Source organism: Dictyobacter alpinus (assembly GCF_003967575.1).
Taxonomy (GTDB): Bacteria; Chloroflexota; Ktedonobacteria; order Ktedonobacterales; family Ktedonobacteraceae; genus Dictyobacter; species Dictyobacter alpinus.
This window is the reverse complement of sequence record NZ_BIFT01000002.1, coordinates 2,825,302-2,882,972: the sequence shown is the minus strand read 5'-3', so window position 1 is coordinate 2,882,972 and position 57,671 is coordinate 2,825,302. Positions and strand designations below refer to the sequence as shown.

The following is a 57,671-nucleotide window of genomic DNA, read 5'->3' as shown; positions in this document are numbered from 1 at the left end:
AAAGGTGGCGTCCTGATCAAAAAGGGCACTGCCATCTCGTGGAGAGTTGTGTAGACGGCTATTGGCATGCCGCAGATAGTTGCCTGGATAGTTGCGTGACTCAAATGAATAGCAACTGGCATCCGCCAGCCCATCAACGACTTTAAAGGTTGCATCTTGCTTGAGCAATGTATCACTATTATTATCAACTACCGCCGTATAACCATCGCCATTGGCATGTCGAATAAAAGCATTCGAGTAACCCGGCGTGGTTGTCTGCAAGGATTGATAGACATTGCGCGTTAAGCTGACAGAGGATTGTCCGAGGGGACGTGTATCGACACCGCTACTGGTCATGACAATCGGCTGAATCTGCCCTTGCGCGTTGAAATTTACACGATCTATGGCTACTTTCCGCTGCGAGAAATCGTTATTTTCATAACGGTGATAGACGATATACCAATCATCTGTACCTGGATACTGCAAGAAGGCATGGTGACCAGGTCCTTTGTACACATCATTGCTGGCAAGGATTGTTCCTTGATAGCTCCATGGTCCCAGGGGTGAGCTACCGGTGGAATACTGTACATTATACGTATCGTTACAGTAGCACCCATTAGAGTAGGAAAGATAATAGGTGCCGTTACGCTTGCTTAACCAGGTGCCTTCAGTAAAGTTGGTGGGAGTTTGAATGATCTGGTTCCCATTTACAGAGACCATATCAGCATTCAACTTGAAGATGCTCATACGACCACCACCAGCGGAACCACCTGAGTAGAGATATGCCTGACCGTCATCATCCACAAAGACAGTTGGGTCAATCGACTCAGCACCACCAAGTCCGGCCGCCACTAATGGTGCGCCACTATCTGTACAGGGTCCCTTTGGACTATCGCAGACAGCAACGCCTACCTGCACATCGGCCGCGAAGTAAAAATAATATTTGCCATTGCGATAGATCATATCTGGAGCCCAGGCACGGGTATCTGCCCAACTCACCTGTGGGCCTACATCCAACACCACACCCTCATCGGTCCAGTTGGAGAGATCTGTAGAAGACCAGGCATGGAAACGATTATTATCGAAACCAGAAGGGTAGATCCAATACTTTCCTTCAAAAATACGCACACTTGGATCTGCCTGGTTGCCTGGCAAAATAGGATTTCCAGATGAGGCGGCGGATGCTGGCATAGACTGGGAGAAGAACATTCCAGCTAGTGTACACACGCCTACAAACAAGAGCATAAAAAATACACGCAGCTTCGTGGTTCGGCTTCTTTGCACGTTCATAGTAACCTCCATGCTAACTGTAGCTGTAAACGATCCATTGAGGTTTCGTTTTTCAGCAAACAAAGTATTCCAATCCGTTGGAAATAGTAAACAGGATATATGACAATGTCCTACATGCACGGCTGTACAACGTTGTAAAGCTTATACTAAGAATACCATTACATTCCATAAAAAGTAAATATAATACCCCTAATGGCTACAAAAAAGAGACTGTAACCATAAAGGCTTTATGGTTACAGTCTCTTTTTTGTAGCTTCGGATCTTAACTAACGCCATGTGCAAGTTTTCCACATACCCACTCTTTTGAGGAGGAACATGGCGAGGCGGTCGCGACCGCCTCGCCATGTTCCTCCTCAAAACAAGCGAGAGCCGTAGGCACGAGGTGTGAGGGATACAACTTGCACATGGCGTTAACTAAAGACGATGAAATAGAGGGCGATTGAGAGCACAATTCTATAAATAGCAAATGGTAGCAGTTTGATCTTGTCGATCAGTTTGAGGAAAAAGTGCATGACGACCAGTGCGCATAAGAAAGCACTGATAAAGCCAACGATAAAGAAGGGGATGCTGCCAGGCGTGATGTCTTTCCAGTGCTTGAGCATTGAGAGCGAGCTGGCTCCTAGCATAATGGGTACCGCCATAATAAATGAGAAGTCGGCGGCGGCCCGATGACTTAAACCGATCAGCACGCCACCAGAGATGGTGGCACCAGAACGTGAGAAGCCGGGCCAGAGTGCCAGACACTGCATTACTCCCATCATGAAGGCTTTGGGCAACGTGATTTGATCTACGCTCTCAATAGTTGGCTTGCGCGGCCGTAAGAAGTCAGCAGCAATCATCCAGATCGCCCCTACCACCAGGGCACCAATCACGGTTCCGACGGAAAAGAGATGTTCATCAATGAAATCTGAAAAGAGAAAACCAAGGATCAGCGCGGGCAGTAGCCCAACGATGATATGTTTGAGCTGTAATCTACGTTGAGGTAACAGGTTTTTAGGATCAATAAACTGATTACGCGTTATAACCGTTTGCTTCTTTAAATGTAATAAGGTCATGAAACGCTCGCGAAAGACGACCACGACCGCCAGAATAGATCCAAGCTGAATCACGATTTTAAAGGTGTTAGCAATCTCAGCTGAAAATAAATCTTTTGACTTGAGTAGCAAGTCATCAACTATAATCATATGCCCGGTAGAGGAAACGGGCGCAAACTCGGTTAATCCTTCAACAAGGCCTAGCATTAAGGCGACACATAGTTTCCATATTTCCATTATATCGATTCATTCCTACATCATTATATTTTGTCTACAATGTGATGAACTGGTAAGGTTGCGATAAGCAGTCACACCAACTCATCACACACTATATAGTGGTGCGATGCTTTATCGCCAACGCAAAAACCATAGTACAATCAGGGCTGCGCAGGTGAGCCATATCAGGACAATGATCAGCGCACCACGCCAGCTAAGCGGCCTGTGCTGATCAAGCATTTGCTGCGCCTGAATACGACTCTCTTGCAGAACGAGCGGCGGAATCATTTTGATGGCGAGGAGGATTCCAAGAGGAAGTAAGATCAGATCATCAAGCAGGCCGATGACTGGAATAAAATCCGGAATGAGATCGATCGGACTGAATGCATAGCCCAGCAGGCCAATGATAAAGGCCCGCGCATACCAGGGCACACGTGGATCCTTATAGGCCACACTAAGTGCCAGAATGTCCCTTTTTACTGTGTGGGCCCACTCTTTCAATCTTCTTATTGCGGCTATAGTTATATTTCCTCTCCACTATTATTGTTATCGATCAGCGCGTATAACAATTGTTGTATCAAAAAATATAACGTAATTCACACGCGTTGGCAAGAAAACAGATCCCAGACACTCTGTAACGCCCACAAAGTCCTTACATGACAGGGTATTAGAGATCAACGACGATCTCGCCTTCTGGTCGAGAACAACAAATCAAGAGATTACCATCCGCAGGTGGTTCGAGTGGATCTGGCTGATAGCTTACCCTTCCAGCGATCAGGCCGCTTTCACAATTATGACAGACACCTGTTCGGCAGGACCATCTGACGGGTACATCACAGGCCTCGGCCAGTTCCAATATGCTCTGAAAGGCAGGGTCCCAATGGACGGCGAGGCCGCTACGCGCAAACGAGATTAACGGTCCGCTCGCGGTGGCTCCCGCTGGCTGGTGGGGGGTGCGTGCGGCTGTCTTCACCACACCAGGATTAAGAGCTGTACCAGGACCAAAACTCTCAGAATGCAGATGTTCACTGGTAACTCCCCAGGCGGTGAGGCCCGCGGTCAAGTCCTGCAGAAACTGTTGAGGTCCACACAAATAAAAGTCTGCATTACGCGGTACACCCAGCTCCTCCATAACCGCTACGCTGAGATGGCCCGGCGCATCGAAATCCTGACCGAGCCTATCCTGGCTCTCTGGCCGGCTATACAGGATATGGCGATGGCTATTGGACAACTTCTCCAGCAACAACTGGGCTTCTTGCGCGAATGGATGCTCGCTATGGTTGCGTGCCCCATATAACCACCAGACTTCAACTGGATCTTTCTCGGTAGTAAGTGCATGCAGCATCGACAACACCGGTGTGGCACCTACACCTGCACTGAGTAACACAACAACTCCATGTCTATAAGAATTATATGTAAAGGTACCTCGTGGCGCACTTACGTCCAGAATATCTCCTACCTGTACCTGACTATGGATATATTTGCTGGCGACACCATAGTCTTCAAGTTTAACGCTCACTCGATACTCATGAGCATCTGGCGCATTTGAGAGCGAATAGTTGCGTAGGAGCGGCGCAGCATCAGGATGGGGGTGCAGGCGCAGTACAATGAATTGGCCCGGCAAGGCTGCGCTGAGGGGCTGCTGGTCCGCGGATTTGAGTACCAATGAAAGAACACTATTGCTTTCCCGTTCAATACGCTCTACTTTTAAGGGACGAAAGCCCTGCCAGGCTGGAGCCTGACGGCTGGTTGCTGCCAGCCCGGCGTTTCCTCCTGAGGTGTTTCCTGCTAGCACCTGTTCTAAAAGCGACCGAAAGGATTGTTTCCAGCCCGGACTAAGAGCGGGAATACGTAATGCTCGCTCTAATTGCTCGCGCGAATGACCGGATAAATACAATAATGCGTTAATCTCGGCAACCGTCATGTGTTCAGGACTAGTGGCGACCTTGATGATTTCGTCACCAGCTTCGACCTCTCCTTCTTCCAGGACGCGAAAATAGAAGCCAGGTCTGCCATGCGCAACTAGCAAGGCCGCCATCCTGGGCTCATCCATACGAATACCTACTCGATAGCAGGTGACACGCGGCTGAGTGACTTCAAACAGGGCATGACCTATACGATAGCGATCGCCAATACAGACCTCATCATCGGCCAGGCCATCGATCGTGAAGTTTTCGCCGAACTGACCAAACACAAAATCGTTGCGCCCCAGTTGCTGCTCCCAGTATCTATAAGAAGCTGTCTGATAGACAAATACCGCTCGCTGTTCCCCACCATGACCACCTAGATCTCCTTGTCCATCACCATCGATATTAAGCCGTCGCACCATCTGCTTGCCCTGCACAGACTCCTTCCAGACAGCGGTATGCACCGTTTCACCATGCCAGGTAATGTCACGCGGGAGCCCAACATTTACAGAGAGTAGTTGTGCCATCTAACGATCCCTTCTTATCTCATCCAAAACAGTACAAGAGAGGTTCTATCCATTCATAGGTTAGCATAAACTATAATCATCACCCCTCAACAAGGGATACAAATTCCATTACGTGGCCCTTGCCAACATTGTGACACATATTCATCTATCAGGCAGCCAGCAAACTCATCGAAACCTTTCCATTGACAATTTCAAATTCCGAGTGCATGCTTTTATCGTGAAAAGACACGCGCCTGTTTTTTTATCGTCACCTATAAATATCTCATTGTGTTCTGATCATGTTTCCCTATTCTAACCCATAATCTGGAGGGATTGGAAACATCACATGGATAAAAGGAGAACAGAGCTGTGGCTTTTGAAAATAATCTTGCTACACAAAAACGCTTCGCGGAAGCTGTCATGACGAGGGATCTTCGTATCTTTGATGAGGTGGTCGCCTCCAACGCCATCGATCATGATCCTGCTCCAGATCAAGGTCCTGGACCTGAAGGATATCGCCACTTTTTTGGCGAACTGCTCACGGCATTTCCTGATCTAAACCTTACCATTGAGCACATGGTTGCTGATGAGGATAATATAGCATTCGCCTATATGATGACAGGCACCCATCAGGGCACGTTTATGGGACTTGCCCCCACAAACAAACCCATACGGGTACGTGGCATTCAGATCAGTAAGTTTGCCAATGGCAAGCTTGTTGAGCGCTGGGGTAGTTCAGACCAACTGGGCATATTGCAACAATTGGACTGTGCCCTTCCACATAATCTCGACAAACAATTAGCCAGTGGCAAACCGTAACATCATTCCATATGTTAGAACAACACAGGCAAACTGGTCAGACCGCGCAACATGGGATTATTAACCCATGTGAGCTTTGCAGCATTGTCTGCCAGCCTGAGCTCTGGCAGGCGTTTAAGCAGAGTAGCAAAGGCGATCTGACCTTCAAGGCGCGCCAGAGGAGCTCCCAGACAATAATGGATGCCTTTTCCAAAGGCGAGATGCTGCTTCTCATGCCGCGTTACATCCAACGTGTCTCCGTCAGCAATGTGGTGTGGGTCTGCGTTGGCTGAGATCAGGGCTGCCAGCACCATATCACCTTTGTGAATCAGCTGGCCGTGCAGGATGATATCCTCACTTGCCCAACGCTCGTCAGAAAGACTTACCGGGGCGGTATAACGTAACAGTTCTTCCACCGCTTCCGGGATCAGCGCGGGCTCACGCCGCAGCAGTTGGAACTGGTCCTGGTGCTGCAATAGTGCCAGGGTGCCATTGCCAAGGAGATTGACGGTTGTCTCATGACCGGCGACGATCAGCAAAAAGATCATTGAAATCAATTCGTTTTCATTGAGTTGATCACCGTTCTCTTCTACCTGTGCCAGGCTGCTAACCAAATCCTTTTCTGGATAGCGACGCTTCTTATCCACAAGGGTCTTGATATACCCAAGGAAAGCCTGGAGTGAGGTAACTCGGAATTGTGGATCCTCCACATTCACAATTGCCTGGGTCCAGGTACGGAATTGCTGGCGCTCATCGCTGGGAATCCCCAACATTTCTAAAATCACGGTCAGCGGAAGCGGATACGCAAAATCAGCAATCAGGTCCATTTGCCCCCGATCCTGTACCGCATCCAAAAGCTCGTCGGCGATCTGCTGGATACGTGGACGTAGCTGTTCGATCATGCGCGGCGTAAAGGCTTTTGAGACCAGGGAACGCAACCGTGTATGATCGGGTGCATCAACCATGAGCATGTTTCTCATCATCTGGGCCGCTGTCTCGTCCATAGGATTCAGGCCCTTTTCAGATGGCACTATTTTGCGGTTATCTTTGGTAAAGCGCGGATCTCTCAAAACCAACAGGGCATCTTCATAGGTTGTTACGATCCAGGTATTCAGGTCCTGTACATAGAAGATTGGTTCGGTCGCACGTAGATGTGCATAGAATGCATGGGGATCTTTTTTGTTTTCTTGTGATATGAGCGTAGCAAAGGTCATCTCAGTCATAGTAAAACTCCTTATAGTAATTTCTTTGTCCTGCCCACAGTTTAAAGCCAGATTGGGTGCGCGGTCATACCCATTTGGGAGTATTACAAGGAGTATTTATGCTGGGCTTAGAGCATATCAAGCTCACGGGCACGTACAACTGCCTCTAGTCGATTGCTAGCGCTCAGTTTGGCCAGGATATTTTTCACATGCCGCTTGGCAGTATGGGGGCTAATCACAAGTTGCTCAGCGATATGCTGATTGGATGCGCCGGTGGCCAACAATGATAATACTTCGCGTTCACGTCCACTCAAAGGTTCAAGCGGGGTCTGAGTCGCTTTTATGCCAGCGGGACCCGGCAGCAACTGTTGGGGAGGGGACACAATAGCATTCTGGATACGTTGAATATAGCTGAATGAGGCGGTAGTATAGCTGGAGATGTGTGTGAGCAGTTGTGCTATGGGCTGGCCTTCATCGGCGAAGAGGCGTACATAGCCCTCTGATTCAGCCTGGGCCAGCACTGCTCCTAAAGTGATCAGAGCCTGTCGCTGCTGCCCCTGGACCTGTAATGCCAGGGCTGTCAACATCTGGATCTCGATCAGCCAGCCCTGAAAGTCCAGCCGCAAGGCCAGGGAACGCCAGCGCTCCAACAGACGTAATGCCTGCGAGATTTCTTCTGCTCCTGCATGCTCTCTACGTCCGGACGCAATCAAGACACGCGCCAGGGTAAGATAGACGAAAACCTGTCTGCCTTCCGCCAGCGTCTCGGGCATGTCATCAAAATGGATGCCGCAAGTCTTTTTCCAATGCAGGGCTTCTTCAAGTTGACCACAGACTAATGCGAGCCGGGCAGCCAGTGTCAAAATATCCACCGGAGATCGCTCCTTACCAGGCGGCAGTTGCCCCAATACCTCTGGTTGTGTGCGTACCAGTTCAAGAAAATAGCTGGCGGCCTCTGGCTTACCCTGTGCCCATGCAATGCGTGCCTGCACCCATAACCCAAAGGCTAGCAGAGCCGGGCGGGTTATTTGCGGAACAATATCCGGCATAGCACGTGGAAGAATGTCCAATACCTGCTGTATTTCCTCTGCGGCTTCCTGTAAACGGTTCCATTCATAGAATAATAAGGATCTACGCATCAGTGCGAAGCCTAGTACAAACAAGGGCATCTGTGGCATGGTCGCGATTGACCCACGCAGAGAGTCAAACCGCTCATAAAGCGCTACGCCTTTACGCAGTTGCCCTTGAGCTTTATATAATTCACCTAGCAAAAAGAGCGTTATCAAATGTATGATCGAAAAGGGTTCTGCCGGCTGTAGCAGACTGAGGTCAAGTAAGATTTCCTGGGCGGTTGCCAGATCACCGTTCGCGCCATGCATGATGCTTAGAGAGACCTGCAAGAAGCGCGCTATCAGCTGGCTTAACGCGCTATCGCGTCTGTTCAGGGTGTGCAAAGCCTCTCGAAGCAGGGGGAGCGCGCTGCTCAGGCTTTTATGTGTCAGCGCTGTTAGCGCCCGCATCAATACAATCACGCTTTTAGCTTCTACCCAGGCCGTAGCTGCGCCCTGTTGCTTTTCCACATGCTGTTCCATGCGCTTAAGGGCCAGCTCCACATACTCTGGTGAGCTCTGACCAACTATATACATCCAGGGCGTGGCAATATAGAGCTGGGGGGAGGTCGCAATTACATCTGGTGGTAGCTGACCAAGCCAGCGTCCTAGCTGCTCAAAGCGGCCACGTTCTACCATTGGTGGCAAAAGGTCCGCGATCAGTTGTGCCGCATGTGCAAAATCACCGGCCTGCAAAGCATAATCACAGGCCTCTTCCATATGCTGATGCTGCTCATACCAGTGACTGGCCCGCATATAGAGTTCTGGCAGGGTTTCAGGTTCTTGCTTGAGTAGATAGGTTTTCAGTGTTTCGGCGAAAAGAGGATGATAGCGATACCAGATTCCTGTAGCATCAAGTACGCTCACAAAAAGATTGGCCCGTTGCAGGTCCTCCAGTTGCTTTTGGCCTCCTGACTGTCCTGTTAGCGCATCGCACAAGGATCCAGTCATACGTTCTAGCATACTGGTGTGCAATAGAAAATAGCGTGTCTGCGGAGTTTGCTGGGCCAGTATCTCTTCGCTCACATAATCAAGCAGAAAGCGATGGGTACCGTGGAAGGTTCGTAAAAATGCCGTGGAGTCGGCCTGTCCACGCAGGGCCAGAGCCAATAACTGCACACCAACCACCCATCCTGCTGTGTGGTGTTCCAGTAACCGCGTCGCTTCCGCTGCCAGGGTCAATCCCATCGTGTTGGTCAGCGCCTCAACCTCATCCACCGCGAACCGTAATTCCTGGATACGTATCTCTGTTAACTGGTTGCTGGCTCGTAAACGGGCCAGTGGTAGTGGTGGATCAGTGCGCGTTCCGATGACCAGATGCAGATGAGGAGGCAGATGGTCAAGCAGAAATTGTAGCAAGCGTTGAATAGCTTCGGCGGACAGACAGTGGTAATCATCCAGAATCAGGACCGCTTCTTGCTTGAGCAAGCGCGTGAGCTCATTAAGCAGGTGGGTCAGGGCCAGTTCAGAATTGTGGGGATAGGGTGGCTGATCTACCAGGTGGATGTCTGGATGCAGTCCGACCAGCGCTGCCGTGAGATACGCGAGAAAGCGTGCAGGATCATTATCCGCCGCTTCCAGCGAAAGCCAGGCCAGCGGGAGATCGGTCCTGGCGGCCCATGCTGCTAGTAATGTCGTCTTACCCGAGCCAGCAGGAGCCGAGACCAGTGTCAGGGGTCCCTGTACACCTTGCTCCAGCAATGCACGCAGACGCGAACGCTCAATATACTGTCCCGGCAATCCTGGAGGATGAAACTTTGTCGTGAGGAGTACTGGAGAAAGCGTCCTCGCCCGATCTGGATCGGGCGAGTCCTTTTCGCTGGCGTTGAGCTCAGCGCTCATTGCCTCTAAACGAGCGATACTAAGATCGCTACTGCGCCCCAGATAGCGTTTGGCCATCCTCCCCTCTCTACGCCGATACGCATACCAGTAGACCCCACCACGCTGTACGCTCTCTTTCCGTAGTGTACAACTACCCTCAGATCGACTCTGAAAGGAGAATGAGGAGATCGCCTCCAACCAGGCCAGCCAGCGCTGGCCACCAGGCTCGATCCTGGGAACAACTGGCTGACCTGCATACAGGACGCTATATTTCTGTGTCGTTTCCGACCACTGTAGCTGATCGGGTATCTGTCTGGGCATCGTTTCTCCTCAAGGCTATGCTACCTAACATGATACCACTTGTGAGGTACGACGTTTCCACTGGTGCGGAGTTCTCTACTCATGAGAAGGTTGTCAGGTAGCAAAGCGAGAACGATACCTTGAAGCTATGTTAGCTGTCTCAGGCAAGTGTGCCGATCACGTCAGCCAGGCGATCAAGCTGGTCGCTCTCTGCGATGCAGGGCCAGATGATCAATTCGTCGAGCCCGATAGCCTCGAATGCCTGGATGGCGGCCTTCACCGCTTCAGGCGTGGTCGGAAGAGAACTTACAACAGATTCCGCAATCTGAGGCATGAAGCTGTAATAGTTGCGAATATATGCTCCAGCCTGTTCGGCGGCATTGGCTCCCAGGCCATAGTACATACATGCGACAAAGCGGGGCTTGCCGCTCCGCCCGGCATCCTGCCAGGCCTTCTCGGCCAGTTGGTAACCCTTGTGTGCCATGGCTGGACCACCACCACCAACGATATAGCCATTGCCCCAGCGCCCGACCCGCTGGAGAGCGACCGGGGTATTGCCTCCAATCAGGATCTCTGGACCTCCTGCATGCGCAGGCGCTGGCCCAACAGGTCCAATATCGCTCGCGACTGGCTGGCCCTCCCAGATACGCTTCATCGTGGCAAGCTGCTCATCGAATATCTTGCCACGATCATGATACGAGACCTGCGCGGCCTTAAAATCATCCTCGCGCGCCCCAACCGCCAAACCAAGGGTGAGGCGGCCATTCGATAGCGCATCGATGCTGGCGCTCTGCTTGGCCAGGATGCTCGCACTATGAAGGGGAGCAATAAGAATAGTAGTCATCAAACGAATACGTTGGGTGACCGCCGCTGCGGCGCTCAACGTCACCAACGGCTCATAATTTGTGAAGACCAAACGATCAAGGACACCAAGACTAGAGAACGGTCCATTATCCGCTCGTCTGGCCCAATCAAGAATCAATGCTCCCTGTACACCAGGAACCGTTGAGGGTAAACCAACACCGATCTGCATAGTAATCTGCCTCCAAATATAGGTCTAAGTAGTATGTGTGTCTCTCTAATATATATACCACGAAGGATACGCGGCTGCTTCTCTTCTGTGTACAATTGAAGATTTCTGATCCACCTGTATGTAGTACGAACAATAGCCAGAAGATCGCCAGTTATTTTCCTGGTTCAGTGTGGAGGCTTTTGTATAGCGTAAAAGTCTTCAGTCAGGTATTATTAAATGGTATGCCATTCAATCGTGTGAGTGACGTTGCCTGCCAGGCTGAAGCGCTTCGCCAGAAAAGCTCAGGTTTCTATACTTAAGTTGTGGCAACGTCACTAGCTGCGAGTGAGCGGCGTTCACGATTGCTTTTTAATAGCAGGCCACTATTATTTGATCGTAATGCAAGGGAGCAAGAAGCTATGATGCGGTATGATGCGAAGTTTCCGGGGATCTGGGGGAGTCGTGGTGCTGGTGAGAAGCAGGGATATCAGGAGGAATATGTGACGCTGCCCGATCAGTGTCAGTTATTTTTGCGTGAGTGGAAGCAGGATACGGTGGGAGATATCTTGTTGATCCTGCATGGATTGGGAGGCCATGGTGGATGGTATGTGGATATGGCGAATGAATTATTTATGCGTGGCCTTACCGTGTATACGGTTGATCACCGTGGCTTTGGTAATTCCAAGGGCGAGCCAGGCCATATCGACCTGTATCAACAATATGTGCGTGATATCGTTCAAATTATTCGTGAAATCAAGCAGCGCCATCCCGAGGCCCGTCTGTATATATTAGGCCATAGTATGGGCGGTATTTTCGCGACCCACGTGGCGGCGGCCTATGGAGATCTGTTAAATGGGGTGCTCTTTTTAAATCCATGGATACAGGATACCAGTCGGCTAGCACCTGGAACAACCCTCTCTATTCTGGCCGGTGGATTGGTTAAGTCCCGGAAGCGCTGGCGTGTAGGTGGTGGACATGAAGGCATGACCACCAATGCTGATGCGGCGCGTATGCTGGATGAGGATCCCTATTGGGTGCGCGACTTGAGCGCGACCTTTCTGCTGCAAATCCTCCGCATGCGGCTCGCCACCCTCACTAAAGCAAAGCAGGTACGTATTCCTGCGCTTGTACTACAGGCCGAAGGCGACAAAGTGGTCGTTCAAGCAGCCACCCGAAAATTCTACGATACATTGGCCAGCTCCGATAAAGAATGGAAAACATATCCAGGCTGGTACCACGATACCGAATTTGAAGATGATCGTACACAGCTAGACACAGATATCGCCACATGGATAGAGGCACATCGATCATAAACGTATCCCTCTATCTCAGTCTTAAAGCTACAGGTTTCTTTTTTTCTGATAGAAGGCGGCGATATCATTAGCAGCTGGACGATAGGACCAGTGGCCCTGCTCTTTTTTGATGATGTAGGTATAGCCACCGGTGGTGGTTGAGCCAGGACCCACCCAGTAGTTGACGCCATCAAGATAGGAAAGTCCCTGGAGGGCGGCAAATTCGTCTTTGAGGACGGCTTGCTGGGTGGCGTCATCAACGTTTGTTTGGTTGCTGTAACCCATTTCTCCGAGGATGATTGGCACATGCCAGAGGTTATAGATGTTCTTGATTTCGTCTATACGCGCTTTGGTGGCCTGTTCGGGCTGGAATGTGTTGAGTTCAGGATAACTGTCGATGGTGATACGACCAAATTTGTCGATGGTGGCGCGTTCAAGTACATCTGTGTGCGTGGCGAAAAAGGAGTTTATTGAGCGGATGGTGGTTGTGACACCTGTAATCTGGCTCTGTTGGAACGCGGCATCGGCAACACTGGTGGCATCGCGCAGAAAGCGATTAAACTCGCGGGTCACTTGATTGGGCGCATTACTAGTCCAGCTATGTCCATAGTTATTCTCCCAGTAGTGGCCCTGCTCTGGCTCTGGACAGGGATCAAAGATATCGCCGTCCGCGAAAAATGTAGGATGGTCCTGGATAAAACGGCGCTCTGCGTCCAGGTATTGCGCGGGCGTCATCGTACCGTTAGCGTTGTTTTGATTCTCCCATTGGTTGGGATGTCCACGAAACCAGACATGTTGTCCCGCCTGATGGATAGCGTTGATCCAGCTTTGCATATACTCTGGATAATCCCAATGGGTGTCAACGGTAATATAGTTGGTATTGAGTTGTCCGGCGAGCTGCACAATTTCTTTAATTTCTGTCTGGGATAGTGGGCGTGTCTCGGTGTCACGACTGACTTTCATAGTATCAATTGAGGCAATAAAGTTTGAGGTAACCTTGCCGGGCGCAGCCTTGAAGGTAAAGTAGATAAGATCAATCGCGATAATGAGGATCAGAAAGAGAAGGGCTATGATCGTAAGAGGAAACACACTACTACGCTTCTGCATTGACTCTATTCCTTGTGCATGCATATGCAATTGATATTAATATATTTATAAAGCAGCGTAAACATATCAATGCATCACGCTCTGCATATCATACAATATACAGAGCGTGATGCATACTAAACAAACAGTGAAAATCTTGTCACGCTTTACTTTTTGGCTACACTGGCGGCTGGCTTTTTCGCGGCAGGTGTACCTCCCGTGACGTTTACGCTATCAAAGGTGGCGGTACCTAACACATTGGCGTTGTGTGAGCTCTCCACCAGTCCTACCAGAATTGCTCCAGGCATGTTGATCGCAACAGTCGAACCGGCCACAGCAGCCCAGGTGATACCATCAGCCGAACTATACGCTGTATAGTTATTCCCAGTTCTTGTTACTTTCAAGTAGACAGGAACTTTACCATTCACGGTAACCTGCGTGGTCGCGCCTCCTTGTGTCAGACGATACTGAATGGCGATCCCATAATCGTGCGTGACAAAGGCGGCATAGTATGGGGCAGCCGGATCAGTACTCTGGCGTAGCATCACACCGGATCTGGTCCAGGGATCGGTATAGGACTGATCGAGTACATGGGCGCTAACTGCTCCATCAGCATTCAAAGCTTGCCACACATAGTGGAACTGGTCGGCGTTACCCCAGATGTCGGCACCAGCACCGGTCACTGTCCACATCCCATTCGTCAATGCCTGGGTACCAATCAGAGCTGGCGCACCTACGTCGCCACAGGTCCAACCAGCGGGACAGGCCGCAACCGGTGGGGGCGGGGCATCAGCGGTCAGCGTCAGTCCGTCCGCGGTAATGTCGCCGATGTTGGCTTCACTATGTCCGGTTACGGCCACACCTACCTGCAATGGAACAGTGATGTTCAGGCGCAGACTGGAGTTTGCGACTGGCGTCCAGGTAGTTCCATCGGTTGAGGTATAGGCGGTAAAGGTTCCACCGAAGCGGGCGACCCGCAGATAAACCGGCACAGTTCCACCGGTTGATAGCTGGGTCGTGGTACCACCCTGCGTAGAACGATATTGGATGGCGATCCCATTATCAGGTGTAGCAAAGGCCGCATAATAGGGTGAACCCGGATCATTGCTGAGCCGCAACATCACACCAGCTTTGGCCCAGGGGTCCGTGTAGGCCTGTTTGGTAATATGTACGCTCGCCGTTGTATCTGCCGCCTCGGTCTGCCAGATAAAGTGGAACTGGTCCACAGTATTCCAGATATCGGTACCCCCGCCCTGAATGCTCCAGGTGCCATTTGAGAGCGACTGACTACCCAGGATGGTGGGATTGCCAATATCGTCACAATGCCAGCCAGCCGGACAGGCGGTAGGAGGAATAGGGGAGGTATTGCTGACAGCGACATTTTCAAAGACCACGGTCCCCAGAGCGGCCGTTGTATGTGAAGTGACAGCCAGGCCAGCGATAATGGGACCTGGAATATTCAAGGATAGGCTGGAACCGGTAATCGGGGTCCAGGTGACACCATCGGTCGAAGTGTAGGTGGTATAGATGTTACCTGAACGAGCTACTTCTAGATAGATTGGTGCCTTCAAAGTAGGCACCGAAATCTGGCGTGTATCTCCACCCTGCACCAGACGATACTGAATACTCAGTCCATTCCCAGGGGTAATCAAGGCCGCATAGTACGGTGAGGCGGCTTTATTACTCTGACGCAGCATCACACCAGCCTTAGCCCAGGGATCTGTGTCGTCCTGTGAAGCGATATGGGTACTGATACTGGCATCGGCCGGCTGCGTCTGTCCCATAAAACGAAACTGATCGCCCAGGGCATAAATGTCAGAACCACCGGCCTGGACGGTCCAGGTGGTGCCATTGACCTCCTGATTACCAGTTGGGACAGAATTAGCGATGTCGGCACAACTCCAACCAGCAGGACACAGCGTGGGGGGTGGTGCGACGACGCCTGAGATCGCGACCTGATCAAAGGTTGCATTGCCCAGCACCCCACCATTAGCCGATGAGACTGCGATACCACCTAAGAGATCACCATTCAAATTAAAACTGACCGTCGAACCAGCAATATAGGTCCAATCCGTGCCATTAGCCGAGGTAAAGGCGGCAAAGACAGTACCATTGTTAGCATCGCTGTAGCGCTCGACACGCAGATAAATGGGTGCCACCACCGCCGCCGCTTTCACATTGGCTTTCTTAGCCTGTGAAGTCGGTGTTTTAGCATGTGGCGAGTGGCACTTAGGCGCGATACAGGCCGTAGCAGGCACGGCGACCTTGAGCGCATTGTTAGCTGTCAGTTGCGCCTCTACCTGGGTAGTATTCTGTCCCTGGTTGGTACGATATTGAATAAGCACATCGTGACCAGGCGTCAGGAAGGCCGCATAATAGGGTGAGGCACTATCGGTAGTCTGGCGCAACATCACGCCTGCCTTAGCTCCAGGACTGGTATTGGTCTGCGCGGTAATATGGGCGCTGACAGAGCTGTTGCCAGTCATGGGTTTCCAGACATAGTGAAATTGATCGCTATAGTTTGAGATATCATTACCAGCACCCTTTAAGGTCCAGACACCATTGTTCAGCGCCTGATCACCAACAAGAGCAGGATTACCAATATCCGCGCAGTTCCAGCCCGCGGCACAGGCGGTTGCCGGTGGCGTAGAAGGTGGTAGTGCTCCCAGAGCAGCCACTACGGCCGGTGTATAGGTTGCCAGCGCCCCTGTACCATTCACGCCAGAACTGGTCATGACGCCTACCAGGGCTCGGGTTGGAACGACGACTGTGACGGTACTTCCAGGTACCAGGGTATAGTTAACGCCATCGGCCGATGTGGCGGTGCTGAGTTGATCACCTTGCCGCAGAATACGCAGGTAGCGTGGCAAGCCCACGGGATTCAACTGCTTCGCGATCGCTGGGGCTTCATTGAAACCAGCCCGCGATTGGACGGTCAGGCCATTATTCTGGGTGGCAAAGACCGCATAATAAGGAGAGCCTGCATCAGTACTCTGTCGGAGCATCAAGCCAGCCTGAGCACCCGCGGCGGCTCCGGGTCTGGTCAAAACGCGAGTCGTGAGCTGCATATTACCATTGGCGGGCTGTGAAACAAAGCGGAACTGATCAGCGGTCCCGGCCACGCCCGCACCACCGGCAGTAATATTCCAGTTTCCATTAGCACCGGTCTCATTCCCCAACGGCGTGGCAGCCCCGATATCCTGACAATTCCAGCCAGCCGGACAATTGGGATCGGCCGGCGGTGGGGGTGGTGGATTAGCTGGCAGTCCAAAGGCATAGACGGTACCAAACAGGTCACCCACATAGATGGTACCATGCGCAACAGCGGCCGCCGCATACATGCCACCTGTTTTATAGCTATAGAGCCGCTCACCATTGGCGGCATTCAGCACCTCAAACATGGGTCCAGCCCCATCAATGACCAGGCCATTGGCATAGGCCAGGGCTGGAATTACCGGACTGGATGTGCCGTGCTCCCATTTGATCGCGCCGGTCGTCGCATCCAGCGCCCGAACGGATCCTTGATAGCCTTTACCCTGGATGGTAGTATTGCCTCCAGAAACATAGATCACACCATTGGCGACCACACTGGTTGAGACACTACCATTGCCACAAGGGGGACATGAGCCGGTAATAGCGACCTCTTGCTGCCAGACAGGTCCTTTGTTGAGATCGGTCGCATCTAGTGAATAGACGAAACCATCCTTATTGATTGCGGTAACGCGCTTATTACCGTTAGCGTCCTTGAAGAAAACCGGTGTCGTTCCCCAGTCCAGGTCAATGCCAGCCTGATCAAAAGGAATTTGCCAGGAACTTTTCACGGCCAGAGTTCCGGCATCCAATGCCACCACGGCCTGTGAGTAGGTCTGGGTGGTTAAGCTCTGGGTACCGGTCGTGACATAAATAGTATTTGTTTCTGGATCAACCGAAGGCGTGGTCCAGATGCCACCACCCACCTGTCCGGCGGGCACCACATCAAATACTTTGGTCACCTGATGGGTCTGCAGATCAACTTTCCAGAGCAATCCCTGGACCAGTGGTGAATCGCAGTTACTGGCAATTCCTATATATGCTGAACCATTATAGATAAGTGGACTGGACCAGTTATAGTGGCCGCCGGTAATACTATTATCACCGGTATTCACTTTCCATAAGACATTGCCAGTGTTGGCATCGAGCGCATACCAGAAGGAATCGCCGCCGCCGACATAGACCACCCCATTGAGGACAGTGGCCGAGGAATTCACACCGATCGTGGCCGGAATACAATTTGGGGTAATCGTCTGACCAAGGTTGGCCTTCCATTTGACGGCTCCAGTTACCGCATCCAATGCGTACTCATAGCCATCCCAGGAACCAACATAGGCGATCCCATTCACAATCGCGGCCCCGGCAGAGATGCCGCCGCCGGTTTTAAATCCCCACTGCTTGGTGAGTTGTCCAGCGTTGGCCGCCGATAAACCGGTATCATTGCTGGCTCCGCTACGATAATTGTCGTGCAGATAAGTTGGCCAATCATCCGTGGTTACAGCCGGGACTACATTCGAGGCCGCGTGGCTAACAGCTGGGGGAATCTGGCTGGCGACCAGTGCCATGAGCAACGACATGGTCATAAATAAAGCCAGATAGCGCCAGAAATTGTATTTGCGCCCACGGCTAATAGATACTCTTCCTTTTACTGGCCATGGAGAAGATAATGGGGTCTGCATGTATATATTTCCTTAAAAATAGCCTGAAAACATTTATTAACTTTATTCAACGCTGTACAATCTCTATCAATATAATCTCGTACCCAATACAGCTCACTTCGCACTCATCTATCTATACCCGCCATAACCATGCTCAGAAACCTTCACACAGGGTGAGGAGACGGCAAGGCCCCTGTTTACGATCATGATCGCCGTCGCCTCGCCATGTTGTTCGGTAGCTGAAACAGGATCCTGTCCATTCGTGCCAGACGGAAAGCTTTACATGAGCTGCATCGAATCACACATGCTTTGCTCGCCTGGACACTCACTTCCCACACGCTAAGCTGTCATTGCGGGAGTGTTTCAGGTATCAATGGTTCTACAGTTAGCTCGGCCTCTTGTAGTTTGCGAGCCGAATGCTCGAAAACCCAGAGGCGCATGCCGATATAAGAGACTATTGAGGTTCCGATCACAGCCGCAATTTTCGCGCTATTTGTGAGCAGAAATTGATTTTTAATAAATGGTTGTAAGACAACAATTGAACTCCAGACAATACCACTATTGACGCATACGCTGATCAAAGTAACGACACTAAAGCGGATCAATTCACCGTAGATAACTACATGCTTCTTTTGTCTAAAGGTCCAGTATTTGTTCCAGAAAAAACTGTTCAAAGCCCCCAGGATATAGGCGCTGATATTGTAGGTAAGCAAAACAGAAAGGGTTGGTGGTGGAGCTAACCACAACAATAAATTGAGTACCAGGATATCGATCGCTGAATTGGTGATGCCAACCAGACTAAAACGCACAATCTGCCAGAAGGCTTTTGTACGCACCAGAGCGGAGAGCAAGGCGAAACGCGCTGGCGCATACCGCCTATTAGTAACGGTCATGACTATGATTTCCTTCCAATGAAGTGGAAGTGAGCCTGGGTTTAGCAGGACCACCTGTACCACAAATGCTATGATCAACAAGCATTACAGAGGGAACGACATGCGTCGGGGCAGGCGGTAGACCTCTTTGTCGGTACAGGCTCAAGCCATTGCGTTCTTGGAGCACAAGCTCAAAGTTATTGGAGAAGAAGGCACTATGCACGTCAAGTGCCTCGGTAAGCAGGTCATTTTGATTGGTGGGATTTACCAGAATCCAGTTGACCTTGCCAACCGGATTTGCTAGCGTTTGCTTCCAGAGCACATTGGATCCTTCATAGATCACATTTTTAAAATCCACCATTGGCGTCGGAGAGGTAAAGGTATCTTCGAGAATTTTCCCTCCATCATAATGTTGGAAAAGATAGGTTGTGGCGGGATGTTGCGGTGAGCACTCCAGTCCATATTGGCCGGACTGCAATGAAATAATGCCACTATTGGCGATCCATATGGCTTGCACCAGGATAAATGGTACCAGGAAAAGGACGCTTAACGATGGATATGCAGCCCCTTTCCATTGTTGTAGCTTTGGTACGATACGCGCTAGATAACTGGACCAATCTACTTGCAGCAGACGCACAGCCAGCAGGGCCACAAAAATGGCGATTGACGGGACCGCCTGTACGCCATAGCGAGCGTTATACCATGGATTAGGAGCACTGGCCGGCACGGCATCAGGCACATAGATGGCTGCTTGTCCACCATACAGAGAAATGATATAGAAGAAAAACGGCGAGAGCAGCGCGATGCCTACCACCATGTCAATACTGATACGCCGGCGCAGATAGAACAAGGCAATCGCGCCCAATCCAATGACAAAAAAGACAGGACCTACATTGCTACTGGCATCCAGACCGAAATAACGGATAGATTGCCAGAGATTGTGATACGTAAAGAGGATATGCTCTTTTAATAGAGCCATTTGCTGCGTCTGTGATGAGAACGGACCTCGCTGCCAGTATAAAGGATCACCAAAGATAACCCAGCACCAGAGCAACCAGAGGCTAATGCCCAGTCCTCCCATGATGCTGAACATCAGGAAGTTCCCTTCAAACTTGCCCCAGCTATGCCGACGCATCCGACTGATAACGGCGAGGCATCCAAGCAGAACCACAAACAGGAACCAGCCATCATAGCGAGACATGGTGGCTAACAGGACGCCAAGGGCTGCCAGGATCAGTTGCCTTGAACTATCATCCTGTGCCCAGGCCAGAAAATGATAGCAGGCCATAATCATGGTCGCGATAAGAACCAGTTCACTCAGTGGCGTTGTCTGTAGATACAGAACATTGGGATTCAAGACAAAAATAAGAGTACCAACAAAACTACAGGCTCGATTATGTGTTAAACGATTCGCGGTCAAATAGATATAGATACTGGAGATCACATAACAGGGCATAGCCACACAGCTACCGGCCAGTCCTGTATACCAGAGAAAATTGTTGCTGATAAATGGCATCATCAACAAATGCGGTAGCGGTAGCCAGACGCCACCTAACTGGGCTAAACCGGGCGTGAGATTGTCAAAGACACGCCGCGCAATCAGCATATGTGAATATGAATCGCCATAGGTCAGGATCAAGCCTTGCTGATAAAAGTAGATCAGGGAAGCAATACTTGCAGTACAAGCAACCAGGATGATTGCCACCAGCCAGCGATCCTGCCGCAATGTGCGCCAGATATAACCAGCCTGCTGCTGTTTAACCTGGCGCACATAGGTCTCAACCTTTGGCGCCGACATGACCTGCACAGACTTTATCTTCTCAGTCACGCGTGGAAGTGGCTGCGCTGAAAAATCTGTACTATCCATTAACGCCGTAATATCATCCCAATCATCTTCGTGCGATGTACCAGCATCGCTACCTATTGTATTACTGTCTTTATTATGTCCAGGCATATTTTCTCTCGCCTTTATTATTTATTGGATCCCACAAACACTACTGCAAAAAAAGAGCGTGATGGACGAGGCAGATATAGAGCTCAGGCCTGGGTAGATTGGTCTGTACTTACCAGGGTAGTAAGAGCAGTATCATCTAAATCCGTCACCTGCACAACGCCAACAACGGTCGTTGCAGATACTGGCTTGAGCTCGGCTAAATGGAAGCCATGCTGCGTCTTTTCCCAATAGTGAGGCTTGAGAATCAATTGATAGAGTGCATAAAAGCCCGCAATACTATTCAGAAGCCAGTAAACAGGGATCAATAAGGTCCATTTGATCAATGTATGCTCGTCCCGTTTGAAACAGCCTGCCATATGCGAGTAGATATAGAAGAAGTTGCCAAAGATCAGGCTGATCGTGCCAATGTAGAGCAGCACAGGTGGAAAGAGCTCACGATAAACTGGACCAACCTGTGTATGCCAGAATACATAGATAAAGAGTAGCAACCACATCAAAGGATTAATAAACAGGACGGCTGTTTTGCCACCAATTACGAGTTGTAGGGACAGGAACTCGCTAAAGTGGCCCGGCCGGAAATAGCGTAGCGGTTGGCGCATATACACCAGATAGGTCTGCATGTATCCTTTGATCCAACGCGAGCGCTGCCTGATCCAGTTTTTGACATTGGATGTGGCTTCCTCATAGGTGGTTGAATTAAGCATGGCGGTCTTCAAGCCATAACGCCCCAGGCGCAAGCCCAGATCACAGTCTTCCGTCACATTAAACGGATCCCAGGCGCCCAGTGTGCGTAGCAGTTCGATGCGAAAATGATTTGAAGTACCACCAAGTGGCAGCGGCAGGCCCAGGCGTTGCAGCCCGGGTAGAGTCAGGTCAAACCAGAGCGAGTACTCGGCCGTAAACCAGCGCGTCAGGATATTCTGTCTTGGATTATAGAAATTTAGCTTGGCCTGCACACAAGCAATATCTGGCCCTAGATTAGCGAACGTCAATACAGCTTTTTTGAGTTGCAGTGGATCAGGAATATCTTCAGCGTCATAAATCACAACATAGTCGCCCTTCGCCAATAACAAACCAAAATTACAGGCGCGTGGCTTGGTGCGTGGATAACCTTCAGGGACGGTAACAATCTTGAAATGAGCGGGTAAATTCAGGATGTTAATAGCGTCCCGTGTCTCACTATCGTCCTGCTCTGTCAGGAATAAAATTTGTAGCTTCTCGACCGGATAATCCAATTTCTGCATCGCATCTACAAACTGCGGAACGATACGCGCTTCCTTATAAAGTGGACAGAGAATGGTGTACATGGGCCAGCGGGCATCGCTCAAAACATGCACAATCTCATCTTCAATGTGTTCTTCCGCTGAATGCCTGAACGTTTGTAAAGCGAGAAAAAAACTTAAAGCCAGATCACCAAGATAGAAAAGCATTAATAGGGCCATAATCGTCACTAACAACGTCATCCCAAAGAAGATGAATGCAGTAACCACAATGGCGATGCTAGCCAGTAACAGAAATATTTGCGAACGGGTAATAGTTTTAAAAGCCGATAACTTATGTCTGAATGGAGCGAACGTGCTGATATCTTTACCACGAATTTTCACACTACGTAATGAATATTCTCGATATTCATGGCTATCAGAAGTCGTGCTCGACGTACTCGATGATGTGTGTTTAGATAGCCAATCGTTATATCCTGCAACTAAATCACTTTCATCCAACATCTCAACGTGATGCACCTTTTTAGGGTACGAATGATGTCTCCAAGCCATACAAAATCCATTCTGCTGTGCTTATAATGACAAGAAACAAAGAGTACTGTACACCTTGTACAGTACTCTGCCCCGAGGTTTTTGATGAGGTAGAAAGTAGGCCTGCATCCAGGCTTGTAGTTTGCTTCAACGATGAAGATACATCAGCCGTCTCGTATCATCTCTACTATCATAAATTACAAAAGATTCGCTACTATAACAATTTTTCGATGTTGGGAGATTAAATTGTCCTTATAAGATCAACGTGAATTAAAAAATAGAGCGGTATTCATTGTGGAAAATTTTGCGTGAATTTTCCGACCGGTACCTTCTATATTATATATGTATGAATAGATGTTTGGCAATACCATATGCCACAAGATATGTATAAAAGTAACACATTAGAAATATCTAAGGAAAATCTATTTGTCTCTTTTAATGAGTAGAAGCGGATCAAAATATGTAACCATTCTGAGCTCTTTTTAAGCTCAAAATACTATCTTACACAATCATAATTACTTATCGCATATTACCCTATGAACGTTCATTGAATACATGCTATATGCCTTTCTTGAAAGATATATAATATGTGGCTTCTCCTTGTAATCATTAACAGATAGCAAGTGTCTTCATTTATATTAAAGCTATTGACATTCAACGTATAGATATGTTATTACATATTCATTGAATATTTTTGTTCATTTTCATTGAAACAACGACTTATTTATCGATGAACATGAATAAATGCACCACAAATAACGTATACCATTGATGGATAATGTTCGCTTCTTACGAAAGGAAGGATCCAATGAAGGACCATAATTATCAGGCTGCCAGACGCTCATTTTTACGTACAGCCGCAGCTGTGGGTATAGGTACCGCCGGGGTGGCGCTAGGCAGTCCACTTACGGCTAGCCCGGTACTGGCTGCGGAGCATGAGGAAGAGACGCATGGTTTTGTGGGCCGGAAAAAGACGAATTTTACTTTGGACCATAAAACGTTTTTTTTCGCTGGTACCAATAACTACTATTTGCACTACGATTCACATTTTATGATCGATGATGTGCTTACCAGCGCGGCTGCCCTGGGACTCAAGGTGATACGTCTGTGGGGCTTCATCGATGGCAAGGATGCCAATGGCTTTGTGATGCAACCTACACCCGGTGTTTATCCCGAGGAAGGCTATGAGCGTTTCGATTATACGGTCTGGAAAGCTGGTAAACTGGGCTTGAAGCTTGTAGTTACTTTGACCAATAACTGGGATGCCTTTGGTGGGATGGATCAGTATACTGCGTGGTTTGGTAGTACAAAGCATGACGATTTCTATACAAACCAGCATATCAAGGCCGCCTACAAAAACTATATCCAACATTTTGTGCAGCGTAAAAATCGCTACACTGGTCGGCTGATGAAGCATGAGCCTGCCATTATGACCTGGGAACTGGGCAATGAACCACGCTGCGAATCAGATCCAAGTGGAAATACATTGTTGCACTGGGCCGATGAGTTGAGCCGCTTTATCAAAAAATTGGATTCACGCCACCTGGTGGCGGTTGGTGATGAGGGCTTCTATAACGAACCAGGCAATCCCGATTGGGCACGTGCGGGTATCAGTGGTGTGGACTGGAAACGGCTGATTGCTTTACCAGCTATTGACTATGGCACCTTCCACCTTTATCCCAATGACTGGGGCAAAGATGCGACCTGGGCGGTCCAGTGGATTAAAGATCATATCCATGATGCCCATGCCGCCGGCAAGCCAGCGGTGCTGGAGGAATTTGGCTGGCGTGACCTGGCGACCCGCGATGCCATCTACCGCTCCTGGACCGATACGGTCTATCAAGAGGGCGGTAATGGCGATCAGTTCTGGATTCTCACAGGTCTGCAAGACGATGGCACCCTGTATCCAAACTACGATGGCTATCGCGTCACCCGTTCTGACAGTACTGCCAGTGTCCTATCCGCCCATGCAGCCCAGATGAACGCCAAATCTGGCAAACACGGCAAAGACGAGTAACGTACTTTCAGGTTCCTGACCCGATTGCGCTCGGGCCGCACCCACACTCGTTCCCTGACGGGAACATGCTTCTATATTGAGGGGTATGCTGTAAAAATGGATCATGATCCATCTTTACAGCATACCCCCCCATATATATCGATACACTAATTTATTTAATACATCCCATACACCAGCAAAGTGAAGCTCACGAGCGTCTGATACTTTCGGACAACTCATCTGAGTGGTTCACTGTTACCGCTTTATCTGCCGACAGAGGGGGCTTGCGAATAGTGAGCAGGACGAGCAAGATTCCCAGCAGAGAGAATGCGGCTTCCCCATAAAAGGCCCATTGATAACCAGCGACAAGCACAGCCGGGTTGGACGGCTGTCCAGCCGAGCGGATAGCCGCAATTGAGACCAGGGTAGCCAGCCCAATCGAGGTGCCTATCTGGCCAGTCATACTCATCACGCCAGACGCAAGTCCACTTTCTGCGGGCGGCACGCCTGCTGTTCCTGCTCCCATCGCCCCTATCTGCACAATTCCCAGGCCCGCTCCCAGAAAGATTAAAGCCGGCAACTGTGTCTGAAGATAAGAACCGTTGATGGATAGGCTACTAAATAACAGGCCAGCCATGCATAGTAGTCCCAGACCAAGTAACATAACGCGCTTATACCCAAAGCGATTTACCAACCTTGCCCCTACAAATGATCCAGCAATCAGCACGATATTGGTAGGCATAAAGGCTACGCCAGTCATAAATGCAGAGAAGCCACGAATGTGTTGCATGTAAAGCGCAAAAAAGAAGAGCGATGTATTTGCCGCGGCTGAGAATGCCAGCGAGGCCAGATTGGCACCTGCGATATTAGGATAACGGAAAAAGTGCAATGGCACCAATGGATGTGCGATCCGTGTCTCAAACCAGCAGAATAATACGAATAAAGCACATGCACCAGCCAGTAGTAGAACTGGCAATAGCCAGTCTCCTCCTGGTCCGTTCGCAATCTGGGTTAGAGACTCGATCAACAGGACAACACTACCAAGGGCCAGCAGGGCTCCAACGATGTCGAATTTTGCTGCGTCCGCCTGCTCAAGACGGCGTGGAAGCAAGCGATAAGCCAGGTACAATGTTCCGAGCGCAATAGGAACATTAAAAAAGAAGAGCCAGGGCCAGCCAAAGCGATCAGCCAGCACGCTTCCTACCAGCGTACCTATCAAACCACCAATCGGTCCGACCGCGCCCCAGATACCAATGGCCCGATTACGGTAATTTCCCTCGGGAAAGATATCAATCAACAGGGCAAAGGCAGATGAGGCCATCATAGCTGCACTCAGCCCTTGCAGAATACGCGCAATAATCAATATACTCAATAGCGGGGACAGGCCACAGAGGAGAGAGGAAAGCGCGAATATGGCGACTCCCATCATAAACATCCGTCGATGTCCAATATGGTCAGCCAGTCGGCCCGCAATCAATAATCCACCACCAAAGGCCAGTATATTCGCACTCACAACCCATTGGCTTATTTCGGTCGATAGTGATAGGCCACGTGCTATGGCGGGAAGGACCAGTGTCACACTCTGAAAATTGAGTACATTAACAAATTGAGCGACACATAAAAGCGCTAACATAATCCATGCATGGCTATCAACTGCATGTGCATGGGTAGTAACATTTCCTGCCTCAGGTGTTCTATATTGCTCTGGCACGGTCACCTTGATGTCCTCCTTGCTTTCAATCATGCTACCTGCTATAAATATATTGGTGGTAGCATATGTATAACACGAATTGCTACCACCCAAAGTAACGTTGGTGGTAGCAAAAACCACAAGGAAAAAGCCCTTATGAATGAGCGAGAACAATTACAGGTCGCAATAACGCACATGCCCGCGCTGGTAAGTGGCAAACTGTGTCTGGATTTTGCCAACACCGTTGAGCCGCGTGGTGGCTTGTCTGATCCACCTCCGCAGGCGGAGCTGCGGGACTACATTTCGGACTACCCGAAATTCCTGGCCTGGACAATGAAGGCGCAAATTCTCACAGAGGATGAAGCAGTAATATTGCTCAAGAAAGCTAGCCAGCAACCACCACAAAGCAAGCAGGTTCTGCATAAAATTACTGCTGCACGCGAGCTCATCTATGCCATTTTCTGGAAACTGGCCCACAATAGTGCTCCAGAACTTACAGAAATGGCTGATCTACAAAATAGTTATCTGGAAGCCCTCACACATGCGCAGCTACAAAAATCCGCAGAGCACTTCAACTGGCAATGGACACAAGAGAAAGATAACCTGGCCTTTCCACTCTGGTCCATCATTCATTCCGCCATACAATTACTCACCGAAAGTGAACAACAACGTCTCAAAACATGTCCCGGCGTACCAGGAGATACAATAGCTTGCGCATGGCTATTCTATGACGAGAGCAAAAATAAGAATCGTCAATGGTGCAGTATGGAAGATTGTGGCAACGCCACGAAAGCACGCCGCCTCACCCAACGCAGACGTGCTCAACGCAAAAAAACAGCATCCGGTACGCCTTAAATCAGTTCTCACACATACAAGCTAACGCCCTATAGCAGTTTCCCATACTACCTCTGATTTTGAGAGAGGGAATGGGAGAGGCGACCGCGGTCGCCTCTCCCATTCCCTCTCTCAAAATCAGACGAGCGCCAGAGGCGCAAGGTGTCCATAGAGAGATGCATAACGTAATATAATAGAGGCCTATTCTCAGTAAAAATAAAATATTTCAGCCCTATTTGATAAACGCCCTTGCCATACAACTTCTCTTCTACTTGTCCTTAAGTAAAGAGAACGAATGCACCCCATAAACCAAAGAAACGCTCTGGACAATAGCATAGGAGGTCACATGATTACGGAAGATCTGTTACTACAGATTCCATTATTTTCTCAGCTTAGCCCGCAACAGCTAACACAGATTGCAGCCCGGGCTGCCGACGTACAACTACAAGCCGGTGAATGGCTGATTCAGGAAGGCGAGGTCCCATCCTTCTTTGTGCTACTTGCTGGATCATTTGATGTGATCAAACAGTATGGCGATGTTGATCACATCATTGATAAATATGCTACGGTCGGCGAATATTTTGGCGAACTGCCACTGTTAATTGGATCAACGGCGATAGCCAGCCTACGCGCAACCGAACCTTCACGTATCCTGCGCCTGGATCCAATAGACTTTCATACATTTATTGTGGAGACACCTGCCCTGAGTAGCCAATTGCTCAAGACTATGGCTCGCCGGGTTGGAAATTTACAACGCCTCACAATTGAGAATAATGCAGCTGCTATTCGCGTGATTGGATATCGTTGGGATCCTCAGTGCCACGAACTACGCGACTTTCTGGCTCGTAATCGTGTGCCCTTTGAATGGCTTACTCCAACCGAGTCTGCGGCACAGGTCTATCTGCAAAAGGCGGAAGTCAATAATACCTGTCCGTTAGTAGTGCTACAGGATGGCTCAATTCTGGTGACGCCTGCGCTACGCGAAGTGGCCGAACGCATAGGGCTCCAGACAATGCCAAGCGTCGATACCTATGATTTAGCGATTATCGGCGCGGGACCAGCTGGATTAGCTGCGGCTGTGTATGGTGCTTCAGAGGGCTTGAAGACGCTGCTCATCGACCGTGAAGCACCCGGAGGACAGGCGGGAACGTCATCACGGATCGAGAATTACCTGGGCTTTCCCGCAGGCTTATCGGGCGAGGAACTCAGTCGCCGGGCATGGCAGCAGGCCCGACGTTTTGGGGCCGAGATCCTGGTTGCCCGCAAGGTTGAGAGCATCAATCTGGATGAGGCGCAGCGCGGCATTGTTCTGGATGGCGGTGAATGTATCAATGCGAAAGCGATCGTGATCGCCACAGGTGTAAACTGGCGCCTGCTCGCATTGCCCAATCTGGATCAATTTGTTGGTCGCGGCATCTATTATGGAGCGGCGCGTACCGAAGCGTTAGGCACGAACGGCAAAGATGTCTATCTGGTTGGCGGTGGCAATTCGGCAGGCCAGGCGGCCATCTTCTTTGCCAACTATGCTCGTTCGGTGACGATACTCATTCGTGGCGCTAGCCTCTCCAAAACGATGTCTCAATATCTGATTGACCAGCTCGCCACCAAAGCCAATATCACCGTCCAGGCACACAGCGAAATCGTCGCCGGACAGGGAAAAGAACATCTAGAAGCGATTGTGGTTCGTAATAACCAGACCCAAACCGAACAGGTCCATCAAACCAGTACGGTATTTGTCTTTATCGGGGCCGATGCCCAGACCGAATGGCTACCAGAAATAATCAGCCGCGATGATGACGGCTACATTCTAACCGGACAAGACGTGCTGGCGAATCAGACTGCAGCTACCCATTGGCCACTTACCCGTGATCCTTTCTTACTCGAGACCAGCGTGCCCGGCATCTTTGCGGCCGGCGATGTACGCCACGGCTCAGTCAAACGCGTCGCCTCCGGCGTTGGCGAAGGCAGTATATCCATCAGTTTCATTCACCAATATCTCGCCGATCTAACAGACGATCCAACAATTTAAACTATGGTGCCAACAACGGATCATGGCCATACCGCTATGATCCGTCTTATGCTTAGTGCGTAATTTCTTTACGCGCGGCACCAGATGATGCATCAGGCAGAGCTTTTAGCTTCTGGGCAATCTCTTGGATAGGCTGATAGGCCTCGTTAAGAATCTGGCGGTCAAGGTCTGTTCGCGCATCTGCCAGGGCGGGCATGACGATTGCATCTGCTATCTCTAAAAGATATGGAATACGCTCCTGGGCGGTATGGGCAGCAATGTCAATGAGTGAGGCTAGCGCACGTAGTAGTGCCCGGGCGACACGGGCATTGGTAGTGGTCACGCGTCCAATCTCTACCAGAACCTGCACATACTCTTGAAAGGTCAGGTAACGTATGACGACGATGCTGCCACCGAGATGTCGTACTGATGGCGCTGGACCACAGTGCGCTAAATGTTCAAAAATGGCTTGTAGATAGTGGATACAATTGACGGCGGTACTCGGATCATTGACCGCCGGTGACATTGCGCGCAAAGCGATATCGGTCAGTTGACGAATACCAAAGGCGGGATCTTGCTCCATATCTCGCTGCTTCAGTACTACCACACAGCGCCGTAGCACTTCCACCGCAGCATCCTCCAGATTTCGGGGCGACCAGACTCTGGCGATGACGCTCTCCTTGGAGACAAATTCGCCCGGACAGACCGCCAGTTGCAGGCGCACCCCTGGTCCAATCCGGCTAAAAGCATGCAGTAAGCCATCAAAGTCAATCGTCTGCACATACCCATTGTGCGTGGCATAAATCAGGTCTGGATCGCCCTCCTGCTGCCATTGTGCTAGCAGTTGCGCACCATCCTCCTGCTGCGTGGCATCATTACTCCAGGCAGGATACATATCATCAAGCGCTTCCAGTGTTTCTCTTGAGATGCGCGCCGTAATATTATAGATGTGCATGGATCCTGCGATATGATGAAAAAAGATAATTAAGAGGATCAGGCCAACAAAGGCTAACAGGATGGCCAGGCTAATACTGAGGGCCGGCACAAAACCTGGATGGTTGGGGGCGGGATCGCGTACGGCCGCGAGCACAATCAAGGCATAGGCGAAAATACCTACGAAGTAACCCGAAATACTCTGAGTAACGCGATCAGAGAGCAAACCACGTAACCCACGGGGAGTAAACTGGCTGGTGACCAGCTGAAAAGTCACAATCATAATCGAAAATGAAAGCCCCAGCGCAGCGATAAATGAGGCGGAGATCGCCGACAGGATGCCACTGGCCGCCGATGAATTTCCACTAAAAAGAAAGGGCAGGTCACTCTCACCATGCAGGTGATCAAACCCCAGAAAAATCAGGGCAAGCACAGCAATCCCACCAGAAATCAGGCCGGGCACAAACCAGAAACCATCCATCAAATCCTGCCAGCGAACACGGATCTCGCTCAGTCGTGTCTGTAACATTTAATCCTCTTGATATGCCTATTCATTGCTCTGCTAGTAGACACGCAACGAGATTGGGTTCAGGATACAAGATAGGACACAAAGACGACCAGGGGCTATTTCACTGCCCCTGGTCGCTCCGTTATCAAAGGGTCACAATCACTAGACTATAAGAATATGATTAGAAGGATGGTGAGGCGTTCTTGACCAGCAGGTCGAATTCGGCCTGGAACCAGTGTCCTGCCAATGGAGCATTGGGCAGGGCTTCGGTGAGGTTACCACCGTTAGCCTGATTGCTTCCGTGGAAGGTAGGATCACACATAGGATCTGCCCCTTTACCCTCATCATTTGAAATCGCCTGGCTGGCACCATCTGATTCACCTGGAGGTTTGATCCAGACATAGGCGTCAAAACCTGGAGCAGGATTGGCTACGGGTCGCGCACCAATACCACCCTTCTGGTTACACCAGTTGCCACGATGGACGCGCAGATCGATTTTTGAGCCGTTGACGAAGGTATTAAGATCGGTCGAGCTACTTGCTCCTCCTGGTCGGTTTGGGCCGCCCCAACCATTGCGGGAGGTATCAATCAACATACCGATGCTACTGGGGAAGCCAGCGCTGATAAAGGCGTTGCGCATAGCGGTGTCATACGAAGCCTCGTCAATGTACTGATTCCATTGGTAGAAGTTGGCCGAGCGGACAGGATTACCACCAACCTGCTGATTAGCGGTCATGTATGGCTCGGTGGTTGGTACATAGTTGGCGGTATCGCTGATAAAGCCATCAACACTGTTGACGCCTGCGGTTGTGCCTTTGACGGTATTTGTAATCAGGTTGACGCCAGGATCAAAATTGCTGGACCAACCAAGCCAGCCAGAGTGAGCAATATCGATATAGGTATAGACATTGGAGATGGCATGCAACTTGTTGAGGGCATACTGGACACCCTGGACGTATGCGCCGCTAGAGTTGGCCTCGGAACACTTGGCGAAACTCAGGTTTGTGATCAGGTTCGGCAGTGAATCCGGTTCTACTATCGTGGCTATACGCAAATTACTATACTTGGAGAGGCTAAGGATATTTGCAATTGGATCAATGTATTGTGACTTGTAGTTAGCCAGCCCATTATTGGCGATGGAAAGCTCACCATTGGAGGCCAGGGCCGCGCAGTCACGATTGGGCAGATCATAGATGACCAGGGTAATTACTACTGGCTTGCCTGGATTAGCATTGGCCTGGTCTACGGCTGCATCCAGATGGCCTGATAGGGTCCGGGTGACTCCATTACCACCTGTGACGGCGGCGATACGATCCAACCAGACGGCCGTCGAGTTATTGGCGACACTGGCCTCTTGCTGTCCCAGTGTACCACCTGTCTGTGCTGCACCTGCCTTCACAGAGGCCGCCCAGTCAGGATTGATATAGCCATTGGCACCGGCATAGGGATTATCAACATGCGTGCCAGGCGGTGGGGTCGGCGTTGGAGTAACCGGTGGGGTCGGCGTTGGCGGCACAGATGTTGGCGTTGGCGTTGGCGGTACAGACGTTGGAGTCGGCGTTGGTGAACCAGGGGTTGGCGTCGGGGTAACAGGTGTCGGCGTTGGCGTTGGCTGCGTTGAGCCATTACACGCGTTACCATTGACGGCAAAGTTGGTTGGAGCCGGATTACTTCCAGACCAGGAGGCGTTAAAGCCTGGATTGGTGGTGGAGTTTGGAGTCAGGGTCCCGTTCCAACTCACATTTGTCACTGTGACATTCTGGCCCGATTGAGTGAAATTACCGGTCCATCCCTGGCTCACCACCTGACTGGCGGATGGAAAGGTATATGTCAGAGTCCAGTTATTCCATGTGGATGCACTGGTATTCTGAATCACAATATTGCCAGTAAAACCTCCCTGCCATTGATTAGGAACAGAGTAGGTGACCTGACAGTAGGACGCGGCATGCGTCACCTGCGACTGCATCAGAAAGCTACTGACCAGCAGGGTCAGCAAGGCACCTATTAAGGCCAGACCGCGAAGTCTGGACTTGAGAGGCAAACTACGCAGTTTGCGTGGCGAGATATGGAGCATCTACTCCTCCTGCGAGTGCACTATAGATAATAGTTTCTTTTAAAAGCCAGAAACAACTAAAGAAAAAAAAGGTACGCAATACATAAACATATCTCTTTGTGAAAGTAATGATAGAATATTCTTGTCAGAACGCACAAGTAAAATTTTATCAGTAATTCATCAGTTAGTAGGCACATTTTTATCAGTGTAGATCTGTAAGCATTTTGCGCTAATTGACGGCAATATGTGTTGGAGAAGGGATGATCTATGGCTATCAAAAAGGATATTACGGGCACTTTCGCTGTTATTGCTGATATTCATGGGAATCGTTGGGCACTGGAAGCTGTTCTACAGGATATTGATCGGCGCGGCATTCAGCACATTATCAATCTGGGGGATCATCTGGCAGGCCCACTTGATCCTGTCATAACCGCTGATCTATTACTGGAACGGGAGATGCTACATATTTGTGGTAACGATGATCGCGTCCTCTTCTCGCCTCTGGAGGAGCTTTCTCCTGCCCAGAGATATATATACGAACGACTCACGCCAACACACCTGGATTGGCTACGTGCCCTACCAGCAACGGCGGTGGTGGCGGATGATCTTTTTGTTTGTCATGGTGATCTCTTTGATGCTCCATATTTGCTTGAACAGGTCGAAGTTTCTGGCGTCGTATTGCGCAACCAGCAAGCCATCGAAGCTAGCGTGGCCGCAATTCCCCAACCAGTCATTCTCAGCGGGCATAGTCATATTGCCCGCACCGTCTTTCTTCCTCAGGGAAAGCTCCTGATCAATCCAGGCAGCGTCGGACTGCCCGCCTATACAATGGACACGCCCATTCCCTATGCCATGGAATCGGGCAGCCCACACGCTCGCTATGCGATTTTACAAAAGCTGCAAAATGCATGGCAGGTAGAACATATTCTGCTCCCCTATGCCTCCGATGAAGCGGCCGCAATGGCAACGAGCAATCAACGTCCTGATTGGGCCAGATGGCTTAGTACCGGCCGGGCTTGATATGCTTGCCGCACGATTACACCAGCAAGACGCAGCTCAAATTGAAATGCATCTTGCTGATCCAGTTCAGCGTATGCCGCGCACGCGTTGAATGGCCAGCGTGCCCAGGACCAGATAGACGACGGTGAGCATGAATAGTGAGGTGTAACCGAAATGATTGGGAATGGTGCGTAACAATTGCAGGATAACACCGCCGATGGTGATGCCCACGACCTGGGGCAAGATACCAACGGCGGACCAGATGCCCATGAACTTGCCAGCTTCATTGGTAAGTGGCAATACATCGGTCGTCAAGGCCCAGTCAACGCTGGTATAGGCACCATAACCAATGCCAAAACAGGCACCAGCCAGCAAGGCGGCATACTGATTCTGGAAACCAATGAAGATAAAACAGACCAGTGTCATCATCGCGCTTGATAGATAGACCAGTTTTTTGCGCCCCCAGTGATCCGAGGCCCAGCCTGCCAGCAGCGACATTGGCAGTGCCAGCAGCAATACCGCCGGTTGGAAAAGGGTGCCATTGAAGAATTCGCCTGAGAATGAGTTGTTGAAAAAGATGGTTTTCACACTACTGCCACCCAGCACATCATCAAAATAGTATTGCAGAAAATAGTAGACGCTCCAGATACCCATCATAACCAGAAAGCGCGCCAGTAGGACCCATGAGAGGTTGGGATAGGTTGAGGGTTTGAAGAAAAATTTACGCAGAAATTGCTGCGGATGAAAGGGTGGACGCCCGCTGGCAGGCAACGCGGTCTCCTTCACGGTCAGGATGGTGTAGATGACCACGGCACTCTGTACCAACGCGATTAATAGAAAGATCTTTACAACCTGATTGCGGTAAAGGGGCAAAGGATCGTTCTTGTTGATGATGACACCGGCCACGATCGAGCCGACGACCGTACCCAGCAGGTTGAAGAGGCCGTTGAAACCGGAGGCCAGACCACGTTGCTGCGGCTGCACATTATCGGCAATAATCGCGCTCCAGGGAGAGTTGGCGAAGTTGTTGCTGAATTGGAGCAGGACAAAAAGCATGGCAAAGGCCGCCAGCAGCAGTCCCGGTGGAAAAATAGTTGGTGAGAAAGCGAAGATCACCAGGACAACAACATTGAGGATGGTCCCGATAATCATAAATGGCCGCCGCCGACCCAGGCGAAATCCAGCATAGTCCGAGAGCGCACCAACGAGAGGATTAACCACTACAGCTACCAGCGTGCCCCAGTTCACTACCAGGGCCAGATTAATGCTCTTTTGGGTAGGATCAAGAAACTTGGCAACCATACTGGGAATCACCACAGCCAGCAATGCCTGCCAGTGGAACTGGTTGGCGAACCAGAAAAGATTCAGGTTGATCATACCAGAGAAGGAGAGTGGACGCTGAACAGGACTGGCAATAGCATCGACATCGATGCCTTCGGTCTGCTTTGAAATCTTCATCTTTTTGAACATCCTTTTTCAGAGAAGATACCATCGTTCTATTATTTTGATGAGACATGAGAATACCATCAAAAAAGCTTCTCTTCCAGCTTACTCATTTGATACATGTATTGTAAAGCTTACACCACCACTCTGGCAAGCAGCATCTTTGGCGCCTTCGGCGTGGATTTGTGATGTGGGCGGCCCCTGGCCTCTCTTCCCCACATCACAAACCAGTGAGAACTGACGAACTCACTGCGCCTGTGCCCTTCTTAACCAGAGAATGAAATAGCTCTATTCTTCCGATCACCGCAGCTTTTTTAAGTGTATACAACACGATACTCTCTGACAGGCATAACATCAATATAAAGGTACATAATAAGCAGGTTTGTAGTTAAATTTCGAATATGCTAAAATCTTAGCAAGAACGAATCAAAAAGCTGAAGAGGTTTTAGACTCATCAAGAGTGCAGAGGAAAATCATCGATGGTGGATAAACAAACTCGGAAAGTTCCCCATAAATCAATTAATAATAAGGCACACAGCCACTCAAATAGGCACAATCAACCTGAACACCGCATGTCAAACAAACACAAAATTGCTATCGCCTCGCCAGTGCGCATCTCTGAGCAGCACAGCGATACATTTAAAGCTATTGTGACCAATGTAGTTGAAGGTATCGTGGTTACAAATATGGATGAAAAAGTCCAATGGAGCAATGCCGCCGCCCTTGCTCTTCTAGAGTTAAGACCCGCTGATTTTTCTAGCGGGGACTCCTTAGAACAGTTATTTAGCCGTTGCCGGATGTACGATCCCTACTACCGTCCTCTGGCACCCGCCAGATGCTTTGCCTATTTTCACACCATGACAGACGCGGAAAGTCGTAAACAAACCGTCCTGTGCCTGCTCCCATCCGGGCGTATTGCCTGCTTTGATATCGGCTGTACCTTGATCAAAAAGCCGAAACAGCCGGCCATAAAAGTATATCTCTTCCATGATCTCACTAACTTTTATCAGCAGCAAAACGAGGACAACCGCAGCAAAACAGCCATGTTATCCTTAATCAATGCGATCTCCCACCTGCATGATCTGCTGGCCGCTTCACCACCAGAGGAGACGCTCTCAATACCGTCATCTGTACACATTATTGGCCAGCATCTGGCTGACCTGATCCGTGATCTCCTGGAAGGACAGGCGGTCTTTCTTTTCTCACTGGGCTCGCAAGATAAACGCCTCTACTACATAGCTTTTAGTGGCTTAACGCCGGAACAAACCGAGCTACGCTGGCAGAATAGTGGACGCTTTGGACTGGCTGATTTTCTCGATTCAGCATCGATTGAACAGCTCTATGCGCATAAACAGGTTAGCGTTGACCGTGAGCATATACGTATTCCTTTTCTACCTAAAGTAGATTTTCCGGCAGAAAATCTTTTCTGGACACCATTGTTTGTAAAAGGGGAGATAGTAGGGATGTTTGTGTTAGGCAGGGATCGCCCATGCAATCCGGAAGAGAGCGAATTGGTGCAGGCGGTTTCAACTTTGACGACATTCATGCTCGAATATGTGCGGCCATTCGCGACCATGGATCAGCAAGAGGGGAAAGAACTGGTCATGCAGGCAACAGGCCAGATCATCAATACATTCTTAAATCTGGCCAGTCATGAATTGAAGACACCACTAACCGCCACAATGGGAAATATTCAGTTAGCCCTGCGACGCCTGGAAAAGTTAAAGGCGTATGCTGACGCTTCAAGCTCAGCTATTCGTAGAAAAGTAGAACAGGTAAAGGATCCACTGGAGGCCGCCAGTGATAGCACCCGTGTACAGGCACGTATCATCGGCAATCTCATCGATGATGCACAAATCCAGACCAATACGCTGGAGCTACATCCTCAACAGTATGAACTGACTGAACTGATTCAGGAAACAATCGCACAGCACCAGCAACAGCATCCCAATCAACAGATAAACTTTATCCTTCCCCAACAAGAACTATGGGTTAATATTGATCGCGAACGCATCAATCAAGTCCTAGAGATCTATCTCACCAATGCTCAACGCCAATCTCCGGCTGAACAGCCTATCACGATACAGATCCGCCCGGAATTATCACACGCCTACATCGACATTCGTGATCAAGGGCCTGGCATCCCGCTGGAAGAACAGGCACAACTCTGGGAACGCCTCTATCGCTCACAAGGAACGGCTCCCCAGAATGATCTCGATTTAAGCATGGGCATGAATTTTTATCTGTGTCGCACCCTGATTGAGCTTCATCATGGGTTGGTAGGAGTCGAAAGCATGCCAGGTCAGGGTGCCATCTTCTGGTTCTCACTCCCATTAAGCCAGCAGGGCAGTGCCAAACAATGACAAAAATGGCCTTACTATTTTATTTCCTCCTTATTCACGAGCGTTAATGTCAGTTCCGACGATCATAATCAATGTTCATAGTATACTCCTGCTTTTCAAGCATTGAATTTTTTGGGTATACTTGTAGCGTTGCATAACTCTTTACTAAACATGAGATATTTTCTGTATATTTTCCATGTTCAACTCCTAGAGGGGAAAAGGGATAGACATGCAAAATGCTCTTCGGGAGGCGCTTGATTGCCTCGCTTGCCGCCAGCAACGGCAGAAACAATGCCATAGCTGCGGCAAGTTTCTTTGCGCAAAACACTATTTTTTCTGGCCCATAACCACAGCGCAAGCAGAAGTCTGGTGCTTCCTCTGTGGCTATGAGGCAAAATTCGTTGATCAACATGGACAGAGTCTTTTAGATGATGACGATTGGGAATAGCGAGGAGAAATTATGTTTGCATTTGGTATTGAACACGAAGTAGCCTTCCTGGATGCCAAAAAGCGCTTCGTTGATGCCACCCATACATCCTTCGCTGATCTGGCAGCTATAGTAGCTACCCTTCCACTCTATGAGGATGATTACCCTCAATTACGTATCGGTGATGCAGGTATCAAGCATAAACGCTGGTATATTGAAGGTTTTGAACGCTATAATGAGGCGGGCAAGGTCATCGATTGCCCACCAAAGGGGATCGAGATCCGTACCACTATCCATCCCACCATCATGGGTGCGGTAGAGGAATTGAACAACAGTTTTCTACAACTATCAGAGCGGGTCATTACAGCAGGCTTCACACCAGTCTGCATTAGCTACAATCCCTATCAGACAGAGTTTCTACCTGATCCTCCCTTAAATGCCTATGAGCAAAAGCGCCGCCAGCAATCACCGGAAAAGCTCACCGCCTTTTTACCGATGTTAACCTACGGTCCCGATCTCAATCTCTCATTACAAGAACTTTCCACAGCAGACATCATCGCACTTGGACAGAAGCTTACGTACTATAGTCCTTTTATCATTCCATTCAGCTATAGCTCTCCCTTCTATCATGGAGAACTCTGGGATGGACTTTCGGTCCGTACGTTCCTACGTACCGGGGTGCGACCTGCCACAATGGTCTTCCTGGCACGATCAGAGGATCTACTGATAAGCAATCCTTCACTGACAAAAATCGCCCGCGTCCCTGCTGAGGTCGGTAGAATCGAGTTTAAAGCCTGCGATAGCTGCGCCAACTTTGCCATCTATGCGGGCCTGCTCGCCCTGCTCAAAGGATTGGCACTGGATCAAACCCTGACCGGACAGGCACTGGTACCGGATGCAGTCCTCCATCAACTATCGGCCCGTCAGGGCTTCGCCAATCAGGAGATACTTGAAGGCGCGTGGAACGTATTCAACACGGCCGAAAGAGCATTACAGACAGATCCGGATAGACAACTGCTACGCCCGCTGCGCACAATGCTCATCTCAAAATATACTCCAGCCCATGACCTCATTCGATCATATCAGCAAACAGGATCGATTGAGGAAGCATTATCCTCAAGTTATATTCGTATGAGTTAGCTAACATTTTCTGCTACCTACTTTTGTGAGGAGGAGATCAAGCTCCATGTCCCTCCTCACAAAAGCTCATCTATTTGTGGATATAATGCCTACCACGCACGCGTTACAGGCGCTTCAAGATAAAGTTAACAACATTGATAATATTTGGGATCAGTGAGATCACCGCAGGTAAGGTCAGGGTAGCAACAATCCTGCGTATCTGCTTGACTTCTAAAGGCCAGGTAGGAAAGATATCCACGATCAGATCATAGCGTTGCTTGATCGCCGTAAGACGATTATTGTCGGCCGTAATACCAGCCACATCATCTTTTGCGAAGGCTTGTGGATGGTTCACAATAGTATCGAACTCATCTATCAATGGCTTAAGGATTTCATCCCGGACTTTAAGCATAAACGTATGTGGTGTAATCAGCCACCCTAGAATGACATTGGGGGTAACTACTGCATAGGCAATAATTAGCACCAGCAGGTCTAGTGTCGAGGAAAAGATGCTTCGATAGGTTAATAACTCAATGGTTTGCACAAAGGTGAGGGTGGAGGCCAGCATAATACAGACACTGAGCCAGACAAGACTTCCCATGATACCTAAACCGCCAACATCATCAGGGTGCAAGGGATTGATGTGGATGGTGAACAAATGAAAAATTCTGTTGAGGGCGATCATCGCTACCAGGAGACGCATAATAGTCATGATCGCGGTATAGGCAATCATACCATCAAACACCACTGTGACGAGTTGTAGCCAAAGTGGAATATAGCTCAAAAAGGGCGGCCCACCCACAAAGAAACGATTCAACAAATAGATAATCACAAAGACCAGCGTACCAATTGTCCACAAAGGATGATTTACCCACTTTAACAACCCTTTGATAAATTGGGCATAAAAGAGGTCTGCATCATCTCCATTAACAGGGCCTTTCAGTATCTCGGTACTCCAGAGCTGATGAAAAAGGGTCGCCACCATTTCAGGCAACCAGAGATAAGCAACCAGAAATAAAGTGGCGGTCGCTATTTCCAGCACCGCGAATAGCGGCTGATTGGCCAAACCATGACCTGTTCCCGGAAGGCTATAAAAAACATAGAAGCACACAGAACTGATAACGATGCCGATCACAAGTAGTAGAAATGAATTGAGCGCTAGCCTATCCTTTAATAGTACCAGCAAAGGATCATTTTGATATAAATCTTGAGCTCGTAGTAGAGACGCCCTCTTTGTAAACGGAATTCCCTCTACATCTTGAATAGAACTTTGTACCTCCATGTTCAAAACCTCCAGAATATCTCCTGCTACAGCCTTAAACTATTAAATCAGACTGATGAGGTTGTTCACATGTTGAATACTACAACAATATCTATAACATGTCCAGTTAACATCATGTATAGGGTATGGAGTAGGTGTGCTACGCGGTTGCGACCGCTCAGCACACCCACTCTCCAGGTCGACCGCTCAGCACACCCACTCTCCAAGGTTTTACATGTGTTATCAAAATATGAGCAAAGCTCATATTTTGATAACACATGTAAAAAAAGCACGGGCCCTTCAGGGCCCGAGTGCGGCTGGCTGCACACTCCACCATGAGAATGACAAACAAACACTACTATAAAAAATCAGGCGTCATTCTTTCTTGAATGACGCCTGATTACTAGTATAGGATATACTGGCGCTCGCCAGCACCTATTTATTCAGGAATATTACCTGATTTTTTACCCATGTCAAAGGGAGTGGAAATGTTGGGATAAACAACCATCATATCCATACCATGTGATGCATGATCAAGATCATGACAATGGTCCATCCACAAACCAGGATTGTCGGCGCGGAAGCCAATCTCATAGCTTTCCTTGCTCTGGATGTTGATGGTATCAAGATAGATGGGGCTGCCAGTGACCTTTTTTCCATTGCGCGAGAGCACGGAGAAGTCATGACCGTGCAGGTGGATTGGATGAACACTGGTACCTTCATTGATAATGCTAATTTTTACCAGTTGACCCTCTTTGACCGTGATCGGTGGGATATCAGGAAAACTTTTTCCATTAATAGTATAGACCGATCCAAATGATCCGTCAAAGAAACCAAAATGCGAATCGAGTTTCATTGTATTTACATTATCAAAATGCGTATCAGCCGTGATTGGATCAGGTTTTGACTGCCCATAGTGCGTGAAATCAAATATGGGAGGATTTGCATTGTGGAGCGCGGTCGGCGCATTTCCATCACCGATGATCGCGGAGATTCCATCCGTGGGTTTACCTTTATCATCAACCTCTACCAGGCGTACGGCTCCCTGGGCAGGCATCTGGAAACGCAGGTCGTAGCGCTGACCAGAACCAACGGAGAGAATGGATTCCGAGAGGGGCTGTGGTTTATTGATATCAGCTCCATCCATAGCAGTAACGGTAAAGGGGGCGCCGATTAATGTTGCCATGTGTTGATCATTGTCTGTGTCCAGCAGACGCAAATGTACCCAGGCACCGGGACGAGCCTGAATATGGGATGTGGAGACCGTTTTCTCGATGGTATTTCCCGACGTGTCTTTTCCCGCGTTGCTCCAATCATGATAGATAAGTGCTGCATCAACATCATCATGCTCGGCAGGCTGCTTTGGATCAACAATCAACATACCAAACAGACCACGTTTAACCTGATCATTACTCTGTTGATGGGAATGATACCAGTAGGTGCCTGCATCTTTGGCGATGAAACGATACGTATAGGTCTCGCCTTTTTTGACTGCATTCTGGGTCACACCTGCGACGCCATCTGCTGAATTGGGGACCGCAACACCATGCCAGTGAATAGTAATACCTTCTGATAGAGTATTGACCAGCTTCACAACGACCAGATCCCCTTGCTGCACACGCAGGGTAGGTCCTGGTGCAGTACCATTGTAGGTCAGGGCTTCAATCGTCTGATTGCCAATCTTTACGTTGGCTGTTCTTGCGGTCAGGGTAAAGTTTTTGGTTTGCGCGGCAGTTTCAGGGGCCTTAAAGCTAGCGATCGGAGTTGCAGGTCCTGATGGCATTGGCATACTATTATCGCCCATCGGCATGGTCATATTACCATCTGAACCCATATTTATACGCTCAGGAAGTTGAGAGCTCCATGCGCTCCATCCTGCATAACCACCTGCGATAAGCAAGACACCTAATAGCGCAAGCAAAATTATTGTTCTGGGCCGTAATGGCTTAGCACCTTTGTGTTTGATACTACCCTCTTGCATCGTGCATTGATCACCTTTCATCGGGAGTCAATTACTGCTTATCTTGTAAGCGTGTACAATTAAATAAGTCAATGTATGAATAAGAGACTCTGCGCATCTCTCTGCTCACCGGATATGAGTGGGAGCGTGAGAACGTAAGCAGAGCAATTTTACCTTCATTAAGGTTACGTATTAACACAACAATTGTGATACTTTCTACTCATAATGCCCATGTCTTATTCCATCACGGAAAGCTTAATTGTTCTTTGTGCAAGTTTTATCCCTCACACCTCGCTTCTACCTACAGCGCTCGTTCGTTTTTGAGGAGGGGTAGAGAAAACTCGTATATGGTATGAGCTAATCTACATATATTGCTAGCATACGTTTGAGCTCTGCCTGTAGCTCCGCGCGCCAGGCTACTGGTTCAAGCAGCTCTGCCTCGGGTCCCAGCCAGCGTACTAATTCAAAGACAATCGTTCGATCCGATTCACCAAAGGTCATCAGTATCCGCCCCGAAGCAAGTGGCTCAAAGCTCGCATGGCGGTAATACCAATCGTGCTGCAGGCGTGTAGCGAGTTGAGGGGAGAGCCGAATTTTTACCGGCGCTTGCTGGCTCCATTGCTTGATGGCGGCGCTCAACCATTTTCTGCCCAGCATCTCACGTACATCAAAGTCACCCTGGGAATTATAGCTGGATTGTGGTCGCTGTGGCCGTATGTCGCTCACACGATCTGAACGCCACATGCGCGGCTCCGGCTTTCCGCTATCCATGCCAACCAGATACCAGTGATCTCGATCCCAGAAGACTCCGCATGGGGTCGCCTGTACTTCATAGCGCTGGTCATGGCGGTAGGATGCATAGTCAAAGACGACCGCTTGCTGATCCAGAATAGCTTGCAGAAACACACTGATGATCACACTTTCGCCGCCCGGATCGTTTTCGGCTTGTGTGGCACTGGCGCTAAAGCCAGTTTCTGGATGAAAGATATCATAGGGCAGTTGCTCGATCCCAATAAGCTGCCTGGCTTTGATCAACACAGTACGCAGACGCTCGGGTAGCGCGGCCAGCAGCTTTTGTTCCGCCATTACTATGTCTGTAGCAAAAGGGGCCGCACGTAGATTCTTTTGCAGGCTGATGCCAAACAGCAAAGCGACCGCTTCACTCTGGGAAAACATTAGCGGCGGCAAGAAATATCCTTCCAGAAGTTGAAAGCCACCCCCTCGTCCACGTTCAGCATAGATAGGAACACCAAGCAGGCTCAGCGTTTCCAGGTCCCGATAGATTGTACGTCTGGAGACAGCGAAATGTCTGGCCAGTTCATCAGCGGAAACGCTCTGCCCGCTACGCAAGAACAAGAGCAATCCCAGTATGCGATCAAAACGTAGCATCCAGCTTAACCTTTCCATGCAAAATATGACATTTCTTTAGAGCTATCATAACAGCGCCTGGCTTCATAGCATAGGCCTGGATGGTCAAAAATGTCGCCACAAAATGTGACATGCTGCTGGCATATTTTCCGGCATATGCTCTCTATGTAGAACTCTTTGCTTGAGAGTATCGCCTATGTCATCATGACTATCACTTAAAGGATGCTTGTTTATGTCTTTAACCCACCCCCAGGATGCCACGACTCCAGACAACGCAACGGCTATCACAAAGACCCTGTGGACAAATACGGATTTTCTGAAATTCTGGTTTGGAGAGACCACATCACTGTTTGGTTCACAGGTCACGCTACTAGCACTACCACTGGCGGCGGTACTGACCCTCAATGCCAGTCCTGAGCAGTTGGGATTGCTACGCTTCCTAGAAATGGCTCCTTATCTCTTGTTCCCACTCATTTTCGGCGCCTGGATAGATCGGCTACACAAACGTCCTTTGATGATTCTGGCCAATACCGTACGCGCCCTGCTGATCGTGCTGGTGCCACTGCTGGCATTTTTCCATGTCTTACAATTGCCTGTACTCTATGTGATTACTTTTTGCGTGGGCATCGGCACCGTCCTTTTTGATCTCTGCTGGCTCTCCTTTGTGCCGCTGATCGTGCCAAAGGAACATTTACTGGAGGCCAATAGCCGGGTCACAACCAGTGCGTCCGCCGCCGAAGTAGCGGGTCCTGGTCTCGCGGGTGTTCTTGTTCAGCTCTTGACCGCCCCTTTTGCCTTATTGATCGATAGTTTCTCCTACCTGGTCTCCATTGGATCACTGCTCTTGATCCACCATCAGGAGGCGCCTCCACAGAATATACACGAGACACATTTGTTCAGGCAGATTGCCGAAGGCATTCAGTTTGTCGGCAAAAATCCATATATCCGCATTCTCGCCATTCAAGCGGGCGCCTGGAACTTCTTTTTTGCGATTGTGGATATTGCTTTTCTCCTCTATGCGGTCCGCGAGTTAAAGTTTACGCCAGGACTCATCGGCTTGATTTATGCCCTGGCCGCGATTGGTGGTCTGCTTGGTTCAGCCATTGCGGGCCCGCTGGCTCGCCGTTTTCCACTTGGACCTATGATCTGCGCGACCTTTACCCTGGGTAGCGCTCCCTTTATTCTGCTCCCCATGATTGGAGGATCTACCATTGTGATGGCCGTGCTGTTTACGATTGTCTTCTTCCTGGTGCGTACAGCGCTGGGCATCTACGCTGTCCAGAGTACTAGTCTACGCCAGGCTCAAACACCGCCAGCCTTGATGGCTCGCATGAATGCGATATTGCGTCTGATAAGCTATGGTGGCGCCACGCTTGGCCCATTGGTGGCTGGCTTTCTCAGTACATGGATCGGTATGCGCATAAGCCTGTGGCTCGCCGGTATCGGTTTTATCCTGGCCCTGATCTCGCTGTTTATCTCGCCAGTGCGCCATTTGCGGACCTTTGAGGCCTGAACACGCTCTGTTCTCTTTTTTGACACAGGCTACGTGTCAGTAGTACGTGAGAGGATTTTTTGTTTCGTGACGACAAAAAATTAAAAATGTCGATGCCACTACACTTTGATAGGAGATAGATATGGCAACCACGACTATGCGCACGGTTAGCCTTCCAGCGGGTGAGAAGATACCTATACTGGGACAGGGTACATGGGGAATGGGGGAAGATGCGGGACGGCGCAAAAATGAGATCATGGCTTTACAACTTGGACTTGATCTCGGTATGACTTTGATCGATACGGCTGAAATGTATGGCGAAGGGGGCGCTGAAAAAGTTGTGGGTGAGGCAATTGCCGGCCGCCGTGATGAGGTTTTCCTGGTCAGCAAGGTACTGCCGTACAATGCCACGCATAATGGAACCATCACTGCCTGCGAACGGAGCTTACAGCGCCTGAGAACCGATCAGCTCGATCTTTATCTCCTACATTGGCGCGGTAGTACACCGTTTGGTGAGGTGCTGGGTGCCTTTGATGAACTGGTGCGCACAGGTAAGATCCGCTACTGGGGTGTCAGTAATCTGGATATTTCAGACATGCAGGAACTGGTCGAGTTCCCTGATGGACAGAATGTGGCTACCGACCAGGTACTCTACAATCTCGCCCGCCGGGGAATCGAATATGATCTACAGCCCTGGTGTCGTCAGCGGCACATCCCGCTGATGGCATATTCGCCCATAGAACAGGGACGCCTGCTTGATCATCCACAACTCAAGCAGATCGCAGCACAGCATCGGGCCACTCCTGCCCAGATTGCCCTGAGCTGGCTGCTCCGACAGGACAATCTGAATGTCATCCCCAAAACAGGTACACCAGCACACGTCAAAGAGAATCGCGCCGCTCTGGACATCCAGCTAACAGAGCAAGATCTCCAGCAACTTGACCGCGCCTTCCCCCCACCACCCAGAAAAGTCCCTCTGGAGATGCTTTAAACATAACTGCACATACAGAAAAACCAGATAGTGGTTTAGTAACCACTACCTGGTCGTCATGCTGGCATAGTATGCTGCTTGAGCACCATTCAAACAACAGTTAGCGTAGCTGTTGCGCTTTCTTGAATAACTGCTGGCTCTGTTTGAATGGATCCTGCTGCTGAACCTTGGCTCCTACATGGACATGGGCATTAGCACCAAAGGTAGCTGTCTCCAGCGTATTCTGGATCTGATGTGCCACGGTATCACGCAGGGTTGTCAGGGAGATCAACTCATTTTCCAGATTGGTGTAGGTCTGATCATTGGGAGAGTCGCTTTCCAACGCGTTGGTGGAAATCTGGACGGTCAACATACTCAATTGGCCAACTGGAGCATTGATCTGCTTGTAGAGTTGACCCAGCCGTACATAGAAGTTTTTGTTGCTACGTACCTGCTGTGGCAGAGCTTTTTCGGTGAATACTTCAAACAGAGCTCGTCCATCATGAGTGTAGTCGTCTTTGAGACCCAGCAATGACATCAGCGTTGGGCGCAGATCTGTCTGATCAGCCCAGACGCTGTGATCAACACCCAGGTGACGTACGCCAGGCCCAACCAGGCCCAACCAGGTGTTGTTGATGTCAGGTGAGAGATCACCATGGTTCCAGGCAAAACCTGACTGGATCTGGATACATGGCTGATTACAATTAGGGGCACCTGCATACAGGTAGTAATCTGGTTTAGCAAACATAGTCAACGTTGGGGTCCTGGAAGGATCAGCGGTTACCATGTGTAAGAATTTCATCTCCACAGGATCAGCCAGGTAGTTGCTGATCTGTTCTTCTTTACCCGTGTAAGGATTGGTCGCGGTCAGGCTGCCCACCGCACGATCAAAGGCACGTGTGGTTGGATCCTGACGTGCAGGATTGCCCTGGAGATAGAAGTTAGGCGCGGAGTCAGCATGGACGGCAAATGGGGTGGTAATGTTCTTCTGGGTAGCCAGCAGGCCAGTCAGATTACCATTTACTTCACCAACTTGCTGATAGGTACAAGGAACGGTGATACCATCACAATTGGCTGGCGTAGGTGGACCGCCTGCGAAATGGTCGTTTTCGTCAGCACTAAAGGAAAACACAGTATTGCTGGCGTTGATACCATCTTTTTCCAGGCGGGCAAAGAACTTACCAAAGGCATCATCATAGGATTTCAAAGTTTGGACATAACCAGCCTCACCTGGACCATATGCAACACCACTGTGTGGATCGCTACCATGAGGATCATGGGCATCTGAAATGTATGCATAGGTGACAGGTACATTGTGCTCTTGCATGGCGGCAACATAGGAGAGCGAGACCGCCGCGCTCATGCCATCGAAGCCAGGAAAGCCAACATGCTGCTTGCTATCCTGAATCACCTGACCATCGAGATCCTGCAAAGGACCAGCCGGGCTGATCTGGGGCACAACATTTTTATGACCAAACAAAGCATTGAAACCGGTATAGCCACCAGGCTCATTGGGCAATACATCAGCTTTACCATTGTTGGCGCTTGAGCAGGTAGCGTCATTCTGAGCACAATGAATACCAATACCAACAAAGTCGCTATAAGCCTGACCACTATTGGCTTTGACTTCAGCAGCCTCAGGTGAGTTGGCACCAAAGACTGTAGGAATGTCTGTATTAATATTTTCTAATACTGTATTGGCTGTAGCAACCGAACCTACATTACAACCAGCACGTGTATAAGAAACCCAGGGAGCTGGTGTATTGGTATTAGGGGCGGTGATCATGTTGTATTGCGCATTTGGAGCAGTCGACACAGGAGCCGTCCAGTAGGTAAAAGATGGGGTCGAACTGCTGGTGCCATCTGCATTAAAGTAACGATAACTATTGCTCACAGGCATGCCATCGTGCTCACCGTAAAGACCAGTCAGACTGGTCAAAATATCACCGGCAGTGTGGGCAATCAAAGGTGTATGATAATTTGAGAGCATGGTGCCATTATTTTTAATAAAGTTTAACAGATTGGGCATCTGCTCCAGGTCAGAAGGAACATTGGGATTATCGCGGGTGAAGTGCACGTTGTCAAATTGAATAGAGATAACATGTTTCGCCGCTCCAGTGGGCGAATTCAACTTACAAGCATTGTTATCAGCGCTCTTCTTATCGACAGCGGCATTGGCATATTGACCATTGGCGATAAACAGCGTCAACAGTAACGCTGTGAGCAGGACACCTGGGAAAAGAACTCCCCATGATCTTTTCAAGATGTGTCTCCTTCTTTTACTAAAGTATATTTACTACAATCATGATAGAAAGAAGTATCAGGCTTAATCATTCTCGGATAGCCTCAAACACACAATATGCAACGACGCATGACTCATCAAGTGTAACATATTATTATGAAATAATAGCTATCTGAATGTTAAGCGATAGTGAAATTAGTTCATCTACCTCAACGATTAAGAAGGAATATTTCACGTTATCTGATAACAACTGTCCAGTTATCGAATTTAAAAAGTGCTGAGAATGTGGAAAAATCACTAGTATATATACAGGAAAAGATAAAACAGGAACAATATTGTCCGCATAGTATGGCATACTGGATAGAAGCATATTTGATAATGTGTTAATACTATTTGTGAATAAGCTGGAGGAATTGTATGAAATCTCATGACGCTAACAAAGAAACGTCTCAATACATAGTCGGTTTAACTAGAACAGCGGGCTTTCAAATCGGTGTACGTAGAACCTTTACTGTCTCTATAAAAACAGCATGGGATTTTTTAATCTCTGCAAAAGGTCAGCGTATCTGGCTCGGTGCAAACGATCCACTGCAATTTATTGAAGGAAGTAGCTATACGACGGCAGATGGGACCAGCGGGATGGTACGTGTGGTGAATCCTGGCGTGAATCTACGCCTGACCTGGCAGCCTCCGAGCTGGACTCATGCCTCAACTATCCAGATCCGTACTATCCAAAGCGGAGCCAATACAACCATTAGTTTTCATCAGGAGCGGCTAGCTGGAGCACTGGAACGTGAACAAATGCGTCGCCATTGGCAACAGGTCCTGACACACATCGAAATACAAATGCTCGATTAGTGATTTCAAGTGTTTTTGCTGACACAATTTATTTTCATCATAGTATATATGCCCACACACAGCTTGAATTTCACCATAGGAGTACTACATACTACTCTGAATCATTCAGCTTTTCGAAGCAAGATTCCTGATAATTACCTCTTACTCTGTAATAATTTTAGCTCTCCGTCCTTTGGGTGGAAAACCATCATTCAAGAAAGCAGGTGATGGTCATGGATACTCTCATGCCTCTTGAGCATGTCTCTCAATCAGGAGGCGCCAGGTTGAATCTATTGGCCCTTGCAACCCCTTTCACCCTGAAGGACGGTGGGCCATAATTTATCATGTCTACAACAACTACACTAACAAGCAACATCAATTCTAATTTCTATCCCTGAAAATGTGCGAAATCATATTTTTCCGCAGAAGATTATTTCACCAATAAACTATAATATGCTACGTATTTGCCTTATAACTCTTAATACTTTTATAATATTCCAGTAAATAATTATGTATCCCAAATAATATCTATACATAATCATGCACAAACATGCATAAATACTATTCATCACACGCAAAATCACCTATCCTTATTAAATAGAGATGTAGCTGCTGCAAGGATATCGGTAAGCAAATAGTTATATATTTCGAACGGGTATAGTCAAGAAGTTTCCATTAGAAATGGGTAGATTAAATAGATAAATAGGTGATATATATTGACAAATATATATGAATACCACTATAGTTGGGAAAGGTAATAGATAAAGCCAAGTGTCACAACATATTTTCGCTAATAATTGCTCAAAGATTTCATTTATTCTCAGACAGGGATGTGCACTATTTTCGTTCCAAAAGGACTTATCAATAGAGGAGTTAAGATGTGATTTGTTCGCATTGTCACCAGGTTTGTCAGGTAGGAGAGACCATCTGTCCCAGATGCGGTTCTCCTCTCTCTCTTCAAGGCAAACAACCATCATTCAGTCTAGATGCACAGACCGGTTCGCGTACACCCGCTTCGTTTGGTAGTTCTGTTAGCAATATTTCTTCACCTACCAGATCACTCAGCCATGAAGCTGGGGTTGTCTCAGGCCGACTCGTGCCGCCCACTCGTTCTTCAGCTTCAGAGTTGGAAGCGGGCACAGTTCTACAAAAGCGCTATCGCCTGATCGCTCGTGAGGGAACTACTCAAGGATCAGCAGACACAGCCGAAGTAAACTGGCAAGCGCTCGATCTACTTATGAATAATAGTCCGGTGATTGTCTGTGAAGTCCGCTTTCCCCTTGGGGAGGCACGCCAAAAAATCCTGATCATGCAGAAGGCATTCCGTACTTTGCATATGGCCCAGATGAACGAAGCGTTACCCTCATGTCAGGATATGTTCTCAGAAGGTGGACGGGACTTCTTTGTCTTCGCTCGCCAGCCCGGTGAGGAGCTTCCTCGGTACTTACAAAAAAGAGGGGGAAGGCTGGAAGAGGCTACGGCGATCGAAGGTTGTTTGCAACTTGCAACTATTTTGTGCTTTCTGGCCGATCAAAGGCCATCGATTATCCATGGTCAGATTAGGCCAGATCAGATTGTTGTCAATTCGCAGGGTCGCTGGTATTTAAAGCATTGCTCCGTGGTTTTCGCGGGTCTTGTCGCTCTCCAGGCTGAGCGGAACGCCCAATTTCCTGCATTACCGCTCGGCATCGATAGCGATGTCCAGGCTGTGCTACGCGTGCTTTACTATACATTAACGGGCGCATTCCTCCCTGCACGTACAAATGGCCGTGTCCAATCGCCGAGCTCCATCAATCCAGCCATCTCAGCACAGGTAGACACGCTCTTTAGCAATGGTTTTGATACCTATAAAGATCCTTATCAACTGCGTGATGCATGTGCCACCTTTGATAGAAAACAGGTTAATCATCTGTTGCCTGAGACCCAAATACCACAACCACAGCCCTGGGAGTCATCTGGCGCACGAAAACAACAAAGTTTTGCCCCGGCCTTTAATCCTTCTGTTTCGTTGCCACCGCTCCCGGGACCAACATTTACAGCACCTGAGAATTCATTTAGCAACCCTTATCATAGCTCTTATGCACCTGATTATAACCCTGCACCTGAGAAGGAATTTAAGCCAGCGATAGATGACAATATACCGCATCTACCACGTCCAGAAGAGTTTCCTCCATTGGAGACGAAATTTATCAATGGTGCGACAATCATTGGCATGCTTGGGGTCCTTCTACCATTACTTTTACTCATCCTCTTGAGTCGATAGAGGAAAGGATAGTGAACGTCAGCATGACAATTTTTTATCCCTATAAAATGAGCTCTCTCTATTTTGTCCTTTGCTTGTGGACTCCAGAGCAACACAACTCAAGTATGAAGGAGCAACACTAGCATGCAAAAATTACTCATGCGCCTGCCTATTTTTCGTCGCCTCTTTCTGGTCTTCTTGCTGGCAGCCGTGATTCCTGATATCGTTATTGCGATTATTTACTGGCAAGTTACGCAATCTCACTTATTGAATGCCGAACAGGGAAATTCATTTCTTCTAGAAATTATTCTGGCGCTATTGTTTTCTACCGGTATTGTTTTTGCTCTTGGTTATTTCACGCATATGACAATAACACAACCGTTACGTTATCTTGTCCGTTTGACACAACGTATTGGAAATGGCAACACCGATGAACGAGCCCAGGTCACTGGCCGCGACGAAATCTCAATCGTTTCTGCATCGATCAATAAGATGCTGGACAATATCGTGTATCTCTTACAACAGACCCAGACCCAACGCGATCAACTCCAGGCCCGCATTGAAAAACTTCTGAATGAAGTTAGTGGCGTAGGTGAGGGAGATCTAAGAGTTGAGGCTGAGGTAACGTTAGATGTGTTGGGTACACTGGCCGATTCCTTCAACTATATGGTGGAACAGTTAAGTGCGCTGGTAATCCACGTGAAAGACAATGCCCAACAGGTGCGCTCGTCCACCACTGAGACCAGTTATCGCATGAATATGCTGGTTAATCGTACCGACATCCAGTTAACGCATATTGAGCGCGCAGTTGAAGAGGTGCAACAGATGTCGGTCTCAAGTCGTCAGGTGGCCGAACACGTCCAGGATTTGAGCGGTAAGGCGCAACAGGCACAACGCTTTGCGGCGGATGGACGCCAGACGGCGACAAAGACGACCGAAGGTATTCACCGTATCCTGGTAAATGTGCAAACAACGACAGAAAAAGTGCAAACACTGGGTCAACATTCGCGCAATATCGGTGAGATCGTAAACGTCATCAATGATATTGCCAATCATACCAATCGTTTAGCCCTGGATGCCGCAATCCAATCGGCCATGGCGGGTGAAAATGGAAAAGGCTTTGGCGCGGTTGCCGAGAGTATTCGCCGCCTGGCGGAGACAGCCAAGGCCCAGACGACTCAGATTAGTAGAATCGTGCAAAGCGTTTTTGATGAGATCAACCAGGTCTCGACCGCTATGCAAGAAACTGAACGTGAGACCGCCTCTGGAGCCGCTCTCGTCGAGGAAACAGATACAACACTACAGATGATTTTCCGCCTGGTTGAACAACAGGCACAGGATACAGAGAGCATCAATCAACGTATCCAATATCTGCTGCAATCGGCAACCGATGTGGCGGAAATTATGCAAGATGTATCAATCACCACACAACAGAGTGGTACCAGTGTGCGTGCAGTTGCGCAAGAGATGAATCATCTCGCCGCACAGGCAGAACAACTGCTTTCCATTGTTGGGGTCTTCAAATTAAAGGAAGCACCTCAACCCTATAGTATCAGTGAGATACCCCTACGTTAATACCAGCCAGACGGTGTCCAGCGATATCGTCAACGTATGAGGGTAGCGAAGGTAGAGAGCACACATACCATATACATAGCCTCTACCTTCCCATATCCTTACTACGAAAGGGATTTTTATGCAGTCGATACAGGAAGAGCAGGTAGCAGCACGTCTGGCGCCACTTCCCTCTGAGACCTACGTTGAAAAGACAATGCCGCAGATCCTTTCGAAGCGCGACATGCTTTTCACTTTTGTGGTGATTATCTTTTTTATCACCAACGTGCCTAACGCGGTCGCGGGTGGTGCAGCCGGCATTACGTTCTGGATTGCTGGTGCTCTAACATTTCTACTTCCATGTGTAATTATCACCGCCCAGTTGGGAATTATGTTCCCTCACGAAGGCTCTCTCTATAACTGGACCAACAAAGCCTTTGGTCCTTTCATGGGATTTTTCGCCACTTTCCTGTACTGGATTCCCAATCCATTGTTGATCCTGGCAACCTCTGACTTGATTGTTAGCTATCTCCAGGGTCTGAACAGTGGTTGGCTTACAGCTCCATGGCAACAAGGACTTGTGCTTAGCGCCTTGATCATTCTTTCTGCGCTGGTGGCTCAAGCCCGCTATCGGGTTGTACAAAATATGATCAACATTACCGTTTGTTTACTTATTTTTGTGGTGTTATTAATTGTCGCGGCCAGCATGACCTGGTTGCTTAACGGTCATCACTCCGCCACAGATTTTAGTCAGTTCGGTAATTGGACGATCAACTGGACCCCCTGGTGGAATCCATTTTCTGGCGGCGGTAATTTCGGGCTCTTTGGCTTGATTACGCTGGGCTATCTTGGCGTGAATATACCACTCAATATGGCTGGCGAAATGTTGCCTGAGAATGCGACGCAGCGCCGCCGTATCATCACCAGTTATCTTATCTGGGGTCCGATTCTCGCAACCTTATTTTATATCCTGGTTACTGCCGCTATCTTGATTGTCCAGGGCCAGCAAGGTGCTTATATGCTCTTTAGTGTCATCTCGACGATTGATATGGCGCTGGGCAAAGTCTGGGGCAATATCGCTACCCTTTGTGTGCTGTGTACCTTCTTTCTGGCGACGGTGACGTATAACTTTTCTTACGCTCGTTTGCTCATGTGCGGAGGTATCGACCAACGCCTACCTGCGATGATGGCTCGTCTGAACAAAAATCGTGTTCCGACTGCGGCTATCTGGATACAGACATTTGCGGCCGTCATGCTATCAGTGCTCTTTTTTGTCCTGGTTCCCCTGTTCGTTAATGGCACGAATGCTGCCGACCTGGTTAACCAGGTATATTTTGTCGGGGTTGCCAGTGCGACACTTCTCTGGGCCTGTGGCACGCTCTTTCTGTTCTTTAATATGCTCCGCTTGCTGAAAACCGCTCCACAACTGGTTCGCGATGCACGCCTGTTCTCTGCAACCACCCTAAAAATCTTCTCGATTGTCGGGATCGTGGCTGGTGGAATCGCTATTGTGGATACTATTCTCAATTCATGGACGCCACTCATTCCTAATGGAACATGGCTCCTGATTATCGGGGGATTGACAATCGCTGGTGTTGTTATTGGTGCGATCGGCAGCATGTTCGCGACCAGTGAGGCTGCCTGGCAGGATCTTTCGACACCACGCAATTAGTTGTCTATAAACAATCAGTTGTTTATGAGAAAGGAAAATACTGGACTTATACAGTCCGGGAACTCATTTACGTTCAGCCGAGATCGCTATTATCACTCTTATCAAGGATCTCGGCCCGACTCACACATTTTATTTTGATCTAAGGAGACAAGGAATGTCCTTATCAGAGAAACAGTTGCCTGAGCAAGTGCAAGATGTGGATGTTGATTCCGCACACGTTGATACCTTGCACAAAAATGCGCTGGGCCTGCCTGGAATTTTATTCTTTTGTATCGCTGGTGCAGCGCCTATTGCTGCTATGTTCTTTAACGTTCCAACCATTGCCTCCCAGGCTGGTGCATCGACCCCCCTGGTCTTTCTTTTGTCGGCTATCGGCTTGTTGATGCTGGCGGTTACCATCGTTTATTTTAGTCGCCGCTTAAATTCCGCCGGTGGTTTCTATACCTGGATTTCCCACGGCCTGGGATCACGCACAGCTTTTCTATCTGGCTGGCTGATGCTGGGTGGATACGCGATCTTTGAGGCGGCATCTCAGGCTGCCTTTGGTGGCTTGACCGATAATACCCTGGCCACCTTCCTCAATTTCCATATTCCTGGCGGCTGGCTCACCTATTCGCTGCTTGGCACTCTTATCGTTGCCTTGATGGCCTACTTTGATGTGAAATGGTCAACCCTGGCCCTGGCACCATTTATGATTATTGAAATCGGTAGCCTTGTGCTCTTTGACCTGGTCATCACCATCAAAGGTGGCGTCTCCGGTCATGATTTTGTGCACACCTTTACAACCGCTGGCGCTAATCTCAAAGGTGTCTCACCTGGTGGTGCGCTCGGTATTGGTATCGCTATGGCACTCGGTGTCTGGAGCTGGGTCGGCTTTGAGTCCGGCGCGGCTATGGCCGAGGAGACACGTAACCCTCGCCGTAATGTGCCGATCGCTCTCTTCAGTGTTATCGCCGGACTGGCTGTCCTGTATCTCTGGACCACATATAGCGCAATTATTGGTATGGGCTGGATGCATGCCGGTGATACATTAGGTAATATCGCTAATGCACCTGGACCCTACTTCGATCTGGCAACCAAGTATGTTGGTGGCTGGCTGGTTGTAGTCATGCTGATCGCGATTAGCGTCGGTACATTCTCAGCCAACCTGACCTTCCACAACGGTATGGTTCGTTACTTCTATGCCATGGGACGTGAGCAGATTCTGCCAGGCCGCTTTGGCAAAACCCATCCCCGCTGGAAAAGTCCCTATGTTGCCAGCATCTTCCAGAGCGTGTTCACCGCCCTGGTACTGCTCTTCCTGGGACTGGTCATTCAGCACACAAATAAAGATGGTAGCGTCAACTATGCCCTGGGTATCGCCAGTAATGCAGATTGGCAGCAGACCAATGGTATTAGCAGCTACGGCTGGCTGGCCATTATCGGTACCATCTGCTTTATCGTGGTATACATTCTGGTAAATATTGCTTCTCCTGTCTATGCCTGGAAGCATAAAGAGTTCAACGTCTTCACCCACATTGTTGCCCCGGTCATCAGTACCCTGGCCCTGTTGATCCCGTTGGTCTCCTTCATCATGCCTCCTATCCCTGGCATTGGAGACTTCTTCACCAACCTGGGCTTTGCACCAACACCATTTCCGCTCAATATCTTACCATTGTTCCCTATCGTCTGGGTCTTAATCGGAACAGGATACTCAATATACCTGAAACGCAAAAGCCCTCTACAATACGAGCGCATGGGACATATTGTCCGTGGCGATGATGCTTCTGATACAGACGTACTGTCAACTCCTGCCAATGAGACAGTTACACCAGTTAATGAGACAGCCACACCGGTTAATGGGACGGTACCCGCTGATACAAACAGCACTGTCGATGAGACTCCCGTTGAAAACACAACGGAAGCTACCCTCGACGAAAAATAAGGCTCTGCTCGCAGACAACCTTAGCAGCCATACAGGCTAATACATTCCACGTACAAAGCCTGTGAAGTATATAGGGCTCACTCAGCGTACGCAATGTTTGCGCTACGTCGAGTGAGCCCTATACGCAAGACCTGACACATCTCACATAGCAACCTTTCAGACCCAGCACGGTCATGCTCAGGAACCTTCACATAAAGCCAGGAGACGGCCCACGTTAACGTTCCTGTTCATGTTTATGATTGCCGTCTCCTCTCTCCATGTTAATGTCCCTATTTACGATCATGATCGCCGCACCCTCGCTAGCCCGATTGGTGACTTCAATATACGTCTGAATACGCATATTTTTCCTGGTTATAAAGTACTACGGGTGGCGATGCCATGCTAGCAACTTTATAAGAAATAAGTTAAAATTACTTCGTTACTATAAATTAATAGAAGATATTTTATAAGACATCATAAGACAAGATATTTACCTTCCGTAAGTTGATATACATCTATAGATGTCTGAGATTCTTCATTAAAAATACAAGGCGAAAAAGGCGCATTTTTTCTGCAGCAACGTTTAATATCGCTATGTTAGAGCTATCATCTGTTCTTTAGTTCAGGAAGTCGAGGTAGTCAGATATGAACAACTATGTTCCACCCCCTTCCAGGAACGCTGGACTTGACACAAAGCGTTTGGTAAATACCGATCAGATACATGTCGTAAATGATCCACTATGGAAACGTGCGCGATCCCTATGGTATCGCTATACAGCCCCCCCTTACCCCGGACTTCAAGCCACATTCAAACAACAGGAAGCATTTCGTCGCGGTCGCCTCGCCAGCCTGACGCTGTTATTTATTATCTTTCTGGTTGTGCTGTTTATGGCTGCAATGGGCGTTACTACCAATCTCAATGTGCCTGTTTTCATAACTTCGGCTATCGTCGTCTTCGTTTTGATCTTTGTCATGGCCTGGCTTATCCGCCATAGTCACATTAC

38 protein-coding genes (2 of these 38 only partly in view) are annotated in these 57,671 nt (G+C 49.1%); 16 read left to right on the top strand and 22 right to left on the bottom strand.

The features are described from left to right. The 4 genes from EL633_RS34045 to EL633_RS34030 form a co-directional block, all read right to left on the bottom strand. A protein-coding gene (locus EL633_RS34045) for a family 43 glycosylhydrolase (RefSeq protein ID WP_161982679.1) crosses the window boundary here: on the bottom strand, positions 1-1,269 show its 5' portion. 186 nt of this gene lie to the left of the window's left edge; only the first 1,269 of its 1,455 coding nucleotides appear in the window; its start codon is at positions 1,267-1,269; its stop codon lies off the left edge, out of view. Between the two features lie 410 nt (positions 1,270-1,679). Further along, the gene (locus EL633_RS34040) at positions 1,680-2,540 is read right to left on the bottom strand and encodes an undecaprenyl-diphosphate phosphatase (RefSeq protein WP_126631654.1); all 861 of its coding nucleotides are present in this window, start codon (positions 2,538-2,540) and stop codon (positions 1,680-1,682) included. A 111-nt stretch (positions 2,541-2,651) separates the two neighbouring features. Next, positions 2,652-2,951 carry a YkvA family protein gene (locus EL633_RS34035; protein ID WP_218027635.1) on the bottom strand — a complete coding sequence of 100 codons (300 nt, stop codon included), beginning with the start codon at positions 2,949-2,951 and terminating at the stop codon, positions 2,652-2,654. 235 nt (positions 2,952-3,186) lie between these two features. Beyond that, entirely contained in the window at positions 3,187-4,953 is a 1,767-nt protein-coding gene (locus EL633_RS34030) for an MOSC and FAD-binding oxidoreductase domain-containing protein (protein WP_126631652.1), read from the bottom strand. A gap of 348 nt (positions 4,954-5,301) precedes the next feature. Between EL633_RS34030 and EL633_RS34025 the strand changes: the two genes are divergently transcribed. Continuing rightward, positions 5,302-5,751: an ester cyclase gene (locus EL633_RS34025; RefSeq protein WP_126631651.1), complete on the top strand. Its 450-nt coding sequence runs from the start codon at positions 5,302-5,304 to the stop codon at positions 5,749-5,751. Positions 5,752-5,765: 14 nt separating this feature from the next. Here EL633_RS34025 and EL633_RS34020 read toward each other — a convergent pair whose 3' ends face one another. The 3 genes from EL633_RS34020 to EL633_RS34010 all read right to left on the bottom strand — a co-directional run bounded on the left by EL633_RS34020 (position 5,766) and on the right by EL633_RS34010 (position 11,195). Next, positions 5,766-6,953, bottom strand: a complete 1,188-nt coding sequence (locus EL633_RS34020; RefSeq protein WP_126631650.1) for a cytochrome P450 family protein — start codon at positions 6,951-6,953, stop codon at positions 5,766-5,768. A 107-nt stretch (positions 6,954-7,060) separates the two neighbouring features. Beyond that, complete coding sequence (locus tag EL633_RS34015; protein WP_126631649.1) at positions 7,061-10,183, bottom strand: DUF6788 family protein; 3,123 nt, start codon at positions 10,181-10,183, stop codon at positions 7,061-7,063. A gap of 139 nt (positions 10,184-10,322) precedes the next feature. Continuing rightward, positions 10,323-11,195 carry an LLM class flavin-dependent oxidoreductase gene (locus tag EL633_RS34010; RefSeq protein ID WP_126631648.1) on the bottom strand — a complete coding sequence of 291 codons (873 nt, stop codon included), beginning with the start codon at positions 11,193-11,195 and terminating at the stop codon, positions 10,323-10,325. A 398-nt stretch (positions 11,196-11,593) separates the two neighbouring features. Between EL633_RS34010 and EL633_RS34005 the strand changes: the two genes are divergently transcribed. Beyond that, entirely contained in the window at positions 11,594-12,487 is an 894-nt protein-coding gene (locus EL633_RS34005) for an alpha/beta hydrolase (RefSeq protein ID WP_126631647.1), read from the top strand. A 27-nt stretch (positions 12,488-12,514) separates the two neighbouring features. On the opposite strand, the gene EL633_RS34000 is transcribed toward EL633_RS34005, so the two are convergent. From EL633_RS34000 to EL633_RS33980, 5 genes are all read right to left on the bottom strand, one after another. Beyond that, complete coding sequence (locus tag EL633_RS34000; RefSeq protein WP_126631646.1) at positions 12,515-13,573, bottom strand: glycoside hydrolase family 113 protein; 1,059 nt, start codon at positions 13,571-13,573, stop codon at positions 12,515-12,517. Positions 13,574-13,719: 146 nt separating this feature from the next. Next, entirely contained in the window at positions 13,720-18,261 is a 4,542-nt protein-coding gene (locus EL633_RS33995) for an outer membrane protein assembly factor BamB family protein (RefSeq protein ID WP_126631645.1), read from the bottom strand. 326 nt (positions 18,262-18,587) lie between these two features. Beyond that, positions 18,588-19,133, bottom strand: a complete 546-nt coding sequence (locus EL633_RS33990; RefSeq protein WP_126631644.1) for a GtrA family protein — start codon at positions 19,131-19,133, stop codon at positions 18,588-18,590. Further along, positions 19,120-21,066 (bottom strand): glycosyltransferase family 39 protein, encoded by a 1,947-nt coding sequence (locus EL633_RS33985; RefSeq protein ID WP_126631643.1) that lies wholly within the window; start codon positions 21,064-21,066, stop codon positions 19,120-19,122. Before EL633_RS33985 ends, EL633_RS33990 begins: the two co-directional genes overlap by 14 nt. 83 nt (positions 21,067-21,149) lie before the next feature. Then, the gene (locus EL633_RS33980; protein WP_161982678.1) at positions 21,150-22,790 is read right to left on the bottom strand and encodes a glycosyltransferase family 2 protein; all 1,641 of its coding nucleotides are present in this window, start codon (positions 22,788-22,790) and stop codon (positions 21,150-21,152) included. Positions 22,791-23,625: 835 nt separating this feature from the next. Between EL633_RS33980 and EL633_RS33975 the strand changes: the two genes are divergently transcribed. Beyond that, a complete protein-coding gene (locus EL633_RS33975) occupies positions 23,626-24,834 on the top strand; it encodes a cellulase family glycosylhydrolase (protein ID WP_126631641.1) in 1,209 nt (402 codons plus the stop codon). Between the two features lie 187 nt (positions 24,835-25,021). Here the strand turns inward: EL633_RS33975 and EL633_RS33970 are convergent, their stop codons facing one another. Continuing rightward, positions 25,022-26,557 carry an MFS transporter gene (locus EL633_RS33970; protein WP_126631640.1) on the bottom strand — a complete coding sequence of 512 codons (1,536 nt, stop codon included), beginning with the start codon at positions 26,555-26,557 and terminating at the stop codon, positions 25,022-25,024. Positions 26,558-26,659: 102 nt separating this feature from the next. Here EL633_RS33970 and EL633_RS33965 point away from each other — a divergent pair, with 102 nt between their 5' ends. After that, positions 26,660-27,358 (top strand): CGNR zinc finger domain-containing protein, encoded by a 699-nt coding sequence (locus tag EL633_RS33965; protein ID WP_161982677.1) that lies wholly within the window; start codon positions 26,660-26,662, stop codon positions 27,356-27,358. A gap of 325 nt (positions 27,359-27,683) precedes the next feature. Continuing rightward, positions 27,684-29,366, top strand: a complete 1,683-nt coding sequence (locus EL633_RS33960; protein WP_126631638.1) for an FAD-dependent oxidoreductase — start codon at positions 27,684-27,686, stop codon at positions 29,364-29,366. A 52-nt stretch (positions 29,367-29,418) separates the two neighbouring features. On the opposite strand, the gene EL633_RS33955 is transcribed toward EL633_RS33960, so the two are convergent. Next, positions 29,419-30,807 (bottom strand): DUF2254 domain-containing protein, encoded by a 1,389-nt coding sequence (locus EL633_RS33955; protein WP_126631637.1) that lies wholly within the window; start codon positions 30,805-30,807, stop codon positions 29,419-29,421. Positions 30,808-30,967: 160 nt separating this feature from the next. Continuing rightward, complete coding sequence (locus EL633_RS33950) at positions 30,968-32,860, bottom strand: glycoside hydrolase family 6 protein (RefSeq protein WP_126631636.1); 1,893 nt, start codon at positions 32,858-32,860, stop codon at positions 30,968-30,970. Between the two features lie 246 nt (positions 32,861-33,106). Here EL633_RS33950 and EL633_RS33945 point away from each other — a divergent pair, with 246 nt between their 5' ends. Then, positions 33,107-33,859 carry a metallophosphoesterase family protein gene (locus EL633_RS33945; RefSeq protein WP_126631635.1) on the top strand — a complete coding sequence of 251 codons (753 nt, stop codon included), beginning with the start codon at positions 33,107-33,109 and terminating at the stop codon, positions 33,857-33,859. A gap of 66 nt (positions 33,860-33,925) precedes the next feature. On the opposite strand, the gene EL633_RS33940 is transcribed toward EL633_RS33945, so the two are convergent. Next, a complete protein-coding gene (locus EL633_RS33940; protein ID WP_126631634.1) occupies positions 33,926-35,296 on the bottom strand; it encodes an MFS transporter in 1,371 nt (456 codons plus the stop codon). 464 nt (positions 35,297-35,760) lie between these two features. Between EL633_RS33940 and EL633_RS33935 the strand changes: the two genes are divergently transcribed. Continuing rightward, positions 35,761-37,644: a GAF domain-containing sensor histidine kinase gene (locus EL633_RS33935; RefSeq protein ID WP_126631633.1), complete on the top strand. Its 1,884-nt coding sequence runs from the start codon at positions 35,761-35,763 to the stop codon at positions 37,642-37,644. Between the two features lie 49 nt (positions 37,645-37,693). Here EL633_RS33935 and EL633_RS33930 read toward each other — a convergent pair whose 3' ends face one another. Next, entirely contained in the window at positions 37,694-38,035 is a 342-nt protein-coding gene (locus EL633_RS33930) for a hypothetical protein (protein WP_126631632.1), read from the bottom strand. Between the two features lie 48 nt (positions 38,036-38,083). Here EL633_RS33930 and EL633_RS33925 point away from each other — a divergent pair, with 48 nt between their 5' ends. Further along, positions 38,084-39,190 carry a glutamate--cysteine ligase gene (locus tag EL633_RS33925; RefSeq protein ID WP_126631631.1) on the top strand — a complete coding sequence of 369 codons (1,107 nt, stop codon included), beginning with the start codon at positions 38,084-38,086 and terminating at the stop codon, positions 39,188-39,190. Between the two features lie 103 nt (positions 39,191-39,293). Here the strand turns inward: EL633_RS33925 and EL633_RS33920 are convergent, their stop codons facing one another. From EL633_RS33920 to EL633_RS33910, 3 genes are all read right to left on the bottom strand, one after another. Continuing rightward, positions 39,294-40,451, bottom strand: coding sequence for a hypothetical protein (locus EL633_RS33920; protein WP_126631630.1), 1,158 nt, complete (start codon positions 40,449-40,451; stop codon positions 39,294-39,296). Positions 40,452-40,869: 418 nt separating this feature from the next. Then, entirely contained in the window at positions 40,870-42,411 is a 1,542-nt protein-coding gene (locus EL633_RS33915) for a multicopper oxidase family protein (protein ID WP_161982676.1), read from the bottom strand. Between the two features lie 336 nt (positions 42,412-42,747). Then, the gene (locus EL633_RS33910) at positions 42,748-43,779 is read right to left on the bottom strand and encodes a helix-turn-helix transcriptional regulator (protein WP_161982675.1); all 1,032 of its coding nucleotides are present in this window, start codon (positions 43,777-43,779) and stop codon (positions 42,748-42,750) included. 211 nt (positions 43,780-43,990) lie between these two features. Here EL633_RS33910 and EL633_RS33905 point away from each other — a divergent pair, with 211 nt between their 5' ends. Beyond that, on the top strand, positions 43,991-45,271 hold the full coding sequence (locus EL633_RS33905) for an MFS transporter (RefSeq protein ID WP_126631627.1): 1,281 nt from the start codon (positions 43,991-43,993) through the stop codon (positions 45,269-45,271). Positions 45,272-45,392: 121 nt separating this feature from the next. After that, a complete protein-coding gene (locus EL633_RS33900) occupies positions 45,393-46,241 on the top strand; it encodes an aldo/keto reductase (RefSeq protein WP_246039319.1) in 849 nt (282 codons plus the stop codon). A 100-nt stretch (positions 46,242-46,341) separates the two neighbouring features. Here EL633_RS33900 and EL633_RS33895 read toward each other — a convergent pair whose 3' ends face one another. Beyond that, a complete protein-coding gene (locus tag EL633_RS33895; RefSeq protein WP_126631626.1) occupies positions 46,342-48,483 on the bottom strand; it encodes an alkaline phosphatase family protein in 2,142 nt (713 codons plus the stop codon). Positions 48,484-48,879: 396 nt separating this feature from the next. On the opposite strand from EL633_RS33895, the gene EL633_RS33890 reads away from it, so the two are divergent. The 5 genes from EL633_RS33890 to EL633_RS33870 all read left to right on the top strand — a co-directional run bounded on the left by EL633_RS33890 (position 48,880) and on the right by EL633_RS33870 (position 56,688). Continuing rightward, complete coding sequence (locus EL633_RS33890; protein ID WP_126631625.1) at positions 48,880-49,320, top strand: SRPBCC domain-containing protein; 441 nt, start codon at positions 48,880-48,882, stop codon at positions 49,318-49,320. Positions 49,321-50,179: 859 nt separating this feature from the next. Then, positions 50,180-51,562, top strand: a complete 1,383-nt coding sequence (locus EL633_RS33885) for a serine/threonine-protein kinase (protein ID WP_126631624.1) — start codon at positions 50,180-50,182, stop codon at positions 51,560-51,562. Positions 51,563-51,685: 123 nt separating this feature from the next. Beyond that, on the top strand, positions 51,686-53,116 hold the full coding sequence (locus EL633_RS33880) for a methyl-accepting chemotaxis protein (protein WP_126631623.1): 1,431 nt from the start codon (positions 51,686-51,688) through the stop codon (positions 53,114-53,116). 118 nt (positions 53,117-53,234) lie between these two features. Continuing rightward, positions 53,235-54,764: an APC family permease gene (locus EL633_RS33875; protein ID WP_126631622.1), complete on the top strand. Its 1,530-nt coding sequence runs from the start codon at positions 53,235-53,237 to the stop codon at positions 54,762-54,764. 154 nt (positions 54,765-54,918) lie between these two features. Continuing rightward, complete coding sequence (locus EL633_RS33870) at positions 54,919-56,688, top strand: APC family permease (protein ID WP_126631621.1); 1,770 nt, start codon at positions 54,919-54,921, stop codon at positions 56,686-56,688. A 214-nt stretch (positions 56,689-56,902) separates the two neighbouring features. Here the strand turns inward: EL633_RS33870 and EL633_RS37975 are convergent, their stop codons facing one another. Next, a complete protein-coding gene (locus EL633_RS37975) occupies positions 56,903-57,028 on the bottom strand; it encodes a hypothetical protein (RefSeq protein ID WP_281275968.1) in 126 nt (41 codons plus the stop codon). A gap of 284 nt (positions 57,029-57,312) precedes the next feature. Here EL633_RS37975 and EL633_RS33865 point away from each other — a divergent pair, with 284 nt between their 5' ends. Then, positions 57,313-57,671: the beginning of a hypothetical protein gene (locus tag EL633_RS33865; protein ID WP_126631620.1), read on the top strand. Its footprint extends 727 nt past the window's final position; only the first 359 of its 1,086 coding nucleotides appear in the window; the start codon lies at positions 57,313-57,315; its stop codon lies beyond the right edge, outside the window.

What these genes read in the sequence shown, in the direction of transcription:
- EL633_RS33995 (WP_126631645.1), bottom strand. Translation starts at nt 18,261, where the DNA reads ATGCAGACCCCATTATCTTCTCCATGGCCAGTAAAAGGAAGAGTATCT.
- EL633_RS33870 (WP_126631621.1), top strand. Translation starts at nt 54,919, where the DNA reads ATGTCCTTATCAGAGAAACAGTTGCCTGAGCAAGTGCAAGATGTGGAT.
- EL633_RS34040 (WP_126631654.1), bottom strand. Translation starts at nt 2,540, where the DNA reads ATGGAAATATGGAAACTATGTGTCGCCTTAATGCTAGGCCTTGTTGAA.
- EL633_RS33990 (WP_126631644.1), bottom strand. Translation starts at nt 19,133, where the DNA reads ATGACCGTTACTAATAGGCGGTATGCGCCAGCGCGTTTCGCCTTGCTC.
- EL633_RS34000 (WP_126631646.1), bottom strand. Translation starts at nt 13,573, where the DNA reads ATGCAGAAGCGTAGTAGTGTGTTTCCTCTTACGATCATAGCCCTTCTC.
- EL633_RS33915 (WP_161982676.1), bottom strand. Translation starts at nt 42,411, where the DNA reads ATGCAAGAGGGTAGTATCAAACACAAAGGTGCTAAGCCATTACGGCCC.
- EL633_RS33965 (WP_161982677.1), top strand. Translation starts at nt 26,660, where the DNA reads ATGAATGAGCGAGAACAATTACAGGTCGCAATAACGCACATGCCCGCG.
- EL633_RS34010 (WP_126631648.1), bottom strand. Translation starts at nt 11,195, where the DNA reads ATGCAGATCGGTGTTGGTTTACCCTCAACGGTTCCTGGTGTACAGGGA.
- EL633_RS34030 (WP_126631652.1), bottom strand. Translation starts at nt 4,953, where the DNA reads ATGGCACAACTACTCTCTGTAAATGTTGGGCTCCCGCGTGACATTACC.
- EL633_RS33960 (WP_126631638.1), top strand. Translation starts at nt 27,684, where the DNA reads ATGATTACGGAAGATCTGTTACTACAGATTCCATTATTTTCTCAGCTT.
- EL633_RS34005 (WP_126631647.1), top strand. Translation starts at nt 11,594, where the DNA reads ATGATGCGGTATGATGCGAAGTTTCCGGGGATCTGGGGGAGTCGTGGT.
- EL633_RS33910 (WP_161982675.1), bottom strand. Translation starts at nt 43,779, where the DNA reads ATGCTACGTTTTGATCGCATACTGGGATTGCTCTTGTTCTTGCGTAGC.
- EL633_RS33900 (WP_246039319.1), top strand. Translation starts at nt 45,393, where the DNA reads ATGGCAACCACGACTATGCGCACGGTTAGCCTTCCAGCGGGTGAGAAG.
- EL633_RS34015 (WP_126631649.1), bottom strand. Translation starts at nt 10,183, where the DNA reads ATGCCCAGACAGATACCCGATCAGCTACAGTGGTCGGAAACGACACAG.
- EL633_RS33975 (WP_126631641.1), top strand. Translation starts at nt 23,626, where the DNA reads ATGAAGGACCATAATTATCAGGCTGCCAGACGCTCATTTTTACGTACA.
- EL633_RS33890 (WP_126631625.1), top strand. Translation starts at nt 48,880, where the DNA reads ATGAAATCTCATGACGCTAACAAAGAAACGTCTCAATACATAGTCGGT.
- EL633_RS33945 (WP_126631635.1), top strand. Translation starts at nt 33,107, where the DNA reads ATGGCTATCAAAAAGGATATTACGGGCACTTTCGCTGTTATTGCTGAT.
- EL633_RS33880 (WP_126631623.1), top strand. Translation starts at nt 51,686, where the DNA reads ATGCAAAAATTACTCATGCGCCTGCCTATTTTTCGTCGCCTCTTTCTG.
- EL633_RS33920 (WP_126631630.1), bottom strand. Translation starts at nt 40,451, where the DNA reads ATGGAGGTACAAAGTTCTATTCAAGATGTAGAGGGAATTCCGTTTACA.
- EL633_RS33905 (WP_126631627.1), top strand. Translation starts at nt 43,991, where the DNA reads ATGTCTTTAACCCACCCCCAGGATGCCACGACTCCAGACAACGCAACG.
- EL633_RS37975 (WP_281275968.1), bottom strand. Translation starts at nt 57,028, where the DNA reads ATGCGTATTCAGACGTATATTGAAGTCACCAATCGGGCTAGCGAGGGT.
- EL633_RS33955 (WP_126631637.1), bottom strand. Translation starts at nt 30,807, where the DNA reads ATGTTACAGACACGACTGAGCGAGATCCGTGTTCGCTGGCAGGATTTG.
- EL633_RS34020 (WP_126631650.1), bottom strand. Translation starts at nt 6,953, where the DNA reads ATGACTGAGATGACCTTTGCTACGCTCATATCACAAGAAAACAAAAAA.
- EL633_RS33930 (WP_126631632.1), bottom strand. Translation starts at nt 38,035, where the DNA reads ATGTTGATCAACGAATTTTGCCTCATAGCCACAGAGGAAGCACCAGAC.
- EL633_RS33970 (WP_126631640.1), bottom strand. Translation starts at nt 26,557, where the DNA reads ATGATTGAAAGCAAGGAGGACATCAAGGTGACCGTGCCAGAGCAATAT.
- EL633_RS33935 (WP_126631633.1), top strand. Translation starts at nt 35,761, where the DNA reads ATGGTGGATAAACAAACTCGGAAAGTTCCCCATAAATCAATTAATAAT.
- EL633_RS33980 (WP_161982678.1), bottom strand. Translation starts at nt 22,790, where the DNA reads ATGTTGGATGAAAGTGATTTAGTTGCAGGATATAACGATTGGCTATCT.
- EL633_RS33950 (WP_126631636.1), bottom strand. Translation starts at nt 32,860, where the DNA reads ATGCTCCATATCTCGCCACGCAAACTGCGTAGTTTGCCTCTCAAGTCC.
- EL633_RS33985 (WP_126631643.1), bottom strand. Translation starts at nt 21,066, where the DNA reads ATGCCTGGACATAATAAAGACAGTAATACAATAGGTAGCGATGCTGGT.
- EL633_RS33875 (WP_126631622.1), top strand. Translation starts at nt 53,235, where the DNA reads ATGCAGTCGATACAGGAAGAGCAGGTAGCAGCACGTCTGGCGCCACTT.
- EL633_RS33940 (WP_126631634.1), bottom strand. Translation starts at nt 35,296, where the DNA reads ATGAAGATTTCAAAGCAGACCGAAGGCATCGATGTCGATGCTATTGCC.
- EL633_RS33925 (WP_126631631.1), top strand. Translation starts at nt 38,084, where the DNA reads ATGTTTGCATTTGGTATTGAACACGAAGTAGCCTTCCTGGATGCCAAA.